At 53.0% G+C, this 55,217-nt stretch carries 64 protein-coding genes and 1 pseudogene (1 of these 65 running past the window's edge); 25 read left to right on the top strand and 40 right to left on the bottom strand.

Annotated features, from left to right (window positions below):
- The 20 genes from FEK66_RS23800 to FEK66_RS23705 all read right to left on the bottom strand — a co-directional run.
- Positions 1-74 carry the 5' end (the start) of a hypothetical protein gene (locus FEK66_RS23800; protein ID WP_135494894.1) on the bottom strand. It extends 475 nt beyond the left edge of the window, so only the first 74 of its 549 coding nucleotides appear in the window; its start codon is at positions 72-74; its stop codon lies beyond the left edge, outside the window.
- Complete coding sequence (locus FEK66_RS23795; RefSeq protein WP_135494895.1) at positions 71-478, bottom strand: DUF4054 domain-containing protein; 408 nt, start codon at positions 476-478, stop codon at positions 71-73. The genes FEK66_RS23800 and FEK66_RS23795 overlap by 4 nt, the downstream gene beginning before the upstream one ends.
- Positions 444-803, bottom strand: a complete 360-nt coding sequence (locus FEK66_RS23790; RefSeq protein ID WP_135494896.1) for a hypothetical protein — start codon at positions 801-803, stop codon at positions 444-446. The genes FEK66_RS23795 and FEK66_RS23790 overlap by 35 nt, the downstream gene beginning before the upstream one ends.
- Before the next feature lie 42 nt (positions 804-845).
- The gene (locus tag FEK66_RS23785) at positions 846-1,787 is read right to left on the bottom strand and encodes a DUF2184 domain-containing protein (protein WP_135494932.1); all 942 of its coding nucleotides are present in this window, start codon (positions 1,785-1,787) and stop codon (positions 846-848) included.
- Positions 1,788-1,805: 18 nt separating this feature from the next.
- Positions 1,806-2,303 (bottom strand): hypothetical protein, encoded by a 498-nt coding sequence (locus tag FEK66_RS23780; protein ID WP_135494897.1) that lies wholly within the window; start codon positions 2,301-2,303, stop codon positions 1,806-1,808.
- 6 nt (positions 2,304-2,309) lie between these two features.
- On the bottom strand, positions 2,310-3,530 hold the full coding sequence (locus FEK66_RS23775) for a DUF2213 domain-containing protein (protein WP_135494898.1): 1,221 nt from the start codon (positions 3,528-3,530) through the stop codon (positions 2,310-2,312).
- A 3-nt stretch (positions 3,531-3,533) separates the two neighbouring features.
- The gene (locus tag FEK66_RS23770; protein ID WP_240782940.1) at positions 3,534-4,151 is read right to left on the bottom strand and encodes a phage minor head protein; all 618 of its coding nucleotides are present in this window, start codon (positions 4,149-4,151) and stop codon (positions 3,534-3,536) included.
- A 16-nt stretch (positions 4,152-4,167) separates the two neighbouring features.
- Complete coding sequence (locus FEK66_RS23765) at positions 4,168-5,634, bottom strand: DUF1073 domain-containing protein (protein ID WP_135494899.1); 1,467 nt, start codon at positions 5,632-5,634, stop codon at positions 4,168-4,170.
- Entirely contained in the window at positions 5,634-7,256 is a 1,623-nt protein-coding gene (locus FEK66_RS23760; protein WP_135494900.1) for a TerL protein, read from the bottom strand. Before FEK66_RS23760 ends, FEK66_RS23765 begins: the two co-directional genes overlap by 1 nt.
- Before the next feature lie 2 nt (positions 7,257-7,258).
- A complete protein-coding gene (locus FEK66_RS23755) occupies positions 7,259-7,831 on the bottom strand; it encodes a terminase small subunit (protein WP_135494901.1) in 573 nt (190 codons plus the stop codon).
- A gap of 108 nt (positions 7,832-7,939) precedes the next feature.
- Positions 7,940-8,485 carry a hypothetical protein gene (locus FEK66_RS23750; RefSeq protein ID WP_135494902.1) on the bottom strand — a complete coding sequence of 182 codons (546 nt, stop codon included), beginning with the start codon at positions 8,483-8,485 and terminating at the stop codon, positions 7,940-7,942.
- Positions 8,482-9,012: a lysozyme gene (locus FEK66_RS23745; RefSeq protein ID WP_138211621.1), complete on the bottom strand. Its 531-nt coding sequence runs from the start codon at positions 9,010-9,012 to the stop codon at positions 8,482-8,484. The genes FEK66_RS23750 and FEK66_RS23745 overlap by 4 nt, the downstream gene beginning before the upstream one ends.
- The gene (locus tag FEK66_RS23740; RefSeq protein ID WP_135494903.1) at positions 8,990-9,310 is read right to left on the bottom strand and encodes a hypothetical protein; all 321 of its coding nucleotides are present in this window, start codon (positions 9,308-9,310) and stop codon (positions 8,990-8,992) included. Before FEK66_RS23740 ends, FEK66_RS23745 begins: the two co-directional genes overlap by 23 nt.
- Before the next feature lie 74 nt (positions 9,311-9,384).
- A complete protein-coding gene (locus tag FEK66_RS23735) occupies positions 9,385-9,999 on the bottom strand; it encodes a methyltransferase domain-containing protein (protein ID WP_135494904.1) in 615 nt (204 codons plus the stop codon).
- Positions 9,950-10,846 carry a hypothetical protein gene (locus FEK66_RS23730; RefSeq protein ID WP_135494905.1) on the bottom strand — a complete coding sequence of 299 codons (897 nt, stop codon included), beginning with the start codon at positions 10,844-10,846 and terminating at the stop codon, positions 9,950-9,952. The genes FEK66_RS23735 and FEK66_RS23730 overlap by 50 nt, the downstream gene beginning before the upstream one ends.
- Positions 10,840-11,391: a hypothetical protein gene (locus FEK66_RS23725; RefSeq protein ID WP_135494906.1), complete on the bottom strand. Its 552-nt coding sequence runs from the start codon at positions 11,389-11,391 to the stop codon at positions 10,840-10,842. Before FEK66_RS23725 ends, FEK66_RS23730 begins: the two co-directional genes overlap by 7 nt.
- Positions 11,392-11,717: 326 nt before the next feature.
- Positions 11,718-12,059, bottom strand: coding sequence for a hypothetical protein (locus FEK66_RS23720; RefSeq protein WP_135494907.1), 342 nt, complete (start codon positions 12,057-12,059; stop codon positions 11,718-11,720).
- Between the two features lie 31 nt (positions 12,060-12,090).
- Positions 12,091-12,513 (bottom strand): antiterminator Q family protein, encoded by a 423-nt coding sequence (locus tag FEK66_RS23715; protein WP_135494908.1) that lies wholly within the window; start codon positions 12,511-12,513, stop codon positions 12,091-12,093.
- Between the two features lie 288 nt (positions 12,514-12,801).
- Positions 12,802-14,988, bottom strand: a complete 2,187-nt coding sequence (locus FEK66_RS23710) for a VapE domain-containing protein (protein ID WP_135494909.1) — start codon at positions 14,986-14,988, stop codon at positions 12,802-12,804.
- 3 nt (positions 14,989-14,991) lie between these two features.
- Positions 14,992-15,192, bottom strand: coding sequence for a helix-turn-helix transcriptional regulator (locus tag FEK66_RS23705; RefSeq protein ID WP_135494910.1), 201 nt, complete (start codon positions 15,190-15,192; stop codon positions 14,992-14,994).
- Between the two features lie 141 nt (positions 15,193-15,333).
- Between FEK66_RS23705 and FEK66_RS23700 the strand changes: the two genes are divergently transcribed.
- From FEK66_RS23700 to FEK66_RS23645, 13 genes are all read left to right on the top strand, one after another.
- Complete coding sequence (locus FEK66_RS23700; RefSeq protein ID WP_135494911.1) at positions 15,334-16,008, top strand: S24 family peptidase; 675 nt, start codon at positions 15,334-15,336, stop codon at positions 16,006-16,008.
- A 752-nt stretch (positions 16,009-16,760) separates the two neighbouring features.
- Positions 16,761-16,910, top strand: coding sequence for a hypothetical protein (locus FEK66_RS25765; protein WP_167854241.1), 150 nt, complete (start codon positions 16,761-16,763; stop codon positions 16,908-16,910).
- Positions 16,907-17,824, top strand: a complete 918-nt coding sequence (locus tag FEK66_RS23695; protein ID WP_135494912.1) for a hypothetical protein — start codon at positions 16,907-16,909, stop codon at positions 17,822-17,824. Before FEK66_RS25765 ends, FEK66_RS23695 begins: the two co-directional genes overlap by 4 nt.
- A 2-nt stretch (positions 17,825-17,826) precedes the next feature.
- Complete coding sequence (locus FEK66_RS23690; protein WP_135494913.1) at positions 17,827-19,125, top strand: DUF2800 domain-containing protein; 1,299 nt, start codon at positions 17,827-17,829, stop codon at positions 19,123-19,125.
- Between the two features lie 15 nt (positions 19,126-19,140).
- Positions 19,141-19,689, top strand: a complete 549-nt coding sequence (locus tag FEK66_RS23685) for a DUF2815 family protein (RefSeq protein ID WP_135494914.1) — start codon at positions 19,141-19,143, stop codon at positions 19,687-19,689.
- A gap of 45 nt (positions 19,690-19,734) precedes the next feature.
- Positions 19,735-19,926 carry a hypothetical protein gene (locus tag FEK66_RS23680; protein WP_052895624.1) on the top strand — a complete coding sequence of 64 codons (192 nt, stop codon included), beginning with the start codon at positions 19,735-19,737 and terminating at the stop codon, positions 19,924-19,926.
- A complete protein-coding gene (locus FEK66_RS23675; RefSeq protein WP_135494915.1) occupies positions 19,923-20,759 on the top strand; it encodes an SPFH domain-containing protein in 837 nt (278 codons plus the stop codon). The genes FEK66_RS23680 and FEK66_RS23675 overlap by 4 nt, the downstream gene beginning before the upstream one ends.
- 74 nt (positions 20,760-20,833) lie before the next feature.
- Entirely contained in the window at positions 20,834-22,900 is a 2,067-nt protein-coding gene (locus FEK66_RS23670; RefSeq protein ID WP_135494916.1) for a DNA polymerase, read from the top strand.
- 4 nt (positions 22,901-22,904) lie between these two features.
- Positions 22,905-23,114: a hypothetical protein gene (locus FEK66_RS23665; RefSeq protein WP_135494917.1), complete on the top strand. Its 210-nt coding sequence runs from the start codon at positions 22,905-22,907 to the stop codon at positions 23,112-23,114.
- Positions 23,111-23,323 (top strand): hypothetical protein, encoded by a 213-nt coding sequence (locus FEK66_RS23660; protein WP_135494918.1) that lies wholly within the window; start codon positions 23,111-23,113, stop codon positions 23,321-23,323. The genes FEK66_RS23665 and FEK66_RS23660 overlap by 4 nt, the downstream gene beginning before the upstream one ends.
- Positions 23,324-23,334: 11 nt before the next feature.
- Entirely contained in the window at positions 23,335-23,550 is a 216-nt protein-coding gene (locus FEK66_RS23655; protein ID WP_135494919.1) for an ANR family transcriptional regulator, read from the top strand.
- Positions 23,547-24,323: a phosphoadenosine phosphosulfate reductase family protein gene (locus tag FEK66_RS23650; RefSeq protein ID WP_167854242.1), complete on the top strand. Its 777-nt coding sequence runs from the start codon at positions 23,547-23,549 to the stop codon at positions 24,321-24,323. The genes FEK66_RS23655 and FEK66_RS23650 overlap by 4 nt, the downstream gene beginning before the upstream one ends.
- Positions 24,320-24,601: a VRR-NUC domain-containing protein gene (locus FEK66_RS23645; RefSeq protein WP_135494920.1), complete on the top strand. Its 282-nt coding sequence runs from the start codon at positions 24,320-24,322 to the stop codon at positions 24,599-24,601. Before FEK66_RS23650 ends, FEK66_RS23645 begins: the two co-directional genes overlap by 4 nt.
- Here FEK66_RS23645 and FEK66_RS23640 read toward each other — a convergent pair.
- Complete coding sequence (locus FEK66_RS23640) at positions 24,590-25,516, bottom strand: hypothetical protein (RefSeq protein WP_135494921.1); 927 nt, start codon at positions 25,514-25,516, stop codon at positions 24,590-24,592. The genes FEK66_RS23645 and FEK66_RS23640 overlap by 12 nt on opposite strands.
- Before the next feature lie 103 nt (positions 25,517-25,619).
- On the opposite strand from FEK66_RS23640, the gene FEK66_RS23635 reads away from it, so the two are divergent.
- Together FEK66_RS23635 and FEK66_RS23630 are read left to right on the top strand one after the other, a co-directional pair.
- Positions 25,620-27,014, top strand: coding sequence for a DEAD/DEAH box helicase (locus tag FEK66_RS23635; protein WP_135494922.1), 1,395 nt, complete (start codon positions 25,620-25,622; stop codon positions 27,012-27,014).
- On the top strand, positions 27,011-27,211 hold the full coding sequence (locus FEK66_RS23630; RefSeq protein ID WP_024154042.1) for a helix-turn-helix domain-containing protein: 201 nt from the start codon (positions 27,011-27,013) through the stop codon (positions 27,209-27,211). The genes FEK66_RS23635 and FEK66_RS23630 overlap by 4 nt, the downstream gene beginning before the upstream one ends.
- Here FEK66_RS23630 and FEK66_RS23625 read toward each other — a convergent pair.
- On the bottom strand, positions 27,208-28,605 hold the full coding sequence (locus FEK66_RS23625) for a tyrosine-type recombinase/integrase (protein ID WP_135494923.1): 1,398 nt from the start codon (positions 28,603-28,605) through the stop codon (positions 27,208-27,210). The two genes, FEK66_RS23630 and FEK66_RS23625, sit on opposite strands and share 4 nt — an antisense overlap.
- Before the next feature lie 214 nt (positions 28,606-28,819).
- On the opposite strand from FEK66_RS23625, the gene yfhL reads away from it, so the two are divergent.
- Positions 28,820-29,080: a 4Fe-4S dicluster ferredoxin YfhL gene (gene yfhL, locus FEK66_RS23620; protein WP_000054752.1), complete on the top strand. Its 261-nt coding sequence runs from the start codon at positions 28,820-28,822 to the stop codon at positions 29,078-29,080.
- 193 nt (positions 29,081-29,273) lie between these two features.
- On the opposite strand, the gene FEK66_RS23615 is transcribed toward yfhL, so the two are convergent.
- The 13 genes from FEK66_RS23615 to rseD form a co-directional block, all read right to left on the bottom strand.
- Positions 29,274-29,354, bottom strand: coding sequence for a small toxic protein shoB (locus tag FEK66_RS23615; protein WP_130207596.1), 81 nt, complete (start codon positions 29,352-29,354; stop codon positions 29,274-29,276).
- Between the two features lie 442 nt (positions 29,355-29,796).
- Positions 29,797-30,177 carry a holo-ACP synthase gene (acpS, locus tag FEK66_RS23610; RefSeq protein WP_064526159.1) on the bottom strand — a complete coding sequence of 127 codons (381 nt, stop codon included), beginning with the start codon at positions 30,175-30,177 and terminating at the stop codon, positions 29,797-29,799.
- Complete coding sequence (gene pdxJ, locus FEK66_RS23605) at positions 30,177-30,908, bottom strand: pyridoxine 5'-phosphate synthase (protein ID WP_135494924.1); 732 nt, start codon at positions 30,906-30,908, stop codon at positions 30,177-30,179. Before pdxJ ends, acpS begins: the two co-directional genes overlap by 1 nt.
- Before the next feature lie 11 nt (positions 30,909-30,919).
- Positions 30,920-31,648, bottom strand: coding sequence for a DNA repair protein RecO (recO, locus tag FEK66_RS23600; protein ID WP_130207598.1), 729 nt, complete (start codon positions 31,646-31,648; stop codon positions 30,920-30,922).
- Positions 31,649-31,779: 131 nt separating this feature from the next.
- On the bottom strand, positions 31,780-32,685 hold the full coding sequence (era, locus tag FEK66_RS23595; protein ID WP_135410268.1) for a GTPase Era: 906 nt from the start codon (positions 32,683-32,685) through the stop codon (positions 31,780-31,782).
- Positions 32,682-33,362: a ribonuclease III gene (rnc, locus tag FEK66_RS23590; protein ID WP_001068343.1), complete on the bottom strand. Its 681-nt coding sequence runs from the start codon at positions 33,360-33,362 to the stop codon at positions 32,682-32,684. The genes era and rnc overlap by 4 nt, the downstream gene beginning before the upstream one ends.
- Before the next feature lie 272 nt (positions 33,363-33,634).
- Positions 33,635-34,609, bottom strand: a complete 975-nt coding sequence (gene lepB, locus FEK66_RS23585; protein WP_000002532.1) for a signal peptidase I — start codon at positions 34,607-34,609, stop codon at positions 33,635-33,637.
- A gap of 15 nt (positions 34,610-34,624) precedes the next feature.
- Complete coding sequence (gene lepA / locus FEK66_RS23580) at positions 34,625-36,424, bottom strand: translation elongation factor 4 (protein WP_000790173.1); 1,800 nt, start codon at positions 36,422-36,424, stop codon at positions 34,625-34,627.
- 197 nt (positions 36,425-36,621) lie between these two features.
- Positions 36,622-37,101 (bottom strand): SoxR-reducing system protein RseC, encoded by a 480-nt coding sequence (rseC, locus tag FEK66_RS23575; RefSeq protein WP_131162553.1) that lies wholly within the window; start codon positions 37,099-37,101, stop codon positions 36,622-36,624.
- A complete protein-coding gene (gene rseB / locus FEK66_RS23570) occupies positions 37,098-38,054 on the bottom strand; it encodes a sigma-E factor regulatory protein RseB (protein WP_064526144.1) in 957 nt (318 codons plus the stop codon). The genes rseC and rseB overlap by 4 nt, the downstream gene beginning before the upstream one ends.
- Entirely contained in the window at positions 38,054-38,704 is a 651-nt protein-coding gene (gene rseA, locus FEK66_RS23565; RefSeq protein WP_135494925.1) for an anti-sigma-E factor RseA, read from the bottom strand. Before rseA ends, rseB begins: the two co-directional genes overlap by 1 nt.
- 32 nt (positions 38,705-38,736) lie before the next feature.
- Positions 38,737-39,312, bottom strand: coding sequence for an RNA polymerase sigma factor RpoE (gene rpoE, locus FEK66_RS23560; protein WP_001295364.1), 576 nt, complete (start codon positions 39,310-39,312; stop codon positions 38,737-38,739).
- Positions 39,309-39,464 carry a rpoE leader peptide RseD gene (gene rseD, locus FEK66_RS23555; RefSeq protein WP_064526141.1) on the bottom strand — a complete coding sequence of 52 codons (156 nt, stop codon included), beginning with the start codon at positions 39,462-39,464 and terminating at the stop codon, positions 39,309-39,311. The genes rpoE and rseD overlap by 4 nt, the downstream gene beginning before the upstream one ends.
- Positions 39,465-39,719: 255 nt before the next feature.
- On the opposite strand from rseD, the gene nadB reads away from it, so the two are divergent.
- Positions 39,720-41,342: an L-aspartate oxidase gene (nadB, locus tag FEK66_RS23550; protein ID WP_135494926.1), complete on the top strand. Its 1,623-nt coding sequence runs from the start codon at positions 39,720-39,722 to the stop codon at positions 41,340-41,342.
- On the opposite strand, the gene trmN is transcribed toward nadB, so the two are convergent.
- Positions 41,327-42,064 (bottom strand): tRNA(1)(Val) (adenine(37)-N(6))-methyltransferase TrmN, encoded by a 738-nt coding sequence (trmN, locus tag FEK66_RS23545; protein WP_130214677.1) that lies wholly within the window; start codon positions 42,062-42,064, stop codon positions 41,327-41,329. The genes nadB and trmN overlap by 16 nt on opposite strands.
- Positions 42,065-42,195: 131 nt before the next feature.
- Here trmN and srmB point away from each other — a divergent pair, with 131 nt between their 5' ends.
- Positions 42,196-43,530, top strand: coding sequence for an ATP-dependent RNA helicase SrmB (gene srmB / locus FEK66_RS23535; protein WP_000219193.1), 1,335 nt, complete (start codon positions 42,196-42,198; stop codon positions 43,528-43,530).
- Positions 43,531-43,561: 31 nt separating this feature from the next.
- Here the strand turns inward: srmB and FEK66_RS23530 are convergent.
- Positions 43,562-44,443: pseudogene (locus FEK66_RS23530) on the bottom strand (LysR family transcriptional regulator).
- Positions 44,444-44,545: 102 nt separating this feature from the next.
- On the opposite strand from FEK66_RS23530, the gene eamB reads away from it, so the two are divergent.
- Entirely contained in the window at positions 44,546-45,133 is a 588-nt protein-coding gene (eamB, locus tag FEK66_RS23525; RefSeq protein ID WP_130214681.1) for a cysteine/O-acetylserine transporter, read from the top strand.
- Between the two features lie 55 nt (positions 45,134-45,188).
- Here eamB and grcA read toward each other — a convergent pair whose 3' ends face one another.
- On the bottom strand, positions 45,189-45,572 hold the full coding sequence (gene grcA, locus FEK66_RS23520; RefSeq protein ID WP_000627804.1) for an autonomous glycyl radical cofactor GrcA: 384 nt from the start codon (positions 45,570-45,572) through the stop codon (positions 45,189-45,191).
- Positions 45,573-45,877: 305 nt separating this feature from the next.
- On the opposite strand from grcA, the gene ung reads away from it, so the two are divergent.
- Complete coding sequence (ung, locus tag FEK66_RS23515) at positions 45,878-46,567, top strand: uracil-DNA glycosylase (protein ID WP_135494927.1); 690 nt, start codon at positions 45,878-45,880, stop codon at positions 46,565-46,567.
- Between the two features lie 47 nt (positions 46,568-46,614).
- Here ung and FEK66_RS23510 read toward each other — a convergent pair whose 3' ends face one another.
- Positions 46,615-47,652 carry a tRNA/rRNA methyltransferase gene (locus tag FEK66_RS23510; protein WP_130207570.1) on the bottom strand — a complete coding sequence of 346 codons (1,038 nt, stop codon included), beginning with the start codon at positions 47,650-47,652 and terminating at the stop codon, positions 46,615-46,617.
- A 206-nt stretch (positions 47,653-47,858) separates the two neighbouring features.
- On the opposite strand from FEK66_RS23510, the gene trxC reads away from it, so the two are divergent.
- The 5 genes from trxC (at position 47,859) to FEK66_RS23485 (ending at position 53,573) form a co-directional block, all read left to right on the top strand.
- Positions 47,859-48,278, top strand: coding sequence for a thioredoxin TrxC (trxC, locus tag FEK66_RS23505; protein ID WP_001098726.1), 420 nt, complete (start codon positions 47,859-47,861; stop codon positions 48,276-48,278).
- Positions 48,279-48,346: 68 nt separating this feature from the next.
- Positions 48,347-49,045 carry a tRNA-uridine aminocarboxypropyltransferase gene (gene tapT, locus FEK66_RS23500; RefSeq protein WP_130207572.1) on the top strand — a complete coding sequence of 233 codons (699 nt, stop codon included), beginning with the start codon at positions 48,347-48,349 and terminating at the stop codon, positions 49,043-49,045.
- 31 nt (positions 49,046-49,076) lie between these two features.
- On the top strand, positions 49,077-51,737 hold the full coding sequence (gene pat / locus FEK66_RS23495) for a protein lysine acetyltransferase (protein ID WP_135494928.1): 2,661 nt from the start codon (positions 49,077-49,079) through the stop codon (positions 51,735-51,737).
- A 113-nt stretch (positions 51,738-51,850) separates the two neighbouring features.
- Positions 51,851-53,206 carry a CDP-diacylglycerol--serine O-phosphatidyltransferase gene (gene pssA, locus FEK66_RS23490; RefSeq protein ID WP_138211623.1) on the top strand — a complete coding sequence of 452 codons (1,356 nt, stop codon included), beginning with the start codon at positions 51,851-51,853 and terminating at the stop codon, positions 53,204-53,206.
- Between the two features lie 43 nt (positions 53,207-53,249).
- Positions 53,250-53,573 carry a YfiM family lipoprotein gene (locus FEK66_RS23485; RefSeq protein ID WP_135494929.1) on the top strand — a complete coding sequence of 108 codons (324 nt, stop codon included), beginning with the start codon at positions 53,250-53,252 and terminating at the stop codon, positions 53,571-53,573.
- On the opposite strand, the gene kgtP is transcribed toward FEK66_RS23485, so the two are convergent.
- On the bottom strand, positions 53,570-54,868 hold the full coding sequence (gene kgtP, locus FEK66_RS23480) for an alpha-ketoglutarate permease (RefSeq protein WP_135494930.1): 1,299 nt from the start codon (positions 54,866-54,868) through the stop codon (positions 53,570-53,572). The two genes, FEK66_RS23485 and kgtP, sit on opposite strands and share 4 nt — an antisense overlap.
- Between the last annotated feature and the right edge of the window lie 349 nt (positions 54,869-55,217).

The raw sequence follows: 55,217 nt of genomic DNA, 5'->3' as shown, positions 1-55,217 counted from the left end.
TTACTGGTAAGTGCTTTGAGAGAGTCGAGGATGGCCTGAGCATTATCAGTAGTGATTTTCACGCCGCTTTTCATAGCTGGCGACCGCCAGCGCCGAACATAGTAGCTATCTGGTAAAACTCTGCGCCGTAGCGAGTGTTGTTCCAGAAACCTGCATCAGGATTCAGCGTCATGCTGTTGTCATAGCTGACACTGACTTTATCAACAGATTTAGAGGACTGGACGCCACTGGCATTACCGCCAGAGCCACCGGCCGCCGCAGAACGCTGGTCCTGCGCAAACAACGTCATGTAATGAGCGACATAAAGCTCGACAATGTAGGGATACATAGTCGGGCCATAGAGGCTTTCATTTAGCATGACGTCGGCCAGATTCAGCCGAAACTGGATCTGAGCATCAGGATATTTGGTGGTATCAGCGAACTGCGGGAAGTCGGTGCGAAATTTACTTACGGTTGGCAGGTCCGGATTTTTCGGCATTTTTATCCCCTTCGCCGCCAATAAGCGACGCCGCGAGCTGCGTATTCAGGTCTTCAATCTGCTTATTCAGAGCATCAATCGTGTCCTGATTCGCTTTAAGTTGCTCATCGCGCTGAGCGAGTGCATCTTTTAGCTTCTGCAGTTCGTCGCCATCGTCAGTATTCGAACGGTCCGCCAACTCTGCATGAGCCAGGGTAAACCAGTGCCCGGCATGCTCTTCTGGCACGTCATGGAGACCTTTGGTGTATTCGGTCGCCGTACCGTCTGCCAGCGTCAACTTGAAAGGGGTGTGAACGAGGATCGAAACCAGTTTTTCTTTTGCCATTTGGAAAGTCCTTCAGGCCCCATAAAGGGGCCATGCTGGTTATCAGATACCGTCCACGTAGGACAGCGTTTCTTTGTACACAGGCTCGATTGCACCCAGCTTGCCGTAGTAGGTGACAATCTGATACAGACCACGATACTGCACCGGCACGCTCTGCAGCGGCACCAGCGGATAGCGGACGTACTTCTTGTCGTTGGTGTAAGCAACCATGCGATCTTTACCGCCGACACCTCGGCCTTTCAGCCACTTAACCGCGCGGATGTTCAGTGGAACACCGTTCTGGTGGTAGCTGATGGTGTTAGTCTGGAGGTAGGTCAGTAAAGACTGATTACCCGCTGAAGACACGATGATGCTGGACAGCAGAGCAAACTGCTCTGGCGGGATCAGCAAATCGCGCGGCACAACTGAATAGCCAGAAGCAGCCCAGGCATCCGAAAGCACAGTGTTAATACTGGCGCGGATTTCATCCGGCGTGGACAGCGCCCACGTTTTGGCCGCATTGTTAACTGGAATGCTAGTCAGCGTTGCCAGCCCTTTCAGGTTCAGAGAGGGATCACCGATGTAAACTTGCTCGTCGTTATCCATCTGCCATTTGAGCTGCATACCGTCGTATTTCTGTGTATCGATCGGACGACCAACCTGCTCTGCGGCTTTCAGCTCGATAACAGTCCAGCCTAATTCCATACCCCAGAGGTTCAGCGGATTGCCGTCTTTACCAATATCGACGTTCACGCCAGCAATGGCGGTAGATACTTTGCCAACCCAGTTTTTGCCATTCGGGTTAGCGCCGGTACCTGCTGCACCAAATTTGGTATTAGTCCAGCTGGAGATATCGTCAGCGATGGAAACGTCTTCGCGCAGCTGAATATCGCGCGTCCAGGTGTACCCCACCAGCGGCAGGTTCAGCGTCTGATCCAGACGCTCCAGCTCGCCGACAAGAAACGCACCAGAGCCGTCTACCGTCGCCTGGTCAAAAGTAATCATTGACATGTTTTGTATTCCTTAAATCTTCCAGGAGATTTCAGCGTTGCCATCAGCATCGCCAGCACCGGTGAACGCAGCATTCGGAAGAGCAACTGTCTTTCCGGCGGTGTTCGTTGCAGAGAAGCCGCCAAGCGGCACATCAATGGTGGAATCGACAGAGACCACAACGTATACCACAGCACCTTTTTTGATGGTGGAGGCATCGTTGCCCAGGTTGACGGTCATGTAGCCACGCTTCAGCACATCACCCGGGAAGTTCTTGTCGGAGCCCACCTGGCGGACCATGTCCGGCGTGGAGGTCGTTGGGTACGGGCGTACATAAATGCCAGTCACTTTGTCGGCGGTATCACCGTCTTCAAGCGGAACAAAATAACCATCAGCGTCGTATTTCCCCGCCAGGCCATAAGCCGTAAAGGCGTCGGCGGATTTGAGGATGACCGGCTCGGTGGTCAGATCCTGAGGACGAGAGATCGCCCCGGCGATGCCTACAGGCATCCGGTACAGATATGCAGTCATCGTGAATTACCCTTTTTTAGCCCAGAAGTCAGCGTTAACTTTATTCAGGTCAGAAATGTTTGGAGTGGTGATAGAAGAGCGGGAAGCATCGCCCGTTGTAGTGCGCGTATTGCGGCCTTTTGCCAGTTCAGAAACCGCATTGAAAGCCATTTCAACTGACTGTTTTGGCAGTTTGCGAATATCCGCATCCCCGACCACCTGGCGAACCAGCTTCTTGTCGGCGGTGGACAGAACTTCGCGTTTGAACGCTGTAGGCTTCATCTTACGGCTCAGGTCGACGCCAGGCAGAATAACTTCGGCGCGGTACGCTGAGTCACCAGTAATCACGGCTTCCTCTTCGTCGTCTTCACCGTCGGTGGTAGGGTCTTTTTTACCATCCGGATTATCGTTGTCGCCTGTAGGGCCTGCGCTCAGTTTCGCCAGTAGCGCTTTCAGCAGCGTAACGACATCATCGTCACCATCGGCAGTTTTACCGCCACCCATTTCAGGATCTTTATCCGGGAGCGGGTGCTGCGGTGACAGATTAATATTGAGGTTCACGCCCTGCGGCAAATCCCCCTCATCCCCCGTAACCGATGCGGGAGCCGACTCCACCAGTTCATTCATGGTGTCGGCATCCCCGGTTTTGATGGCAGCGCGCATGCGTGTCCACCAGCTTTTCTTTTGATTTGCCATTGTGTCTCTGTCTCCAATTGCACAACGATTTCCGGCTCTGCCTTTGGGGACAAGAGCCACATGGTTACCTGTAATTTCTACCTGCTCAGCTTTACCTGGCTCAGTTTGTTCGTACTCAGCGTCGTAACCACACGACACCTGCCGGAGGCCGTCTTCGACCATCTGAATGGCGTATTCATCTTTGATAATGATGTCAGCGATCATCAGGTCGGACTGGTCACCGGTTCCACGACGAACGTTCTGCAGGTGACCCACCGCAAGCTCTTTCCAGTTCGCAGGGTTGACCAGTTGTACGTTGCCGTTTTCGTCCTCCGGATGGAGCACGGTGATGCTCATCCCTTCGAAGGAAGCCAGCGTCGCAGGGTCGAAAACATGCTCCGGCGAACGGCTAACGACTATCTCACCAGATGCGTCAGGAATAAGGTTGGGTAGGTCGGCTTCGCCGTAGAGCTGTTTGCCCGTACGTGCGACAGGCACGTCTTTGCAAAGCAAAGAGCCATCCGCCAGGCGGTATCGGGTTTCCCCGAGCCTGGTCTCAAAAAAGTATTTCATGGGTTATGCTGCCCTTTTCATGGCGAATGGAACGCGAGCAAACACGATCTCTTTGTAGCAGCGACAATTCGGTAATTCGCCAGCATGACCGGTCATGCCATCCAGAGTTGGAGGCTTGCCCCACTCAACGAATTTCCCTTCCATCTCGGCATGCGAGTGCCTGACGTCGCCATCGTCCGCGGTGCGCCAGATGTATCCAATTGAGCCAATAGCAACCGCGCGAGACATATCCAGCGCGCCAGTGGCCCTCCCCAGCTCGGTTCGGGCTATCAGGTCGGCGCGCGACTTTGCAACATCACCAGTAGAAGCAATTTCTTTGGCAAACTGCTCAGCCAGGCCGCCGGTCACGACGGCCTCGATCGCTTTGTTCTGGATTTCATACACCCTGTCCGCGGCCTCAAGGGGTAGCGATTTGATGTACTTGACCTGTTCAGCAATGATGGATTGCATCACCTGGCCCACAGGAGCGCTTTCCACCAGATTGCGGAGCTCGCGACTGATGTTCTTGCTGTGCTGCCGCCAAACTTTGTCGTTCTGCCGGGTTAGGTCCGCAGTGAATGACTCCGCCACCTTAGTCGCCCAAGGCGTTATGATTTCGCTATAACGCTCCAGGGCTTCCATGATTTCTGTGACGCTGTCATTTGAACCATCGTAGCGGCCATTTACGATGTCGCCGACCGTCCGCGCTATCTTGCGTAGGCTGGTTCGATATCGGATCTCCGCTTGCCGACTCTGGCTTCGGGTTTTCAAGTTCGCCGAGGCCTGGAGGCGCTTCGTCTTCGGCATTCTCGATATCCTCATCGGTGATTGATGCGCCGATGCCAGTAACATCGGAAGTTTCGCGCAGATCAGTCATTGCGGCTTTAGGTGTCATCAATCCCGCATCCTGCGCGGCGGTGATTGCATTTACCGTATTAACAGCAACAGTTGAACGATCGACATCAGACATCTGCCAGAGAGGATTAAACTCAAACGTAAAATCTTCAGGTAGTGGCTGCTCAAGCTCAGAACGGTAAATTACGTCAAGAATCCTGCGCAACGGCTGCCTCAGGCGGCGTTCCTGAAGTGAGCCCACCCGGTCGTAGTAGTTAGCGAGGTCGGCGTCACCAGTGGAGAACCCCTTCGGTGACTGCCCGAACAGACGCACCAAGGGGATGCCCACTGCGCCGCTGATTTGTTCAGCAAACTGCGCGAGGATGTCATCCAGCCCCGCAAAGCTGTACTGATGGGTTTCGAAGGTGTCAGCGTTATCTTTGAGGGTCATCCCCTCATTGCTCTGAAACTGCCGAATCAGGTCTATTTGCTTCAGCAGAGCGTCGTAGGCCGGGCCGCCGAAGGCAATCAGTTCCCTGAGCTTGTCCACGCCGTAGGTACGCAGGTGAGCTTTATAGACGAGCTGCCCGGCGCCCATAGTCGCGCTGTCAAAAATAGTGAGCCTGTCCCAGATACGCTCCACAACGGACATGCCCCATTCGTTCTCGGTCATCTTCTGCTGAAAAGGCAGCGTGACGCCGTCAAATCGAATCAGGCGGCTGTGATGGATACGCCAGGAGGGGATACCTGTCGCGGTGGTCACCACGTCATAAAATTCAGGTTTACCCAGGTCCGGCCCCATCTCTTTGATGCGGCGGGTCAGTACCGGGTTGATCATCCAGCGGTCCAGCGGCAGGATGCCTTTAAATTTGCCTTTGCCGATGGTCTCCAGCCGGAGCGGTGTCATCGGTGCCTGGCCTTCGATCATGATGAAGCCAACCGCACCGCCGTAGAGACGCGACCACTTCAGCACGTCGTTGAGGGCGTCCCACAGCTGCAGATCGTCAAACTGAGACTCAATAATGCCGCGGTCTTTTGCATCAATTTCAGAGGTGATGCGAATCCCCTTACGGGTCATGTCGTCCGGTATGGCATCAACCGCCTCGCCAACAATCCACGACGAGCGATACGCCCACTCCACCAGCAGCCGGTTGCGGCTGGTAAAGTTCGGTCGATACGTTGACGCTGCATGCTGGTTAGGTGCTTGCATCCCCACCCGGGCGACAAAGTTCTCAATGCTGTCAGCGGTAGCAACTGCTTTCCGCTGGCCGCCTTGCTTTTGTTTCGCCATTACGCCTGTCTCCCGAGTCTTTCCCAGATATTCAGTGCCGCATTCATCGGCGCATAGTTGATCATCACTGAGTCAGCATTGTTCGGCGACTTCGTGCCGTCAGGCTGTTTATCAATAACCATCTTGCCGACGCCATTGATGGAGAACGTCGGCTGCGACAGCTCAGTGACCAGTTTGTCCAGGCAGGAAATACTGCTGGAAAGAGAGATTATTTCGTCGGGGTTGTAGGGTTTGCCCTCTACCACCGCGCGATAAACGTTGCGGAACAGCTTGCGTAAATGCCACCAGCTCTGCGCTTTGGCATTTGCAAAGAAATCCTTGTTCAGGCGAGCCGCCCGGGCGTTGTCTCCCGGTACGGCTTCCCCCTCGGGGTCAAACACCGAACCACTGCCGCGGAACGGCGTGGCGAGAATAGCCGGGCGGCGATTCGCTCTGCGCTGTTCGTTGATAACCCTTGCATCGCCGCGAGCACCAGCCCCCAGGCCATCCTCATCGAACCGCAGTTCTTCGGCTGCAGCCATATCGCAAAGACCAAAGGCCCGCTCAACAGTGGAAAAAATATCGCTGCCCTTGCCAGACCATTCCTGGACATCTTCCAGCAGGAAGCCGTAGCGGGATGAGTAGGAGTTTTTGTCCCGGCCTTCATCGGCGATATCCAGCGCGCCCTGGCGTCGGCCAGTTGGCTTAATGCCAAGCTTGATATGCGCATCGATAGCCGCCTGCACCCACTCGGCGGGGATGAGAACACCTTCAGCAGATGCGGAGTAGTTCAAATCCAGCTCTTGAGCGACAACAACCGGATTGTCGATTTTGTCGCATTCGTTGCGGTACCACTCGTCATCCTTGCGCGGATCGCTGCGCCAGTGGAATGTAAAGACAGGTATTTTGCCGCCGTGGCGTTTCTGGGCGAACGGGTTGCCCATACCGTTGACAGAAGAGAGATCAATACGACAACGGGTGGTTTGGGACAGCGCCGCGTCAATCAGCAACGGGCGCTGCAGGAAGGCTGATTCATCCACAAAGTAGAGTGTGGAACGGTCACCACGGCCAATGTTATCGCCAGCTTCGCCTTTGATAATGGCCCCAGTACCCGGGAACTCCACCTGCATAAAACGTGAATCTTTCTTCTCATTCCAGCCACCGCGAAACTCAGCTGGCAGCGTTTCAATGAATTTTCTCGCTTTCCAGAAAAGCGCTTTAGGATCAGCGGTACTGTCGACGTATTCTTCTTTACGGGAGCCGAAACCAATCACCATCTCTTTATTGAAAAGGCAGAGAGCGCAGGACATCCCGATCGCCGTCCAGCTAAGGCCCATTTCGCGGGATTTCTCGGTGATCCCGTTCTCGCGATTACCCCAGCGGTCCATAATCCAGTGGATCCACTCTTCCTGTTTTGGGAAGAGCAAAAACGGGATAGTCACCGGCAAGCCGTAGTCGAGGTTACGCGGGTCAGTTGTCATCCCCCAGTCAATGATGAACTGGCCGGGGTTATTGCGGTAGTACGTCTTCAGGGTCGCCAGCATGGCAGGGTCTTTGCGGATCCTCTCCAGCCGCTCCATTCGCCATTCGAAAACCTGCACGTAATCAGGCTTTTTGAAATCAAAAGGAAACGGTAAAGGCATAGCTAACCCATCATTTTCTTGTACGCCTCCGCAGCTTGCTCTGGCGTTAAGTTGGTTGTTTCTGTTCTGACCGGGCCGCCATTCACGCCGGTGACCTCGTTCTTAACGTTATCTTTGAACGCCTGAATAGAGACGTGGCGCCCGAGCAGCTCAAGGTTTTTAACCTTGTCAGGCCACTTAATCTTTTTGAGGATGCCAACCATCTCGCGGTCATCGCCACGGCCTTCAAACATTTCAGCCAGGTTGAATCCGCTAAGATACCGACGCCATGATTCCGGCCACTCAGAAAGTGGCTTAACCTCGAGGGTTTCGGTCAGGATGTCCGCAACGTCGAGCTTGTCGATCTCCACCAGCCGCATCAGCACGTAATTTGCGTCGATGCCCAGCTGGTCGATACGTTCCTGCTTTAGCTCATTGATGCGGGCGCGTATTTCAGGTTTGCCGTAAAGCTCGGCCCCCGTTACATGCGCCCGCTTTGCGGCGTACCCTGCGCGAATGGCGGCTTGCGTGGCATTCAGATCGACAAGAAACTCGCGGCAAAACATCTCATGCTTTGCTTTCAGCTTCTTGGTCATGTGGTAAGTCCTTAGAATGAGCCGATTGGCCCATACATTCGGCTCAAAATAAGAGCCGAATATGATTTGCATTATCGAAGCCCCTCACCGGGAAGAGCTTCTGTAATGCTACTTGCGATCCTGTTCGATTTGGCGTATTCCGGCCAGCTGGTTATTCGCTTTTTCGATAGCGGCCAGCAGCGGCTTTATCCAGAGAACAGCCTGGCAATATGTCAGCGAGCTGGAGGTAGAGGAGCTATCACCGGCTGCGTCAGCGTCCCCGGAATAGGTGTGCATTGCGCTGGCACGTAAACTGTTCGCGTAGTCGAGCAGCCCGCCAGCGACATCAGCAGGAACAGGAAGATCACAGGTTTTTTCACGTCGGAGGATCTCCCGGTATTCGATGACAGTCTTATCGGTACCAACATCAATCAACGAGTTAAGACGGCTGGCGTTATCTGCAACCTGGTTAAACCTGTTGAAGTTGAAAGCCTGCGCAGCGATGACTTGCCCTTGCAGGGTATTGTCATTTCGGAGCACAGCAGCATCATTTTCAGCTTTCCCCAAATCAGCCCGGCTGTTGGCAAGCAGGACACAAAGCACAGCAACTATCGCTATCACGACTACCAGCAGTATCGAACGCCATAGGGCTTTGATATCAGGAAGAGTAATCATTGCACGCCATCCAGGCAGAGCGCCTTTTCATCTCCTGCGCGTTTCACCAGACCGGGCAAAACGCGACCGCCGCCGTAAATCCAGCGGGGAAACTGGTAGCACGCCGCTTTCACATCCCCATTTCTGAGCAGCGAGAACATCGTGGATTTGCGCATATTGCCGCATCCTGATCGGAACGTGACCGATACCGCGGCGCTGAAAGTGTTATCAGACAGTTTTCGCCCGTTGCCGTAGCGGTTAACGCAGGACTCGGCATCCAGAATATTGGTTTCCCATTCTGCGGCGATCTGCTGGTCGTTCTTTAAGGTGCCTTGCTTAACCCCATGAGTATTACCCATGCCGTCAGTCAGCACACCAGCCGGACAGACATAGGGGTCACGACGGCACGACTCAGCATTGCCAATTAACTCCAGACCCCGCTCATTCGTCCGAACATGCCCGGCATTGAGCACTATCGCAATAATCGTGGCGACGGAACATACAACACCGGCAACGCCGTTTTTCTTACTCAGTTTCAACTGTGCCACTGGAGATTCTCCGCATCGCCTCCGTTACCACCTCGGCGGCAGCCGGACGATCGGAGTGTGGTTTTTTACCAACATCAGTTAAATAGTTCGCCAGCAGCTGGGTTCTTTTCCTTTCCTCAGCCATACGCTCACGCTCTTCTTTACGTTTTGCGTAGTAGGTCTTTATCGTAAAGAACGCCGATACGAGGGCGCCGATGATAAATACGTAGTCCTGTAAGCTGAGCAAAGAAAACAACCCTAATGCAGCCGACCACCAGTACGGCAGGTCATGTCCATTTGTTGGGTTCATACGTTGCATTCCACACCTCCGGGGATAGCGGGGTGCTGTGATGTAAAAAGACGCCCGCCGAAGCGGGCAAAATGAGGGTTAACTCAGAAACGCCTGAAAGCGTAGGTACCAACCCCTTTGCGCCCGAGCTCGCACTCGATTTCGTTGTGCTCCACGCATTCGAAGCCCTGCTCCGCAAACCAGCGCCGCAAGCCCTCGTCCGTGAAGTACCAGATATGCTCGTCTTTCTTGTAGTGATGTGATGCCAGAATGTCTTCGGCACCTTTGAAGATCGGGATTGAGAGAAACACGAACTGTCCGGCTTGCTGAACTGCGCTAACCGGGTCGTCGATGTGCTCCAGGCTATCCCAGAATGTCAGCGCGGGAGCGCCTTCAGCGTAGAGATCAACGAAACATCCGTTATCCTTCAGCCAGGAGACTCCCGCAGGGTTGACGTCGTAGCCGACCGTTTCCGCTCGCGTGGACACGAATTGTCCGGCCCCGATTCCCACATCGAGTACCAGACCGCGGTAATGGCGACCCACAAGATCGATACGCGCCTGCGTCAGGGCGTAGCCGGTCTCCGTATCGGCATAAGCCTGATACTTTGCAAAATATTGCGAGTTATACGGCCTTGCTGGTGGTACCGGATATCGACCGATCCCCAGCTCAGGCAGAAACACCAGCCCGCGTTCCAGTTCCCGATAAAACGACTTCATGGAGCCAGGCCTCGAATGTGTTAGTGAAATTGGAGATCCGCTTGTCGCAGTGGTGGTCCCACTCCTCACAGCGGCAGTAGTTGTCAGGGATGGCCCAGCCAACCCGCGACAGGTCCATAGCCGGATCGGTAACGATTTCCGGGGCGTTGTGGCCGCCACGCCCACCCGCTACAACGTAGACAGGGGTTTTGTAGGCAATCGCCGCAGGAAGCGCCCAGCCAACAGGCGTAACCACCACAGCAGCATGCTCAACCAGGCGCATCAGCGATTTGAAGCCGAGCTCACCAGCGTGTAAACGCAGATCAGCGTCCGGCAGCTCACCGACGGCCCATTCCTCGCCGTCCTGCAAGTCAGCCACGCTGATCACGCAGAAATGCTTGCGCAGGATGTGGGAAGCCTTCAGCAGGTAATCGGGGTCCGGATTGCGCGAATCGCTGCGCCATTCAGATCGGACGGTTGCCGGGCGTATGACCGCGATCGGCTTTTCGTGCGTGAACTCCGCAGGGCCGAAGGAAGGGAGATCCAGCGCTGCTGGCTCCGTGCCGAACTGCTGGCGCATTGCGTCAAATATCGAACCGCGCCGCAGGTGGTCTGGCCCGTAGAAAATACGCTTTGTCTGGCGCATATCCGGCAGCGGGTGGAATACCGACTGCGTGCGGTGCTCGTTCTTCCGCTGGGTTCTCAGCGTGGTATTGCTGCGCACCGGGCGGATGGGTAAATCCTCGTACAGCTCCGGCCAGGGCGTTTTGATAAACGAGCCCGCAGGCAGCTGACGGACGAAAGCACGCTGGTAGATGTTGTCACCCATCCCCAGCATGCCCTCAATGAAAAGGGGTACATTCAGCATGTGGCCTCGCGTAGCGCCTCGTCGAGTGACTGACGCCGAAAGCAGTTAAGCGCCGTCTGGCGGCTGCTGTTGGTGATATTGACTTTGCCGCGAAGCAGCTGCGCGACGCGAGCAAACTCACCGTGCCAGCGCTTCACATTCGCCGCTGTCGGGTTGTCCAGACAGGTGTGGTCTCCATGCCAGTGGCTGCCATCTGTGATGGAGCAGTCGAAGCCCAGCAGGATGATGCGCTTTGCACCCAGCCAGTGGGCAAACAGAATCGCCCTCTGCCCTGAATTGAAGGTGCCAGTGGTATCTGTCGGGAACAGGTTCAGACCATGCCTGGTGTGCGCCCTGCGGTTGCATGTCCAGCGCTCAGGCCCATCAGGTAGCGCGGGGATGTTCATATCCCACCAGCGGAGATCGCCCGCGTAGATGTGAGAGCAGCCCGGTACCGCACGCCATGATGAATTAACCGCGATGACCGGCAGGCCAGAACGGCATGCTGCGGTACAGTCAGCGACAGTGAGAGAGGGACCAGAAGCGCAGATGATCGCCGCATCCATCCCAACCCCCATAATTTGTTAAAAAACGGCCTGATTTAACATAATGTACGTTATCGGCACCACGCGATCGGCACTCGTCGCTGGATTGCGGCGAAGGGCATGTTTACGCGGATTAAGTGGCCTGAAACGGACAAAAACGAGTGAATAAATCGTGCATAAAACAGGGTGCAAATTGCATAGCGTTTTTTCGCAGCAAAAGCCCTGTTTTATTAACTTTTCCCCAGGAAGGAGAAAAGAAAAAGGCCCTCATGCGAGAGCCTCTTAGTGATGAACTGTTTTCAACAGATATCAGGCTAATCGGCTTTTTGGAATTCCACAACTATTTTTTATCTTACCTTGATACCTGAGGCCGTCAGGTGCTTACGGCAGTCCTGAATACCCTCGTTATAACCCGCATCGTAGAAGCTATCGGGCTTTGCTTTTAACGCAGGAAGAGTGACGCTGGTAGCTTTCCGTTCAGCAGCTACGCCCGCCTGAAAAAGCTCCCACATCAGCTGCACCGCAGGCTCGAAGAACTCGACATCTTCGCTATACAGCTCGCGCTCCATCCTGAAGCCAAGCTGAGCTTTCATTGACGATCCGATATCACCTTTGATCCGCAAGGAGAGGTCCGGGTATTGCTGTTCCATGTAACTTTCAAATCGATTGCGAACACTGATCAGAGCCATCTGGTTCCCTTACATGATTGATATCCGTCTATTATGCCGCTGGGCGGTTTCTGTGCAAAGTCCTAAGCATCTGAGGCTTTGACTGTACCGACTGATCCATTTCGAGAACCACGTCCAGCATCGCCAGGCAACCGTCGATAAATCCCTCTGCGGCCTGGAGCCTCTTCAGAACGTGGGTATGCGATACGCCGAGCTTCTCGCCCATCGCCCGTACTGGCATGGCCTGAACGTAATGCCACTCAAGCAGTGTGCACAGATACGGATCTTTTTTCTTCAGGCAGTTCATAGCGGAGCTGATGATCAGACCGTCGTTGTCGCTGCACTTAAGCCGTCCGGCTTGCGTTGTGGGTAGCAGATTCTTAAATCCTGCAGCTACAGGGGGAAAGTAAATACTACCGCCTTCACTCGCAGCCCAGCCACCCCATCGATCTAAAACCTGTTGAATATTACGCATAGCTCTGACCTCTACGTTTTGCTACGAAAAAATTTTCAGGGAACCGCGTCCGCCTCTCCGTGGGCGTGGATAACGCAGTCCCGATTTGCGTATTGCACGTCTCAACATGCAAAAAGTTACTTATTCGGAGTGGAACCACCTGCCCCCACCTGGAACCACCTTTTTCTAACCTTTCCCCCAATCGACTTATATATATATATGGGGTTTCTAATAGAAAGGTGGTTCCAGTGGTTCCAGTAGTTCCGCACCGCTTGCCGCAAGGGCTGCGAGGTGGAACCACCTTCGCTTTTAGGTGGTTCCACGTGGTTCCAGCGGTTCCCAAACCTTGCATTTTTTCCCCTCAATTCGCCGTTGAGCACGCTTATAGCCGCAATTTTGCAAAACATTGCTAATTCGCATTTCTTCGCGTTTTCCGATGTGGCTGGGATTTAAACCAATCGCATCGCGCAGAACGTCGCTAGCGCGTAAAAATTCGCAATTTCGCGGAATGTCGTTAGTCATCAGGTCGGGTGTGTCGAGCCATTTCTCGACCGTTTCGAGCCACGCATCCTTAATGGTGTACTGCTCGTGGACACTCGCGCCGAGACGCTCAGCATCGCGGAACTGGATGCCGCCGAGGCGCTTAAACGTCTCGCGAGCCTCCGCCCATAGCAAAAGGAGGTCGGTTTTTATCGCTTTCACGTCGACTTTCGACACCTCCACGGGAAGCCAGCGACGGTTACCGGTCTTGTCTGCGAGGAATTCGTCCTCGTTGGTGGTGCCGACGAACACCAGGCGACGCGGGAACTGTGTAGCGAACTCACGATACTTAGGGATCCAGTTCTCATGTGTACGCGTCACGAATGCCTTAATGCTTTCCAGCTCTTTGGTATTGAGGCCGCGCAGCTCGCCAATCTCCGCCACCAGCCGCCCGCGCATCTTGCGTGCGAGATCGTCATCTTTCTCAGCGAAAGATATCTCGGTGAAGAATGCCGGGTCGGGGCTCAACGCCTCCACGCCGGAGGATTTACCGCAGCCCTGAGGCCCGACGAGGATCGGCACCATATCGGCTTTGACGCCAGGCTCCAGCACCCTGCCCGCCAGCGCCGTCCACATGTACATGGACACCGCACGGGTGTATGCCGTGTCGGCAGTACCGAAGTGCGTGTGGTAGAAAGATTCGATACGCGGCACGCCGTCCCACTCCAGTCCGTTCAGCCAGGTTGTCGCGGAGTCGAAGGGCTGTTCGTCAGCGGCCAGCAGCACGACGTCGCGAATGAGCTCGCGCCCCACAGGTTTGAAGCCGCGCTTTTCCATCGTGATGCGCAGGCGTGCATAGTCGGCATCGGTGAACGCCTGCCACTGGCCGGAGCCCGCAGAGGAAAACATGATTTCGTCGCGGAACTGGTCAAAGCGGATATCGATGTCCACGAAGTCAGGGCGTACAACCGCTTTGGCTGCATTGCTGATGGTCGACTCGATGCGCCCCCATTTATCACGTTCGAACGCTGGCAGCGGTAACGGCTCGGCTACTTCGGTGCTGGTCAGGTCCTCGAAATCGTCGTTGCGGATCCCAATAGCATTAAGGAAATCGCCGTCGTCGCGGTGTGCGCAGCTGGCGTGCAGGCATTTGAAATGACCCTGCTCAAAGCCCGCGGTACCACCCGGGAAGTAAACCGTGCTCGTCGGGTCGCCGCCAGTACTGTGGCCGTCCTCGAACGGGCAGCGGATATAGCGCTCGCCGTTCGCACCATCCAGCAGCGTCCAGCCATTGGCGTCCAGATAATCCGCCGTCTCATCAGTAGCACCGGGCGTGAACGTCGAACGGTCGCGCATCTTCGTACTACCCGCTTCTGTGGTGACCGACACAGGCAGCTGATCCGCCAGGCGCTGCCACAGCGTTTCGAGTTGGTCAGCAGTAATGACAGGCGGTTCATCCGGCAGATCACCGTCCCACTCAATCCGGGCGCCGCTGCTGTGTGTACCGCAGGCAACGAACTGCTGCCCATTGGCCAGCAGCTCAACGATGCCCAAATCGCCCGCCAGGCGGTGAATGCGTTTACGGAAATCGCCGTCGACAGCCAGCAGGTACAGGCATTTATTGCTGTTGGCACGCCAACGCCGCGGCGGCAGTTCGCCCAGCAACTGCACCAGCGTGTTGCGAATATCGGCCTGGATGTCTTCGTCTTCGCTGTCGCAGTCCAGCGCCAACCAGCCAAAGCCGGTGCGCACACAGATCCCGTAATCAGGCTCTCTGGACCAGCGGGCAAAGTCATGCTCAGTGACGACATGCTCGGTCCACTGAGCAATACCGGTAACCAGGCGGTCACGGTTATAGCGGCTCGGCGTCTTGCCCAGCGCTTTCAGTTTACTGTCGGGGGAAATGGCCGCGCCCGGGTTGCACACGACCGGCAGCAGCTGGTCAGTACGACCCAGCACCAGATCGAAGTGGAACCATTCGTCAGGCGTCGCCCCCCAGTTCTTATTCTCTGGCATGGGTTACGCCTTTTGTTTAGCCGTCTCTTCCTGAAAAAGCTTTTCTATCGCACGTACCGTAGAAAAGCGGGGGTCAGAGTGAACCCCGGTAAGAAGCCGACTAATAGAAGATTGCTTCACTCCTGCAATTTCGGCAATCTGGCTTTGGGTGTAGCCTGAGTCAATCAGGCTTTTGACCATTTCTTGGGGTGTTAGTCCGGACATATTTAAGTCTCCGCTTTTGTCTATAGAGCAAATCTATACGAAAACGGATTATTCAGCAATACAGCAATGTCATATCAATCTGGATTAAAATATCCGATAACGCATAATCACCGTCCCTGTCTTCTACATGGATGAATCCAAATGATTGATACCACCGATATCCTTTCTCAAAACATCAAGTACCTGATGGACAAAGCCAAGATAAGCTCGATAACCGAGCTAGCTCGTCGGTTACAACTGAATCAGCCAACATTACACAGGCTGGTATCTGGGGAAGTGAAAGACCCGAAATACGCAACGCTGAAGCAGATCGCCGATTACTTCCGAGTGTCCCCGATTGACCTGGCGGAAAAGAGCCTTCAGGAGATGAGTAACGGAGGCGACGCCAATACAACAACCTACATATCTCTTCGATTTAATAAGGTGCCGGTCTTGGGAAATACTCAGCTTGGTGTTGGGGGACTTTGGAGCGACACTCCGTATTCGGTGGGCAGCAGCGATGGCTTCATCTACTGGCCGACAAAAGATGAAGATGCATATGCTCTGAAATGCGTTGGCGACTCAATGATGCCAAGAATTAAAGAGGGGGAATTCGTAATCGTCGAACCCAACCATGACTACGCCCCGGGGGATGAAGTTCTTGTCGTTACGCAGGATGGTGAAGTTATGGTTAAAACTTTCCTGTTCGAGCGCGATGGTCTGTTTCACCTGATGTCCGTAAACGAAGACCACCCACCAATTAGGGTATCACGCGAAAACATCGAGAAAATCCATTACGTGGCTGGAATTGCTAAATCCGCCCTACGCATGTACTAGCGCCCACAGCACGACAATCCGTTTCTAACTAAACCGCTCAATACATGGGCGGTTTTCTTATACGCAAAATAATTCATTTTCGCATTGACACAAAATCCCATTACGCATATAAATACGATATCGCATAAACAATGCGTTTTGTAATCGCTCTTTAACAAACTGAACCGCGTGACAGGCAAGCCGCTGTGCTCCTGGCAACAAAATAGCACCCGATGGGATCGAGGTAAGCGCCGAGTCCGTATGCGTACGGTAAGCGTAGAGGACCACACCGCGGCGAGCTGATAAGTCACGCAAGTTGAAACGCCCCGACGATGGGGCGCTTAGTTCCCTTTGGGGTGCGGTGAATTGCAGTCCACCGAGACAAGCCGAAGCTCAGCATCGGCCACCGCACCACCAAAGTGAACTGACCAAGTGAAACTAACAGAGAGGTAAAACATGCGTTACATCAAAATCGACAAAGGTCCTAACCGTGCACAGCGTCGTAAATCACGTCACGACACGACAGTATCAGTAACCGGGAGCAAAGACGCGCAGCACACCGGATGAACCGCCCAGAGCGGTTGGAGATGGTGAGCTCGGGCCATCTCAAACTGTGTAACTTCTTCAAAATCAGTTAACCCCAGCCGCATCCACCATCCCCTGAATCATCCATTGCTGTGTGTAGTCTTTGCCCGCCTCCCATGACGGGCTTTTTTATGTCCGAAAACGCATTCAGCGCAGTGCGTTCCCCGACATGAAAAGGAGCACCTCCGATGAAACCTGAACACCTCCACCGGCTGACGGGGCGCGACGTGCTCCGCTATCGCCGCAACCACTTCGATTTAATTACCGGCCTGGCCCTCGCTACTGCGTGCGGTCTGGTTATTACCTTCATTCTCCTTGTAGCGAGGACCGCAGTATGAGCTTAGAAACTAGTCTCGAACTTAACAACAAGCTGCTGACGCAGCACAACGCCCTGCTTGAACAGCTGATTACGGCACTGGCTTCAGGCCAGACAATTCAGCCGCAGACCCTCGTCACCCAGGTACAGGAATATCGCGAGACGGTACCGGACAAATCGGCCACTGATGACGAGCGGCCGGATCTGGAAACGCTGGAATTCAGCGACGTTATCGCGCTGGCATGTTTCTACCCTTTACCAGTTATGTACAGCTTCGAGATGTTCCAGCGCGCTATCGATTATCGCGATGCTGTTGGCGACAAACGTGTGGTGCAGATCGACGCGCTGGACATGGCGCTCCAGGGTGTGAAACGCGCCAACCATCTGAGCAAGCCAGCACTGTTAGATCTGGCTCGCCACGTTATTCGCTTCTGGGATGATTTGCCGACTATTGAGTCCCGCCGCGACTTTGCCGAACGCCTGCTGGATGCGCCAGCTGCCGGACGCGACGAAGTAAAACCGAAGAAGGCCAGCGGCAAAGACAAACAGTCTGAGGAACGCACCGGGCCGTTTTACTGCAAAAGCGTAGACGGTAAGGCAGCCAGTGAGCTCCACACTTTACGCAAACTGAATGCAATGCTGGAGAAAGGCCACGTTGAGATCAACCGGGTCGAGTACCTCCAACTGCAGGAAGAATTCGCACGTAAAGACGCAGTAAACAGCGGACAGGGTAAAGACGATGAAACGGATGATACTCCCGACTTTGCGGCACTGCGTAAACAGGCCGAAGGGCTGATTCTGCAGCTGGCGAAAGGTGGTTACCGCGCCGAAGCCGTCGCCATTCTGGAAAAACATGGCGCCCAAAAACTTGGCGGTGTTGCTGACGAGGATCTCGCAGACGTGATCGCCCAGGCCGAAAAAGCGCTGGAGGGTTGAGAATGCCAGACGTTCACGCACGACTTTCCCCCTCTGCGGCGCATCGCTGGATGCGCTGCCCCGGTAGCCTGGCGCTGGAAGCCACGCAGCCAGATAAAAGCAGCACCTTTGCGGAAGAAGGCACCGCAGCGCATGCACTCGCTGAAAAAGTGCTGCGCAACCGCCAAAGCCACCCCGAGCATTATGCCGGGTGCAACGTCGCAATGTTCCTCGGCTCATATCCATTAAGCGAAAACCCGGATGACCAGTCCGGCCCGCAAGTGAACGAGGAAATGGTCGAGGCCGTTGGCCTTTATACCGACACGCTCTGGACGCTCGCTCAGGGCAACGAGCTGCTGGTCGAGCAGCGTGTCGACTTTTCCCACATCTTCGGCGTGCCTGATTCATTCGGTACCGCCGATGGGGTAATCATCGCTGGCAACGAGCTGCAGATCCACGACCTCAAATACGGGAAGGGGGTTCGCGTCGACGCCGAGCAGAACGAACAGTTGCAGCTGTACGCCCTGGGCGCGCTGGAGCAGTTCAGCATGCTGTATGACTTCGAGACGGTGCGCCTGTTCATCCACCAGCCGAGGCTTAACCACGTTTCAGAGTGGGCCCTGACGGTGGAAGAGCTCCAGGCGTTCGGCGAACGGGCGCAGGAAGCGGCGGCCAACGTGATCGTGATGTTCAACATTGCCGATTGCGAAGGCGTCGAAACGCTGCCGCTGGAAAACTTCACTCCAGGCGAAAAACAGTGTCGGTTCTGCAAGGCTAGTGCCATCTGCACCGCCCGGGAACAACTGCACATCAGTACCATCGCGGGGGATTTCGACGACATAACGCAGTCCGTTGGCGATCTGCTGGCTGACTCAATCGCGCGGGTACCGCTACTAACCGTTGAACAGCTGGCAGAGGTATACAGCCAGGCGGACTTTATCGAATCCTGGCTAAAGGCCGTGCGCGACCGGGTGAACAGTGAGCTGAACGCCGGGCATCAGGTTCCGGGCTTTAAGCTGGTCACCGGCAAGCTGGGTAACCGCGCCTGGAGCAACGAAGCAGAAGCAGAAGAGCTGCTGAAATCCTTCAGGCTGAAACAGGAACAGATGTACAGCATGAAAGTAATCAGCCCGACGCAGGCCGAGAAGTTGCTTAAGAAAGAAAGTCCGCGCCGCTGGACAAAAGCCGAAGCCCTGATCACCCGCGCTGACGGTAAACCCACCGTCGCCCCTGAATCTGACCCGCGCCCTGCGCTCAATATCAACCCTGTTAACGATTTCGACGACGTGTCCGACGACGCGCTCGCCGCAGACCTCATCTGATTAAGGAACAACTCCATGAAAATTAAACTGAACAACGTCCGTCTGGCCTTCCCTGCTCTGTTCGAAGCAAAAACCGTGAATGGCGAAGGCGACCCGCGCTTCTCTGCTGTTTTCCTAATGGATCCGAAGCACCCGCAGCTGGACGAAGTCCGCAAAGCGCTGAAGCAGGTGGCGAAGGAAAAATGGGGTGAGAAATGGGAAACCATTTACAACCAGCTGGAGAAAAAGCTCAACCTCTGCCTGCATGACGGTGACGAGAAAGCCGAATACGAAGGCTTCCCGGGCAACTTCTTCCTGAATGCTGCCAACAAAGCGCGCCCGGCAGTCATCGATCGCGACCGTTCTCCCCTCATCCAGGCTGATGGCCGTCCTTACGCCGGTTGCTACGTCAACGCGGTGATCGACATCTGGGCGCAGGACAACAACTTCGGCAAACGTGTTAACGCATCGCTGGGCGGCGTCCAGTTCCTGCGCGACGGTGACGCGTTCGCTGGCGGTGGTGTTGCCGCTCCGGACGACTTCGACGACATCAGCGAAGGCGCAGACGCGGGCGAGCTGATTTAACCCCTACCCGCCCGGCCATGCGACGGGCTCTTTTCGGAAAACCCCATGCGAAGGATTTATATCCGGCTGGTCATCACTCTGGCTATCGCCGCGCTCGTTTACGGCTTCCTGGTTCCTTCCCTGATCTCGATGAAGGACACCGTGGCTGTGCTGTCTGGTTTCGCGCTGGCGCTGACCGCGCCGCCGTGTCTGTTTGCCATTTTCAAAGGCATCTTTATTACTAAGGAAAAGAAATGAAGAAAATTATCTTTGCTGCCGTCGTCGCCCTGTCGGCGCTGGCTCTGTCTGGTTGCGAACGCGCCACCGTTCCCGCGGGTTACGTCGGCGTTAAAGTGGACCTCTACGGTGACGAAAAAGGCGTTCAGCAGTCCGAAGTCGGCGTCGGTAAATATTGGCTGACGTGGAACGAAGAGATTTACCAGTTCCCGACGTTCAACCAGCTGCACAACTATGATCAGCCATTCACCTTCCAGACCGCCGACTCAATGGATGTGAAAGCCCGGATCGGCGTCGAATATTATGTCGACCCCGAAAAGGTGACCAAAATATTCCAGACCTACCGCAAAGGGGTGGACGAAATAACCGAGGTCAACCTGCGCCAAAATATCAGTGATGCGCTGATCAACCACTCCGGGAAGATGAATATCAACTCGCTGGCAGCCGGAGGCAAAACGCAACTGCTCGAACAGGTTACGCAGGATCTGAAGTCCAAACTTGACCCCATCGGCATCAGAATCGTGAAGCTGTCATGGGTAAGCGACCTGGACTACCCGCAGAAAGTGAAAGAATCCATCAACGCGAAAATCGAGGCCACACAGCGCGCGCTGCTGCGCGAGAACGAGATCGCCCAGTCTAAAGCCGAAGCCCAGAAGGCAATCGAGCAGGCACGCGGCGAAGCAGAATCCACCATGTTGCGCGCCAAAGCTGAATCTGACGCTATTGCCCTTCGCGGTGAAGCGTTACGCAGTAACCCCGAAGTGCTGCAACTGGAAGCGATTAATAAATGGAATGGCACATTGCCGCAGTATCTGACCAGCGGCGCAGCAACTCCCTTTATCCCCCTGAAGTAATCACCTCACCCGGCCACGCGCCGGGTGTTTTGCAAAGAGCATCCCTTTTCGCAAAGCACCCGCGAGGACTATCTATGCCTGAAAAAATTCTCTGGGGCGACCTGGAAACCTTCTGCAGCATTCCTATCAACAACGGCACGCACGCTTATGCGGAAAGTGTCGAGGTGATGCTGTTCGCCTGGGCAATCGGCGACGAACCGGTTAGCGTCTGGGATCTGACTGCTGGCGAACCTATCCCCGGCAGGCTGCGGAAGGCCATCGCCGACCCTGACACTATTCTATTTTTCCACAATTCACACTTCGACCGCACGGTCCTGCGCCATGCAATGCCGGAACTGGCACCCGATGTCACCCGCTGGCGCGACACGATGGTGCAGGCGCTGGCGCACAGTCTCCCCGGTGCACTGGGGGCGCTCTGCGAGGTGCTGGGCGTTCCGCAGGACAAAGCCAAGGATAAAGAAGGTAAAGCGCTGATCCAGCTATTCTGCAAGCCACGACCGAAAAACAGCAAACTTCGCCGGGCCACCAGCAAAACCCACCCGGAAGAGTGGCGGCGCTTTGTTGCCTATGCCGGGCTGGATATTGAGGCCATGCGCGAAGTGCATAAGCGCCTGCCGAAGTGGAATTATCAGGGTGCAGAGCTGGCGCTCTGGCATCGCGATCAGCGCATTAACGACCGCGGCGTCTGCATGGATGTGCAGCTCGCGCAGGCGGCGATCGAGGCGGTAGACCAGGAGCAAAAGCGCCTGGCGAAACGCACGCAGGTGATGACCGACGGCGAAGTGCAGGCGGCTACGCAGCGCGATGCGCTGATTAAGCACATTGTTGAATCCTACGGCGTGGATCTGCCGGACATGCAGCGCAGCACGCTGGAGCGCCGCATCGCGGATCCTAATTTACCGTCTGCGGTGAAAGAGCTGCTACACATCAGGCTCCAGGCCAGCACCACCAGCACCAGTAAGTACAAATCACTGATGAAGGGTGTAAGCCGTGACGGTCGCCTGCGTGGCACGCTTCAGTTCTGTGGCGCATCGCGTACCGGGCGCTGGGCCGGGCGGTTATTCCAGCCCCAAAACCTGCCCCGCCCTTCCCTTGAGCAGGAACGTATCGACGAAGGCATAGAGGCGCTGAAATCAGGATGCGCCGATCTGCTGTTCGACAACATCATGGAGTTGACCAGCTCGGCTTTGCGCGGCTGCATTATGGCCCCCGAGGGCAAAAAGCTGGTGGTTAGCGACCTGTCGAACATCGAAGGACGAAAACTGGCCTGGCTGGCTGGGGAACAGTGGAAGCTGGACGCGTTCCGGGAGTTCGACGAGGGCACCGGGCCGGACCTATACAAACTGGCCTACGCCCGCGCCTTCAACATCTCGCCGGATGATGTCGACAAATACCAGCGTCAGATCGGCAAGGTGATGGAGCTGGGTCTCGGCTTCGGCGGTGGTGTTGCGGCGTTCCTGACCTTCGCGCTGGTTTACGGCCTCGACCTTGACGAACTGGCGAACGCTGCGCTGCCGAATATCCCCCGCGATCTTATCCGCGAGGCGAAAAGCTGGTACGACGAATCGGTTAAACGCAAGTCGACCTACGGCCTGTCAGAGCGCGTATTCATCGCCTGCGATTCGCTTAAACGCCTCTGGCGCAGAGCCCACCCGGCAACCTGCGATTTCTGGTACGAGCTGGAGCGCACCGTCCGCACCGCCATCGCAACCCCGAAAAAGACGCTGTACTGCGGCTATCTGAAAATTCGCCGCGATGGTGCATGGTTGCGCATACAGCTGCCGTCCGGGCGCGCGCTGTGCTACCCGTCCCCGTCCATTGAGAAAGGAAACATCACCTATCAGGGCGTAAATTCCTACTCGCGCAAATGGCAGCGGCTCAAAACCTACGGCGGGAAACTGGTGGAAAACGTCACCCAGGCGGCAGCCCGTGACGTTCTGGCCGGAAACATGCCGCTGATCGAGGATGCCGGTTACAGCATTGTGCTGACGGTACACGATGAAGTGATCACCGAAGCGCCGGACACCGACGATTTCAACGAAACGGCGCTTTCCGCGCTGCTCTCCACTAACCCCGAATGGGCGCCCGATATCCCGCTGAACGCTGGCGGCTTCGAAGCGATTCATTACCGTAAGGATTGACCCCATGAAACAAGGCAACATCCAAAACTTCGCCATCATTGTTCTGGTAAACGGCGGAACTAAACAGGTCTTTTTGACCAAAGAACAAAAGCGGCTTTTCGCAAAGCTCACTCTCGGCGCGTTGAGCGACAGGCCGATTACCATGATGCCTATCGACGACATGATCCAGCTGCAGCCGGACAATGACGCATTTTCAGACGGCGGCCCGCTATGAAACACATGTTTATGGTGATGGATAGCCGTGCACAGTTCGATATCGACCGCGCCGCTGTCCTCGAATGCTGCGGCGAAAAACAACCATCCTGGCGTTCCCTGTGCAGGGATTGGGGCGAACAAGGCGCAGTTCTGGTCCGCTTCCGTCTGGTACCAAACACTAACGGCGACGTAGCTACCGATCCCGAAGTTGTTGGCACCATCAAATAAGGTAATCCCCTATGTCATTCGAAAAACACGACAGTCCGTTGTATTTCCGGTCTGCGCGGGAGGCTATGCGTCTTGAGCAGGCTGGCGAGTATGACCGGGCGGCGAAGGTATGGGCCAAAGCAAACCGGGAATCACGCAACCCGGTAAACCAGCAATGGAGCGATAACCGCTCTGATTTCTGCATCATGCAGAACATCCGCAGCAAACGTAAAGAGGTGCAACTGTGATCCCAGGTGAAATTAACACCCTCATCAGCACTGGTGCGCTCTTTGTATCAAACCACAGCGGCGGAAAAGACAGTCAGGTGATGTTGATTAAACTCCTTGAGATTGTTCCCACTGCGCAGCTTATCGTTGTGCACGCATCGCTCGGTGTTATTGAGTGGCCAGGTGCACTGGAACTTGCTGAAACTCAGGCTGCAGGCGCGGGTCTGCCGTTCATCGTGGCTCGAGCCAGCAAGACCTTCTTCGAAATGGTAGAACGTCGCTTTGAGAATCGTCCAGAAGTTCCCAGTTGGCCATCCTCCAGCACCCGACAATGTACCAGTGACCTGAAGCGCGGCCCCATCCAACGCGAGGTACGCCGGTATGCAAAAGCCAACGGGTTTAAAACCATCGTTAACTGCCTCGGGCTGCGTGCCCAAGAATCACCTGGCCGAGCTAAGCGCCAGGTGTTCAGCAAAATGGGGATCAGCAACTCAGTTAATACCTGGTACGAATGGCTCCCAGTTCACGAACTGCTTACCGAGGAAGTATTCGCCACCATTCGAATGACTGGACAAGAGCCGCACTACGCCTACGCTCTGGGCAATGAGCGATTAAGTTGTGTGTTCTGCATCATGGCCAGCCGTAACGATATGGTTAACGGCGCCCGGCATAACCCACCCTTGCTGGAGGAATACGCAGACCTAGAGGCTAAGACTGGGTACACCATGCATATGAGCCGGATCCCCATTCGAGTGCTGGCGGCTGACGACGAAAACAAGGTACATGCAGCATGACCTACGAGCGTGAAAGCACTATCGAAAAGCACCTCGTCGCCGAAGTGAAAAAGGCTGGCGGGCTGGCTTATAAATTCGTGTCGCCTGGCCGCCGCTCGGTACCAGATCGCATTGTGCTGTTACCCGGCGGCCGTCTCGTCTTTGTCGAATGCAAAGCACCTGGCAAACCACCACGCGCCGACCAGCTGCGCGAGCACGAACGGCTGCGCGCACTGGGCTTTTGCGTGGTGGTGCTGGATAGCAAAGACCTTTCGCAAGTGCTATCTCTAGCGCCCTAACTGAGGGTTGCGGAAGTTGTCAGCAATTCGCATCGCATCAGCTCTCCCGCCGGGCAGCATCCCCGCCTTCGTCAGGATGTATTTAGGGAACTTGGTGGGCAAATACTCATGACGGAACCAACGACGAAATTCTGGCAACGCTTCGTTGGGATAAGCGTTAATCATCTGAGGATTCGAAGTAGATTGATTAAAGTCATCCGGATAGTGATGCGCACATTGAACGCGATCACCGAACTGACGTGAGAGGCCGTTTGACGTCCAGTGACGCCCCCAGCATGAACCGACGCTGATATCAGGCACGGTATACATATTCACCGCAAGACCAGCGGTAATCAGGTCAACCATTAAACCCGCAATTTCGTTAAAAATGATAAAGTGGCCGTCGGGTACCGTGCCGGTACTTTGGATAATGGAAACCCGCTGATGATAAGGCCCCCAAGGGTCTTCTGGCTGGTATCGCAACGCGCCATAAATATAATCCCGAAGCCCGACTCGGGCTAATTCGCGATAGTATTGTTGCGCGGTTGAATTTGATGCTGCTTGCGATTCAAAAGCATAAAACTCGAGCAGAGCCATACACACAATATCAGGGAATGCGTAATGTACAGAGCCTGCACGCATAACCGAGATAAATAGCACAGGGTCTGTATAACCGGCTTGCTGAAGATATGTGCTAATAAACTCCATTCGCCCACGAGTAAAAACCCCGCTCTGGAAGCACTGAGCGTATTCGTTTGCGATGTCTGCAATGTTTGTGCGGTTGACGCCGCAGATTCTTGCGAGTCCGTTCTGAGTAAGGTACGGAATACCGTTCTCCAAAACACCCATTTCAATATCGTTGAAAACACCTTCCTGCCTAACTCCAAGATCTAATACAGCAGGGGGTGTGGGCTGAGGCTGATTCTGTGTAGTCATCTATCTGATTTCCTTATTTTTATACCCTGAGGGCTGCGCCTTAGGAATTATCTTAACCCCCTTATTTATACTCCAACTTGCAATTTTTTGCGAGGTACTAACTTTGAGTAAAATCTTCACCCCCCGCCCCTACCAAAATCTCATTATCAACCACGAAATTGACTCTCTGCGCTGCAACATCTGGGCGGGCATGGGCATGGGTAAAACCGTGGCAACACTCACCACTCTGGAAGATCTCTTCATGGCGGGATCGGAGACGCAGCCCGCGCTGGTTCTCGCGCCGCTGCGCGTGGCAGCCAGCACCTGGCCGGATGAAGCGGTGAAATGGGGGCATCTGCGCAATATCGAGGTGCAGCCGATTGTCGGTAACGCCAAAGCACGCTCGGCGGCGCTAGCGAACAGCAACGCAAGCGTGTTCACCATCAACTACGACAATTTGGTCTGGCTGGTGGAAGAGCTGGGCGGCCGCTGGCCGTTCGGTACCGTCATCCCGGACGAAAGCACCCGGCTGAAATCCTTCCGGCTGCGTGGGGGTGGCAAGCGTGCAGCGGCACTGGGCAAAGTGGCGCATAAGCATATCCGGCGCTGGATGAATCTCACCGGTACGCCAGCGCCAAACGGTCTGGTGGATTTGTGGGGGCAGGCGTGGTTTGTCGACCAGGGGCAGCGCCTCGGACGCACTTACGGCGCGTTTACCTCCCGCTGGTTCAACTCAATACAGTTTCCGGGGCAGAGCTGGACGAAGCTGGAGCCATTCGCCCATTCGCAGGACGAGATACAGCGAGCGCTGGCCGACGTCACTATCTCACTGGACGCTGCCGACTGGTTCGACATCAAAGAGCCAATCCATAACGTGATCCGCGTGGGCATGCCGCCGAAGGCCCGTCAGCAGTATCGCGAGATGGAAAAGGAAATGTTCCTTGAGCTCAACGGCGAGGGCATCGAAGCGCCGAATGCCGCGGCAAAAACAGTGAAGTGCCTGCAAATTGCCAGCGGCGCGGTGTACACCGACGACGCCGGGAGCTGGTCAGAACTGCACGACGCGAAGCTGCAGGCGCTGGACAGCATACTCACCGAAGCAGCTGGCGCACCGGTGCTGGTGGCCTACCACTGGAAGCACGATCTGGAGCGCCTGCTTAAAGCGTTCCCTAAAGGTCGCCATCTCGACCAGGATCCGCAGACGCTGCGCGACTGGAACGCCGGGGAAATCCCGGTGCTGTTCGCGCATCCCGCCAGCGCAGGTCACGGTCTGAACATGCAGGACGGCGGCAACATACTGGTGTTTTTCTCGCACTGGTGGGATCTGGAGCAGTACCAGCAAATCATCGAACGCATTGGGCCAACCCGGCAGATTCAGGCCGGACACAACCGCCCGGTGTTCATTCACCACATCATCGCTGCCGACACTATGGACGACATGGTGATGGAGCGGATGAACTCAAAACGAACAGTGCAGGACATCCTGCTCGATGCCATGAAGAAGAGAGGTATAGCATGAGCGAGCAACCCGACGATCTGCTCACCCCGGACGAGGTATGCCAGAAGCTGGGCATAACCCAGAAGACGTTATGCGACTGGAATATAAAGCACCGGCATCGCGCCGTACTGGCCCCCATCCGTTTCAGCGCGAAAGTGGTTCGCTATGAGCGCCGTAACGTCGACGCCTTCATCCAGAAATGCCGCAGCCAGTATTAACCCCGTCGCCGTAACAGCGCAGCCTGCGCGAGTATGCTCCGTTCGTGAGCCTCGAAGGCTTCGCGCTTCAACGCAATCTCTTCCTGCAAAATCTCGTCTGAAAAGTCGTAATGTTCTGCCATTGGGTCATCTGACTTGCTGGAGTGATGAAGGCACAGGAGGCTTATTTCCCTTCGATCTGATCGGGAATAACCTCTTTCCTTCATCAGGGCGATAACGTTGCTCTTAAGGAATTTACGGCACATCGTATTAAATGCCCCCTCTTTCCCTTTAATAGTCCCGTCATGCTTCATGCCTTTAACAGCGCCTTCCGGGCTATAGGTTTTCACCAGTTTATCCAGCGATCTTTTTGAAAATGGCTGCATTGGGTCACGCGGCTGCAGGAATACAAAATCGTTATTGCACTCAGGAACTGAATCACGCCAGGCTTTCTGCTCGTCGATAATCCGCTGGATCTCTGGCGTTATTGGCAAGCGGAAAGCCTTTTGTGTTTTCATGGCCCCGCGCATACCGATAACTCCTTCCGGATAAACAATTTCGCCAGCATCTTCATTAATGTAATCCCAACGCAGGTTATGAACGTTAATCGGTCGAACGCCGGTAATAATCATATAGCGAACGGCGTTTTTCTGCTGTATTGAGGTACAGGCGGCCACGTTGAGCCAGAGCCGGGCGATGGATTCAATATCGGTAAAAAGTCGTGTCGGGGTGGGTTTCTGTACGCGGGAGGAAACATAATCGTCGGGCAGGCTGGCGGCAATGTTGCGGCCATTGCAAAGAGTGGGAGAGCAAAACTTCCAGAACCGACGAAGCTCGGCAAACAACTCCAGGGCGTTATTGTTCGAGCGAGTGGCGATCCATTCGTCCAGCACTTCCACCAGCCGAGGGTATGTCACGTCGCTGAACACTTCGCGCTCGCCGAACGTTGCTTTAATCCGGTCGATACGCACCCCGTAGGTGGTGAAACTGTCCGGGCTCAGCTTCTGCCGGGCCACTTTGGCTTTAAGGTCATCCCGGTACATTTCCAGCGCAGCATGGACGGACTCGGCTCGCAGGCCACCTTCGGCCATACCTGACGCCTTCTCGCGCGCCAGCTGAATTGCGAGCTCCGGCCATTCGCCGAGCTTTTTACCTTTGAGCCCCATCTTTTTGGGAAACTCGGCGTAAAATGTAACCTTACCTGCTTTGCTGAAATCGATGCGGAGATAGTTCTCTTTTTCGTATTTGGAACGGCGAGCCACGCCGGAAGCAGCGAGGATGGTTTTGGCGGCAGCAACACAGATTTTCATGTGTGCGCTGGTATAGGGAGGTTTACAGGCGTCCCACTTTTCAGACGCGGCTAAAACATCGTCATTATTGGGGCTATCCGGTTTATGTGTTACAGTGCGCGGCATTCTCAATCCTTATCTGCGTAAGCGCAGAAAACAAGCTCACACATGCAGGTCTTTACTACGGGACAAAATGCAATGTGTTGCGGTTTTGTGTTACTGGATTGAGTTTATCAGCGTTAAATACACTGGATCAACATACAGTAAGTTAATAATAGTGAAGAATGCGAATATGTCATAACTTACTGATTTCAAACTGCTTTAATGGTAATTCATTGATATGTCTTTACTAATTACTAAACGCTGTATTAATTGTGATATGTGTGAACCTGAATGCCCGAATGAGGCGATTTCAATGGGTGATCATATCTACGAGATTAACAGCGATAAGTGTACCGAATGCGTAGGTCACTACGAGACGCCAACCTGCCAGAAGGTGTGTCCGATCCCTAATACTATTGTGAAAGATCCGGCGCATGTCGAGACAGAAGAGCAGTTGTGGGATAAATTTGTGCTAATGCATCACGCAGATAAAATTTAATATTCTGCTCCTGAAGTAGAATATTAATTATTTATAGACAAAAGCTTAACGCTATTATATTTATTAAAATGATAACAACAGCATAATCATTCACCAAATGAATTCATATAATATCTGCGCAGACGTTTATTTATAATTATTAAAGGCGCGTCTGGCTGGTTAACCTGACGCGCCTTAAGTACGTTTCCTTGTGTTATAAGAACAGAAGGATCAGCTGTAAAACAGCAATGATGACTTTAATGACCCGTTTAAACAGGTATCGACAATCAGCCATTCGTTTTTCCTTAAACAAGGAATGCAGCCGTTCAGATTAGCCCTTACATCTCCCCAAAACTGAACGTGCGAGTTATTGGAACCGGGTGCTGCACTCCACACCAGAGCTTTGACGACACCACTCGTTTCAATGGGGGAATTCAGTGGCATGGTGTAGAACACAGCAAATTCTCTAATAACACAGCCGATTGTAATGTACTTATAAAAAAGCGGTCACGTTAATCTTTTCATCAATATCGATTTCTTCGTCCCGGCTCGAGTTTTTTATGTCAGAGATTGCAAGGTACTTGTACAGATCAACGAAATTGATCCATAATCATTTTCGTTGGAATCGTGTGCTGCACAAAATTAAAGTTGTAAAGAAAAACCCCCGTTCCTTACCAGTTCGGGGGTTTTTCTTTTTAAAAAACGCGGTATTAGTTTTGATATTCGTGAAAGGATTTTTAACTCTCGATAATTACCGTGGCGCAAGCATAATGACGTTCATCTGCCAGCGTCACATGCATATGTGCGACGCCCAGCTTTTCCGCCAGTTTTAATGCCTCGCCCCACAGTCGCAACCGTGGCTTACCAAGCTCATCGTTGAACACTTCAAACTGATTAAACGCCAGACCATTACGGATCCCGGTTCCAAACGCTTTTGCCGCCGCTTCTTTCACAGCAAAACGCTTCGCCAGAAAACGCACTGGCTGTTGGTGCGTTTTCCAGATTTCCCATTCGTTATCGCTTAATACGCGGCGTGCCAGGCGCTCACCGGATCGGGCGATCACCGCTTCAATGCGAGCGATCTCCACGATATCCGTGCCTAAACCTAATATTGCCATTAGCCACGCGCTTCCAGCATCAGACGCTTCATTTCTGCCACCGCATCTTTCAGTCCGGTCATCACTGCACGACCAATAATGGCATGGCCGATATTCAGTTCATGCATCTCAGGAATGGCGGCAATGGCCTTCACGTTGTGATAGGTCAGACCGTGGCCGGCGTTAACTTTCAGACCGAGACTTGCAGCAAAGGTCGCGGCTTTAGCAATGCGCGCCAACTCTTGCGCCTGTTCAGCTTCAGTTTTAGCATCGGCATAACAACCGGTGTGGATCTCGATAAACGGGGCGCCTACCTCTGCTGCAGCTTTGATCTGCTCTTCATCTGCGTCGATAAACAGAGAAACCTGAATCCCGGCATCCGCCAGACGTTTACAGGCATCGCGCATTTTGTCACGCTGACCTGCGACGTCCAGGCCACCTTCGGTTGTCACTTCCTGGCGCTTTTCCGGTACCAGGCAGCAAAAATGAGGCTTCGTCTCAATGGCAATCGCCAGCATCTCTTCGGTCACCGCCATTTCCAGATTCATGCGGGTATCCAGCGTCTGACGCAGGATACGTACGTCGCGGTCAGTAATGTGGCGACGATCTTCACGCAAATGCACGGTAATGCCATCCGCGCCAGCCTGCTCGGCAATAAACGCGGCCTGCACCGGATCGGGGTAAGCAGTACCACGTGCATTACGCAGCGTTGCGATATGGTCAATGTTGACGCCCAACAGTAATTCAGCCATGACAATCCTCATCAGTCATTATGTGTTTGCACTGTTCGCTTAGGTATAAACTGCCGGAACAGTTCCCTGCTCTTTAAAGGTTTACCGCCAAGATACGGCTTAAGCGCCATGCGGGTAAAGCGTTTCGCGGCACGCAATGTGTCTGCGTCAGGAAATTCCCGCGTGTGTAACGCTTTCAACTGCCTCCCGGTGAAGGTTTTATTGTCGATAACGACGCTTGCGATAAACCCTTTTTCTTCGCGATAACGATACGTCATGGTGTCATCCACCGGTTCGCCGCTACCTGCACAATGGGTAAAATTGACGCCATAACCCAGATGCCCGAGCAATGCCAGCTCAAAGCGGCGCAACGCGGGTTCCGGTGTGCCTGTGGCTCCAGCCAGAGACTGGATGCAGTGCAAGTAATCGAAAAAGAGTTCCGAGAAGCGCGTCTCGTATTCCAGCACGCGGGAGAGAAGCTCGTTGATGTACAGACCGCTGTAAAGCGTGATACCGCTTAATGGCAGCGCCAATGAGACAGCTTCAGCACTGCGCAGTGTTTTGACTTCACCGCGCCCACCGAAGCGAAGCAAGAGAGGCGTGAAAGGCTGTAATGCACCTTTCAGGGTAGAGCGTTTAGAACGTGCGCCTTTGGCAACCAGACGCACGCGGCCCGATTCCTCCGTGAAGACGTCCAGCATCAGGCTGGTTTCGCTCCACGGGCGACTATGCAATACGAATGCGCGCTGCCAGCCTTCCATCATACTCGTCGCCTTTCAAGTTGCAGGTGCCTTGGCTGCACCCGTTCACCCTGGTCACTTACTTTAGTAAGCTCCCAGGGATTCACGGTCTTGCCGCCTTCCTGCACCTCGAAAGTCATAGAGTATGCTAATTAAAGATCGTCAACGTAACCGAGACTACGCAGTGCGCGTTCGTCGTCGGCCCAGCCGGATTTCACTTTTACCCACAGTTCAAGATGGACAGGCGCTTCGAACATTTCCTGCATGTCTTTACGCGCTTCAATGCCGATGGTTTTAATCTTGGCCCCTTTGTTGCCAATAACCATCTTCTTCTGCCCTTCACGCTCAACGAGAATCAAACCGTTGATGTCGTAACCACCACGTTCATTGGTGACAAAACGTTCGATCTCCACGGTCACGGAGTACGGCAGTTCTGCGCCGAGGAAACGCATCAGTTTTTCACGGATGATTTCAGAGGCCATAAACCGCTGTGAGCGATCGGTGATGTAATCTTCCGGGAAGTGATGCGTCGCTTCAGGCAGATGCTTACGCACGATTGCCGCAATAGTGTCAACATTCAGCCCGGTTTCGGCAGAGATCGGTACAATATCGAGGAAGTTCATCTGGCTTGACAGGAACTGCAGATGCGGCAGCAGATCGGCTTTCTCCTGCACGTTGTCCACTTTGTTCACCGCGAGGATCACCGGCGCTTTGCCATCACGCAGCTTGTTGAGCACCATTTCATCGTCCGGCGTCCAACGGGTGCCTTCAACGACAAAAATCACCAGCTCAACGTCGCCAATGGAGCTGCTCGCCGCTTTGTTCATCAGGCGGTTAATAGCACGCTTCTCTTCCATATGCAGGCCCGGGGTATCGACGTAGATCGCCTGATACGCGCCTTCAGTATGGATACCCACAATGCGGTGACGCGTTGTCTGCGCTTTGCGGGAAGTGATGGAGATTTTCTGCCCCAACAGTTTGTTCAGCAGCGTGGATTTGCCAACGTTCGGACGTCCGACGATGGCAATAAATCCGCAGTAACTTTTATCGATGCTCATTCCAGCTCCAGTTTTTTCAACGCCTGTTCGGCGGCAGCCTGCTCAGCCTTACGACGGCTTGAACCTGTGCCAACCACCGGTTCACTCAGGCCGCTGACCTGGCAGTGGATAGTAAATTCCTGATCGTGCGCTTCGCCACGTACCTGAACTACCAGATAAGTCGGCAGCGGCAGATGGCGACCCTGCAAATATTCTTGCAAGCGCGTTTTCGGATCTTTTTGTTTATCGCCTGGGCTAATTTCGTCCAGACGGGTTTGATACCAGTTAAGGATTAACTTCTCGACAGTTTGAATATCACTGTCGAGGAATACGCCGCCAATTAATGCTTCGACGGTGTCGGCGAGAATTGACTCGCGACGAAATCCACCGCTTTTAAGTTCACCCGGCCCTAAACGCAAGCACTCGCCTAACTCAAATTCGCGTGCCAGTTCTGCCAGCGTATTGCCACGGACCAACGTAGCACGCATGCGGCTCATATCGCCTTCATCCACACGCGGGAAACGGTGATACAGCGCATTGGCGATAACGTAGCTCAAGATTGAGTCGCCTAAAAATTCTAAACGCTCGTTATGTTTGCTGCTGGCGCTGCGGTGAGTTAATGCCTGCTGCAGCAGTTCCTGATGATTAAAAGTGTAGCCCAGCTTCCGTTGAAGCCGATTAATTACGATGGGGTTCATGCGATACCAATAAATAAATGCGTCAACAATTCAGCACACGAAACAGACCTGATACACATAGGCTCTGTTAACCGCTTTGTCGCGGATTCATTACGCCATATATGGAAACCAACGCTGTTTCGTGTGCCGTGGCAACCAGAAGGCGCCAACCTTAAACTTCGGGGGAATATTCTATACACAACGATAAGGGATGTCGTTAGCCTGGGGAGATTTATCTCATAAATAATTCACGTTGCCGCCAGAATGACGACAACGTGAACGAGAAGCAGCAATTAATGGATGCCGCCAATGCGACTTAAGCGCACACCTGTCGGCCATTCACCTTCTTGCTTATCGAAACTCATCCAGATTGCCGTTGCGCGACCTACCAGATTCGCTTCCGGCACAAAGCCCCAGTAACGGCTGTCCGCGCTGTTGTCGCGGTTATCGCCCATCATGAAGTATTGACCCGGCGGGACAATCCAGGTTGCCAGTTGTTGTCCTGGTTGCTGGTAATACATCCCTACCTGATCCTGGGCGATTGGCACAGTCAGGATACGATGCGTTACATCGCCCAACGTCTCTTTACGTTCGGAAAGACGAATACCATTTTCTTTGGTTTCGTTTTTCGGCACTTCAAAGAAGCCACTGGTCGCTTCCCCGCCGTTACGACGCGAGAAGGTCTGTACGAAATCGCTCGGTTCAACGTTGGAATAAGTTACCGGCAGCGCGTTTTCACACGCTTGACCAGAACTGCATCCAGGTTGAATGGTCACTTCTTTCGCGACCGGATCATAAGTGACCTTATCGCCCGGTAAACCTACCGCTCGCTTGATGTAATCAAGCTTCGGATCTTCCGGGTATTTGAAGACCACGATATCGCCACGTTTCGGATGACCGGTTTCGATCAATGTTTTCTGGTAAATAGGATCTTTAATGCCGTAAGCAAATTTCTCTACCAGAATGAAGTCACCGATTAACAGAGTCGGCATCATCGAACCTGACGGGATCTGGAACGGTTCATAAATAAATGAACGCACAATCAATACGATAGCCAGCACCGGAAATACAGAAGCCCCGGTTTCCAGCCAGCCTGGCTTCGGCGCAACCTTTTTCAGTGTTGCTTTATCCAGTGAATCCCCGGCAGCCGCTTGCGCCGCTGCCTGACGTTCCCGTCGTTTAGGTGCGAAAAAGAATTTATCCACGCACCATAAAATGCCCGTCACCAGTGTGGCAATCACCAGAATCAGGGCAAACATATTCGCCATGCCAACTCCTAAGGGTTATTTGTTGTCTTTGCCGACGTGCAGAATGGCAAGGAACGCTTCCTGCGGCAGCTCAACGTTACCGATCTGCTTCATACGTTTCTTACCTTCTTTCTGTTTCTGCAGCAGCTTTTTCTTACGGCTGATATCACCACCATAGCATTTAGCCAGTACGTTTTTACGCAGCTGCTTCACGGTGGAACGCGCAATGATGTGCGTACCAATCGCTGCCTGAATAGCGATATCAAACTGCTGGCGTGGGATCAGATCTTTCATCTTCTCCACCAGCTCGCGGCCACGGTTTTGCGAATTATCACGGTGGGTGATCAATGCCAACGCATCAACACGTTCACCGTTGATTAAGACGTCAACACGCACCATGTCAGAAGCCTGGAAGCGTTTGAAGTTGTAATCCAAAGACGCATAGCCACGCGAGGTTGATTTCAGTCGGTCGAAGAAATCAAGCACCACTTCCGCCATCGGGATCTCGTACGTCAGCGCTACCTGGTTTCCGTGATAGACCATGTTGGTCTGTACACCGCGTTTTTCAACGCACAAGGTAATGACGTTACCGAGATACGCTTGCGGCAGCAGCATGTGACACTCTGCAATCGGCTCGCGCAGTTCGTAGATGTTATTTACCGCTGGCAGCTTGGATGGGCTGTCGACGTAGATAACTTCTTTTGCCGTAGTTTCAACTTCATACACTACTGTCGGTGCTGTGGTAATCAGGTCAAGATCGTATTCACGTTCCAGACGTTCCTGAATGATCTCCATGTGCAACAGGCCGAGGAAGCCGCAGCGGAAACCAAAGCCCAGCGCCGTTGAGCTTTCTGGCTCATAGAACAGTGAAGCGTCGTTCAGGCTGAGTTTGCCCAACGCGTCACGGAAGGCTTCATAGTCGTCGGAACTTACCGGGAACAGACCGGCATATACCTGCGGTTTAACTTTCTTAAACCCAGGCAACGCTTTTTCTGCCGGATTACGCGCCAGCGTTAAGGTATCGCCTACCGGTGCACCGTGGATGTCTTTGATCGCACACACCAGCCAGCCTACTTCGCCGCATTTCAGTTCAGTACGATCAACCTGTTTCGGCGTGAAGATCCCCAGGCGGTCGGCGTTATAGGTCTGCCCGGTGCTCATAACTTTCACTTTGTCGCCCTTACGCAAGGTGCCGTTTTTAATACGGATAAGTGAAACCACGCCCAGGTAGTTATCGAACCAGGAGTCGATAATCAGCGCCTGTAACGGACCTTCTGGATCGCCTTCCGGCGGCGGAATGTCGCGCACCAGACGTTCGAGAACGTCCTGCACGCCCACGCCGGTTTTCGCTGAACAGCGCACCGCATCGGTGGCGTCGATACCAACAATATCTTCAATTTCTTCCGCCACACGTTCAGGATCGGCTGCCGGTAAGTCAATCTTGTTCAGTACCGGCACCACTTCGAGATCCATCTCCATCGCGGTGTAGCAGTTCGCCAGTGTTTGCGCTTCTACGCCCTGCCCGGCGTCGACCACCAGCAATGCACCTTCACAGGCAGCCAGCGAACGGGAAACTTCATAGGAGAAGTCTACGTGGCCCGGGGTGTCGATAAAGTTAAGCTGATAGGTTTCACCGTCAGACGCTTTGTAGTCCAGCGTCACGCTTTGCGCTTTGATGGTAATGCCACGCTCACGCTCAAGATCCATGGAATCGAGAACCTGCGCCTCCATTTCACGGTCAGACAGGCCACCGCAGATCTGGATAATACGGTCAGACAGCGTCGATTTACCGTGGTCAATGTGAGCTATGATCGAAAAGTTACGTATATTCTTCATAAAGTATGATTATTGTGCCTTAACGCCCGGTTAACCAGGCTTTTAGAAGTCGCTGTTCTGAGCTTAACGTCTGTATTAATAGAAAGGCCGCATTCTACACTACAACATTGAGGCGAGGAAATGTTCATACCGTATGGATTGTGGTATCTGGAAACGTCCTCGCATTTGTTATGCAAAATGCAACAAAGCCAGTGAAATCACTGGCTCGCGTCTTCCGAAGATGTTTCAAACCGCACAAGGCCTGGCGGCAATGCCACGCTTAAAATGATCGGTTGCCATTCAGCCCGGGCAGCAAACTTTCGCGAGAAGCCGCGCGCAATCAGGAATCCACCAACGCCACCAAGAATTGCGCCGCATAACGCCGCGATGTCTGAAGCAAAGAGTAGCTGAAATAACGAAGCAACAAGGAATAATCCCAACAGTGGAGACATATAAACCAGCAATGCGGAACTAAGCAGGCTACCTTCAGCGATTCCTAATTCCACTTTTTGCCCCGGCACTAACGGCTCATCACAGGGTACGACGATGGTATGTGTGGTTTGCGGACCAAGTTTATTCAACACACGACTGCCGCAGCCAGCGCGGGAAGCGCAGCTGCTGCATGAGGCTTTGACATCACAACTGACCAGCGCCTGCCCGTTTTGCCAGGAGACGACGGTAGCCCACTCTTTGATCATTGCGCTGCCCCGAACTTAATGTTCTCGGCAATGCGTTTCGCCGTTTGCGGCGGTAGTTCACCAACAATAGTGATTTCCGCGTTGTCACGTATGCTGGTGCTGACTGTTCGGCGTCCGGTACGCAACATCTGATCGGTGCTCGATGGCGTCGCGCGGTTAACGTTTACCGAGAAGCTGAACAAGCCGTCGGAATAGAGACGTGATTCGATGGGCATATTGTCCATCGTGGGCAACGGGCGTCGGCTACTGGAGACTTCGCTAAACCCCTGCGGCAACCAGGTTGGAGTCCAGTTGAATTTGGCTTTTTCACCTACAGGAACAGAAAGCAACGGCGGCAAATTTGCCTTCGCCAGCGTCTGCATACTGCTGCTGATATCCTGATTGACGTTAAAAGCAATCACGCGAAATTGTTCCAGCGTTTCACCATCGCGATCAAGGAGATCAACCCGCATCGGTAATTTCGATTCGGTGTCCATCCACACAATGTAGCTGTAGCGTGTGCCATCACGAGCAACCACGCGAATGACTTCGCAAAGACGATCAGCAATACGCGTGCGTCCCACGGAGATAAAGTCGTAGTAAGGAGAAAGGCGTTTGAAATCGGTATAAATGAGCGATGGCAGAGAATCAACAATGTAATCGCCATTAAGAGTAAACGGTTCAAGGCCCGGCTCAAAGTAGCTGATTTCATTGCCGCGCTGTACCACTTCCCGGCGCGGGCCATCCATTTGCAACAGCTGTGCAAGCGGACGGTTATCGAGGCGTGCATGTCGATAACGCAGAGACTCAACACCTTGTTTATTGATGCTGATGAATGACAGCTCGTAATTCAGTGACTGGCTAGCCAGGTTCATCTGCTGTAATAACGCCCCGGACGCGGGAGTGGCCGAGGCGTTAGCAGAGAATAACAGGCTACCTGTCACTAATGACATGGCAAACCAAAGTTGCTTCATTACTGCGATTGCGTTCCTAAAGTTTGAATTCCTGGCACCTGTACAGCGGCTTGCTGTGTTTGTGCCTGCTCAAACTGAAGCTGTTCGGAGTGGAGTCGACGTTGCAGTTCGTAATCCTGCAACATGGCATTAATGCGACGACGCTGCTCCTGTACCTGCTGCTGTTGACCATTGTTTGCGGTCGCTTCAGAAGGTACTCCCAGACTTACCGGACTGGCTTTCCCCATCATCGGCAGAGTATTAAATACCGGTGTTTCGGGCTGCTGGGACGTTTCAGATTGTCCATTATAGTGCTGGACGCCAACGATAACTGCAAGCGATACACATGCCGCTACGCCCATTTGGGTAAGCTGTGCCGCCCATGGACGTACTTTCTGCCAGAATGGCATTTTCTGCCATTGATGCGGAGTAGGCTGGGCCTCTGGGATCAATATCGTCGGTTGACGAACTGGCTCTTCTTCAATGGCGGCCATCACGCGCGATGAGATATCGAAATGAAGCAACTCAGGAGTATCACCCCGCATAGAGTCACGGATTAAGTGATAGCTTTCCCAGGTTTTCTGCATTTCCGGGTTGTGAGCCAGTTCGTTAAGCAGCTCACTATCCAGCGTTTCGCCATCCATTAAAGCGGAAAGTTGTTCTTTCTGCATGCCTAATACCCTTATCCAGTATCCCGCTATCGTCAACGCCTGATAAGCGGTTGAACTTTGTTATCAATAGCTTCCCTCGCTCGGAAGATACGTGAACGCACCGTACCTACCGGACAATCCATGATAGCGGCTATCTCTTCATAGCTCAGGCCATCCAGCTCCCGCAAGGTTATTGCCATGCGTAAATCTTCCGGGAGGGACTCAATAGTTCGGAAAACTATCTGTCTCAGTTCTTCTGACAACATTAAGTTCTCAGGGTTCGAAATTTCTTTCAGCGCGCCACCACTTTCGAAGTTTTCAGCTTCAATGGCATCCACATCACTGGAAGGTGGACGACGCCCCTGAGCAACCAGGTAATTTTTCGCTGTATTTACAGCGATCCGATACAGCCATGTATAAAAAGCACTATCTCCCCGGAACGAATCCAGCGCACGATAGGCTTTAATAAAAGCTTCTTGTACCACATCGGGAACATCACCCGACGGCACATAGCGGGAAACCAGACTCGCCACTTTATGCTGATAGCGCACTACCAGTAAGTTAAAAGCTTTCTGATCTCCCTTCTGGACCCGTTCAACCAGGACCTGGTCCGTTAACTGCTCGCTCATCCGAGGTAAAGTCTCCCCAAACCAAATTTCCACGCGCTATCGAAACGCCACTCCATTAGCTGCAATTTGAGCAAGCAAAACGTTAGAGTGTCTCGTTTTTGTAAAGTTCCGTAACGCATCTGTTTTTGTTTGTCATGCTGTAGACGGATCATTATCTATCATTATAAGTCTACAGAATCTGAACATTGCATTATCTGTGTAGAAATGCCCATTTAACTGCCTGAAGAGTACCCCAACGGCCTTTTTATTTCACCACCTAATCCTCCGCCAGCAAGCAACTTCTCTTTTTTCCACCGTCCAGGATCTCCCTGTTTAGCCATTGTAACAAATATTAAAATAGCAGGTGTTTAATTACACAACGTGATGCTATGCTGACCAAACCGTGTTTAGTAAATTAAACAAACAAAATGAATACTCTTCCTGAACATTCTTGTGATGTGCTGATTATCGGTAGCGGCGCAGCCGGGCTTTCACTGGCACTACGTCTGGCTGACCAGCATCAGGTCATCGTTCTTAGCAAAGGCCCGGTAACGGAAGGCTCAACATTTTATGCCCAGGGCGGAATCGCCGCCGTGTTTGATGAAACTGACAGCATAGACTCGCATGTGGAAGACACATTAATTGCTGGTGCCGGCATTTGCGATCGCCATGCGGTTGAATTTGTCGCCAGCAACGCGCGTTCCTGCGTGCAATGGCTAATCGATCAGGGAGTGTTGTTTGACACCCACGTTCAGCCGAATGGCGAAGAAAGCTATCATCTGACCCGTGAAGGTGGGCATAGTCACCGTCGCATTCTTCATGCTGCCGACGCCACCGGCAGAGAAGTAGAAACCACGCTGGTGAGCAAGGCGCAGAACCATCCGAATATTCGTGTGCTGGAACGCAGCAATGCGGTTGATCTGATTGTTTCTGACAAAATTGGCCTGCCTGGAACGCGACGGGTTGTCGGCGCGTGGGTGTGGAACCGTAATAAAGAAACCGTGGAAACTTGCCATGCTAAAGCGGTGGTGCTGGCAACTGGCGGCGCGTCGAAGGTTTATCAGTACACCACCAATCCGGATATTTCCTCTGGTGATGGTATTGCCATGGCCTGGCGTGCGGGTTGCCGGGTCGCCAATCTCGAATTTAATCAGTTTCACCCTACCGCGCTGTACCATCCACAGGCACGGAATTTCCTGTTAACGGAAGCCTTACGCGGCGAAGGCGCTTATTTGAAACGCCCGGACGGCACACGTTTTATGCCTGATTTTGATGATCGCGGCGAACTGGCCCCGCGCGATATTGTCGCCCGCGCCATTGACCATGAGATGAAACGCCTCGGCGCGGATTGTATGTTCCTTGATATCAGCCATAAGCCCGCTGAATTTATTCGCCAGCATTTCCCAATGATCTATGAAAAGTTGCTGGGGTTGGGTATTGACCTCACGAAAGAACCGGTGCCGATTGTGCCTGCTGCGCACTATACCTGCGGCGGCGTAATGGTTGACGATCATGGACGTACGGACGTTGATGGCCTGTATGCCATTGGCGAAGTGAGTTATACGGGCTTACATGGTGCTAACCGCATGGCCTCTAACTCCTTGCTGGAGTGTCTGGTCTATGGCTGGTCGGCAGCGGAAGATATTACAAAACGTATGCCTTATGCGCGTGGCGTCAGTACGTTACCGCCGTGGGATGAAAGCCGTGTTGAGAATCCTGACGAACTGGTGGTGATTCAACATAACTGGCATGAGTTACGCCTGTTTATGTGGGATTACGTAGGTATTGTGCGCACAACAAAACGCCTTGAGCGCGCTCTGCGGCGTATCAATATGTTGCAACAGGAAATAGACGAATATTACGCACACTTCCGCGTATCAAATAATTTGCTGGAACTGCGTAATCTGGTGCAGGTTGCCGAGTTGATTGTTCGCTGTGCAATGATGCGTAAGGAGAGTCGGGGGTTGCATTTCACGCTGGATTATCCGGAACTGCTCACGCATTCCGGTCCATCGATCCTTTCCCCCGTCAATCATTACATAAACAGATAAAAAGCCTGGGTCAGCGCAGTGTACGCTTCGGAATAGTTCTGGTCTGGCCCACGAATCACTAAGCGATCGCAAAAGCACTCCCCCGCCAGTGGGGAGAATGCCAGCAGCACCCGATGCGGCAATCGCGCTTCGTTTTCTGCCACATCCGTTCGCAAACGTAAATGCCACCCCATGCTTAATGCCAGCTCCGTAAAACTATTACCGATTTGCTCTGGCAGTACCACGCAGAAAAATCCCTCTTCGGTAATGCACTCTGCCGCGCAGGTCAGCAAGGATTGATGATCCAGCGTGGTGGTATAGCGCGCCTGTTCCCGCTGCGGTGTCGCACACTCCACTCCCTGCTGATAATACGGCGGGTTGCTGATGATTAAATCAAAGCGTGCTGTCTGCTGTGTGATCCACTGCTGAATATCTGCCGTATGGACATTAATCCGCTCTGCCCACGGAGACTGGTTAATATTCTCCTGCGCCTGAGCTGCAGCTTCACTTTCCAGTTCAACTGCATCAATCATCACGCTGTCATCGGTTCGCTGCGCCAGCATCAGTGCCAACAACCCGCTACCAGTGCCGATATCAAGGCAGCGTTTTACCCCTGCCACCGGAGCCCATGCGCCAAGCAAAATTCCATCCGTTCCCACTTTCATCGCACATCGTTCGTGGCCGACAAAAAACTGTTTAAAAGTAAATCCATTACGACGAAGCACGGATGTAGACTGTGACATGTAAATAAAACCTTGCTGAAAAAACGGCGATAGCACCGGGTAAGAACAATACCTGAGAAGCGATATCCATACAAACAGATGAAGATTGCAGCCGTAACGTCTATAATCAGCGCCCCACACAGAGGTAGAACATGACTGTAACGACTTTTTCCGAACTTGAACTCGACGAAAGCCTGCTGGAAGCCCTCCAGGATAAAGGTTTCACTCGCCCGACCGCCATTCAGGCTGCCGCCATTCCGCCTGCGCTCGATGGCCGTGATGTACTCGGTTCTGCGCCGACAGGCACCGGTAAAACGGCGGCGTATCTGCTGCCAGCGTTGCAGCACCTGCTCGATTTCCCACGTAAGAAATCCGGTCCGCCGCGTATTTTGATCCTCACCCCAACTCGCGAACTGGCGATGCAGGTGGCCGATCATGCCCGCGAACTGGCGAAACATACGCATCTGGATATCGCCACTATCACCGGCGGCGTGGCCTATATGAACCACGCAGAAGTTTTCAGCGAAAACCAGGACATCGTGGTCGCCACGACCGGACGTCTGCTGCAATACATAAAAGAAGAGAACTTCGATTGCCGCGCGGTTGAAACGCTGATCCTCGACGAAGCTGACCGTATGCTGGATATGGGCTTCGCTCAGGATATCGAACATATTGCTGGCGAAACGCGCTGGCGTAAACAGACCCTGCTCTTTTCAGCAACGCTGGAAGGCGATGCGATTCAGGACTTTGCAGAGCGTCTGCTGGAAGATCCGGTGGAAGTTTCTGCGAATCCGTCCACCCGTGAGCGCAAAAAGATCCATCAGTGGTATTACCGCGCCGATGATCTTGAGCATAAAACCGCATTGCTGGTGCATCTGTTAAAACAGCCTGAAGCGACTCGCTCAATCGTATTTGTGCGTAAGCGTGAGCGTGTGCATGAGCTGGCAAACTGGCTGCGCGAAGCGGGCATCAACAACTGCTATCTCGAAGGTGAGATGGTACAAGGCAAGCGTAATGAAGCGATTAAACGCCTGACCGAAGGTCGCGTTAACGTGCTGGTTGCAACCGACGTTGCCGCACGCGGCATTGACATTCCGGATGTCAGCCACGTCTTTAACTTCGATATGCCGCGCAGTGGCGATACTTATTTGCACCGTATCGGTCGTACCGCTCGCGCCGGTCGTAAAGGCACCGCAATTTCGCTGGTGGAAGCTCATGACCATCTGCTGCTGGGCAAAGTTGGTCGCTATATTGAAGAGCCAATTAAAGCTCGCGTAATTGATGAGTTACGCCCGAAAACGCGTGCACCAAGCGAGAAACAGACTGGCAAGCCATCTAAGAAAGTACTGGCAAAACGCGCCGAGAAGAAAAAGGCTAAAGAGAAAGAGAAGCCGCGGGTGAAAAAACGCCATCGCGATACCAAAAATATTGGTAAGCGCCGTAAACCAAGCGGAACGGGCGTGCCACCGCAAACAACAGAAGAGTAATCATAATGCCGGGTTTAAGCCCGGCATTTTTTTATCCAGCCACAAAACACTCTTCAACACACTGAATAAAAGTGTACATCGCTGGGCTAACCGCTTTTCCGGCATGGTGTGCGCACATTGCTGTAATGGTCTGCGACGGCTCGCCAAAGGGCAATTCAATTAATTCACCGCTCGCAAGTTCTTTTGCCACCGCAAAGCGTGGCAGGTAGCTGACACCGATATTGGCCGCGACACAACGCTTGATGCTTTCGATACTTATAAGCTCTATGGTGTTTTCCACCGTGATCCGCCGCTGGCGAAGCGTGCTCTCAAATATCTAGCGGAAGATACATTGTGGTTCGTTGATAATAAAACTACAGGCGTTATGTCTTCCCGACTCAGTAAAATCGACATCTGCAATTTGCGGTGAAGCCACCAGCACCAGCGATTGTTCACCCAACTCACGTCGGTTCAGTGCATCATCATTCCCTACGCGATAAAAGATGCCGACGTCTGCCTCATCATTCAGTAGTGCATCACGAATCACGTAACAGTTCAGTGACTGCAATGATAAACGCACTTTTGGTGCGCGTTGCCGAAAACGCTGCAACACCTGCGGCATTCGGTAAGAGAGCAACGTTTCGCCCGAAACAACGCGCAGTTCTCCGTCCGGCTCCGACTCTTTTTTGGCAGCTACGCGAAGCGTATCCATTACTCTGGTGAGTTCATAGATGTGCGGCAGCAGCTTTTTGCCTTCGCGAGTGAGGCACATCCGTCGACCAATTTTCTCAAACAACTGGACCGAGAACTCCTGTTCAAGCTGCTGAATATGAAAAGTCACCGTCGACTGTGTGCAGCACAATTTTTGCGAAGCTCGCAAAAAAGAACCCTCTTCCACCACGGTTTTTAGGGTAATAAAACGGCGCAGATCCATAATCCCACACCTATCGAAAATATCGAACTTAGAATGTGAAAACATTCATTTTTTTAAATGTTTTGTGTCGGGTACTGTCTACCAAAACAGAGGAGATAACAAGTGACACCGACCCTTTTAAGTGCTTTTTGGACCTACACCCTGATTACTGCCCTCACGCCAGGACCAAACAATATTCTCGCCCTTAGTTCTGCCACGTCGCATGGGTTTCGTCAGAGTACCCGCGTACTGGCGGGGATGAGTCTGGGATTTTTAATCGTCATGCTACTGTGCGCGGGAATTTCGTTTTCACTGGCTGTTATTGACCCGGCGGCAGTGCATCTGTTGAGTTGGGCGGGGGCGGCATATATTGTCTGGCTGGCGTGGAAAATCGCTACCAGCCCAACAAAGGAAGACGGGCTTCAGGCAAAACCAATCAGCTTTTGGGCAAGCTTTGCGCTACAGTTTGTGAACGTCAAAATCATTTTGTACGGCATTACGGCACTATCGACGTTTGTCCTGCCGCAAACGCAGGCGTTAAGCTGGGTAGTTGGCGTCAGCGTTTTGCTGGCAATGATTGGGACGTTTGGCAATGTGTGCTGGGCGCTGGCGGGGCATCTGTTTCAGCGATTGTTTCGCCAGTATGGTCGCCAGTTAAATATCGTGCTGGCACTGTTGCTGGTTTATTGCGCGGTACGTATTTTCTATTAATGAAAAAAAACGGAAGAGGTCGCCCTCTTCCGCTTAGTAACTTGCTACTTAAGCCTTACAGGCTTTCAGTAAAGGTACGAGCGATAACGTCGCGCTGCTGTTCCGGAGTCAGAGAGTTAAAGCGAACTGCATAACCGGATACACGGATGGTCAGCTGCGGATATTTTTCCGGATGCTTAACTGCATCTTCCAGAGTTTCACGACGCAGAACGTTTACGTTCAGGTGCTGACCACCTTCTACGCGAACTTCTGGTTTAACTTCTACTGGAACTTCACGGTACTCAATGTCACCCAGTTTGCTTACTGCAACCACTTCGTCTTCTGCAAAACCTGCTTTCGCAACGATGCAACGCGCTTCGCCTTTTTCGCTGTCCAGCAGCCAGAAAGAGTTCAGCAGATCGTCGTTAGCGGCTTTAGTAATCTGGATACCTGTAATCATGTGATGCCTCCCCGGCAAAATTTATTTGATTTGATCAGCCTGTCGCGGCCAATTGGTAAAACCATTGTTGCTTGAGTGTATATATACTCCTCAAAGACCCCTGATTCTTTGATTTAAATCAATAAAAAACACACACCAAGTGTGGAGGCAAGTGGATTTTATTGTTTTACATCAACTTATGCGGGTGTGAAATTTTACCAATTTACATTTTTTTACAGTCGATTATGTCTATAAAATGAGCTTGATTTTGCTCTGTAGAAAGAAGCAGTTAAGCTAGGCGGATTGAAGATTCGCAGGAGAGCGAGATGGCTAACGAATTAACCTGGCATGACGTGCTGGCTGAAGAGAAGCAACAACCCTATTTTCTTAATACCCTTCAGACCGTCGCCAGCGAGCGGCAATCCGGCATCACTATCTATCCGCCACAAAAAGATGTCTTTAACGCCTTTCGTTATACCGAGTTAGGCGATGTCAAAGTCGTGATTCTCGGCCAGGATCCTTATCACGGCCCCGGACAGGCTCACGGCCTGGCCTTTTCTGTTCGCCCCGGTATCCCCACTCCGCCGTCATTACTGAATATGTATAAAGAGTTGGAAAATACCGTTCCAGGTTTTACCCGCCCGGCGCATGGCTATCTCGAAAGCTGGGCGCGTCAGGGCGTTCTGCTGCTCAATACCGTATTGACGGTACGCGCAGGTCAGGCGCATTCCCACGCCAGCCTCGGTTGGGAGACGTTTACTGATAAAGTCATCAGCCTCATAAATCAGCATCGCGAAGGCGTGGTGTTTTTGTTGTGGGGATCGCATGCGCAAAAGAAAGGGGCGATTATAGATAAGCAACGCCATCACGTACTGAAAGCACCGCATCCGTCGCCGCTTTCTGCGCATCGTGGATTCTTTGGCTGTAACCATTTTGTGCTGGCAAATCAGTGGCTGGAACAACGTGGTGAGACGCCGATTGACTGGATGCCAGTATTACCAACAGAGAGTGAGTAAATTTGTGGGAAAATGCCGGATGGCAGAGTTGCCACCCGGCTGATTTATCAGGCTTTATTCTGACGCCACCATTCGCCAAGCAGAACGCCAGTTGCGACAGAAATATTCAGTCCAGCAACGTTGCCAGTACCGTCAATCTTCACGCGCAAATCGTTCGGATCACGTGCGGCATCCGGTAACCCTTCATATTCCTGCCCCAGCACCAGCACCATTTTTTCTGGCAGACTGGTTTTGAACAGCGGTTTACCTTGCTCGCTGGAAGTGGTCACCACGGTGTAGCCCGCCTGACGGAAATCATCCAACACGTCAACAATGTTGTCGCCAGTAATCGGCTGAACATGTTCTGCGCCGCCTTCTGCGGTACGAATAGCCGCCCCCGATTCCAGCAGTGCCGCATCCTGCACCACAACGCCTTTCACGCCAAAGTGCGCACAGCTACGCATCATACCGCCCAGGTTATGCGGGTTAGATTCGTTTTCCAGCGCCAGTACACAATCCTGCGCACCAGCCTTGCTTACCCACTGCTGCACGGTTGTACCGTTACGCTTTTTGATCAGGAAGCACACGCCTCCGTGATGCTCCGTACCTGACGCCTTTGTCAGTTCAGCTTCATCCACCACATGGTACGCTTTGCGGTTTGCCGCCATCCAGCGCAATGCTTCTTTAAAACGTGGCGTTACGCTCTGGATAAACCAGGCGCGAACAATTGCTTCCGGACGGCTCTGGAACAGTGCCTGACATGCGTTTTCGCCGTAGACGCGGGTTTCTTCCGCACGCTGACGACGCAACACTTCCGGATCAATAAAACTTTTACCACTGATGCCACCGTGATCGGCCTTTTCCGGCGCATCATCACCAGGCGCGCGGGAAACTGTGCGCCACGGCGACTCTTCCCACTTGCGGTCACGGGGCTGACTCTGTTTGTCATCGCGGGCGGGGCGACGGCCACCGTCGGCACGAGATTTTCCTGGACGCCCGCCCCCTTTCCCGGTACGCGGGTTATGGGTACGTTTATCAGAATCATCATCACTGCGGACATACATCACTTTGACCTTGCCGCTTTTGCTTTTCATTTCATCGTTCATGCTTTTCTCCACCAGCGCTGCGCGAAGCGCGCAGATTACCCGAAGTGCGCGCGGTTCGCCATGATTTCGTTCCAAAGCCTACGTCTATCATACCCATTGAATAAAACAGATTGTTGTCTAGAACAATGTTCCCGATAATATGTAACATATTAGAAACATACCGGCGTCATTGCCGATAAGTCTCCTTACTCATCCCGAGGTTAGTTATGAATACCGTTTGTACCCATTGTCAGGCCATCAATCGCATTCCCGACGATCGGATCGAAGATGCGGCAAAATGCGGACGCTGCGGTCACGACTTGTTTGACGGAGAGGTGATTAATGCGACCGGTGAAACGCTCGACAAATTGCTGAAAGATGATCTACCTGTGGTGATCGACTTCTGGGCGCCGTGGTGCGGCCCCTGCCGTAACTTCGCGCCAATTTTTGAAGATGTTGCGCAAGAGCGTAGCGGTAAAGTGCGCTTTGTGAAAGTGAATACCGAAGCTGAACGTGAATTAAGCAGCCGCTTTGGTATTCGCAGTATTCCGACGATCATGATTTTCAAAAATGGTCAGGTTGTCGACATGCTTAATGGCGCAGTACCGAAAGCGCCGTTCGACAGCTGGCTGAACGAATCTCTTTAATCTTACCGGGGCGCATCTTGTGCCCCGTTTTCTCCTCTGCGACAATGGCGTTTTTTCGACGCTCTCTTATGACCGAAAACGCTGTTCTCCAGTTACGCGCCAAACGTATTGCGCGCGCAACACGTCCTTTTCTTGCCCGCGGTAATCGCGTTCGTCGCTGCCAACGCTGTCTTTTGCCAGAGAAATTATGTCTCTGTTCGACAATTACCCCAGCGGAAGCAAAAAGTCGCTTCTGTTTGCTGATGTTCGACACCGAGCCAATGAAGCCAAGTAACACCGGGCGTCTGATTGCTGATATTTTACCTGATACCGTTGCGTTTCAATGGTCGCGTACCGAACCATCACAAGAACTGCTGGCTCTGGTGCAAAACCCGGATTATCAACCAATGGTGGTCTTTCCCGCCTCATATGCTGATGAGCACCGGGAAGTGATCTTCACCCCGCCTTCCGGTAAGCCACCGCTGTTTATCATGCTCGATGGTACCTGGCCGGAAGCGCGCAAGATGTTTCGTAAAAGTCCGTATCTGGATAATCTCCCCGTCATTTCCGTCGATCTTTCCCGGCTTTCTGCCTATCGCCTGCGTGAAGCCCAGGCTGAAGGCCAATATTGTACCGCGGAAGTGGCTATCGCACTTTTAGATATGGCGGGCGATACCAGGGCTGCGGCCAGCTTAGGCGAGCATTTCACTCGCTTTAAAACACGCTATCTGGCAGGAAAAACGCAACATCTGGGTAGTATCACAGCAGAACAGTTAGAAAGCGTTTAAAATCATTCGGTCACTTCTGCGGGAGACCGGTATGAGTCAGCGAGGACTGGAAGCACTACTGCGACCAAAATCGATTGCGGTAATTGGCGCATCGATGAAACCCAATCGCGCAGGTTACCTGATGATGCGTAACCTGCTGGCGGGAGGCTTTAACGGACCGGTGTTACCGGTGACGCCGGCCTGGAAAGCGGTACAAGGCGTACTGGCCTGGCCGGATATCGCCAGTCTACCATTTACGCCCGACCTTGCTGTGCTGTGTACCAATGCCAGCCGCAATCTGGCGCTTCTGGAAGAACTCGGCGAAAAAGGCTGTAAAACCTGCATTATTCTTTCTGCCCCGACATCGCAACACGAAGATCTCCGCGCCTGCGCCCAGCGCCATAACATGCGCCTGCTTGGACCAAACAGTCTGGGATTACTGGCGCCGTGGCAAGGTCTGAATGCCAGCTTTTCGCCTGTGCCGATTAAACGCGGCAAGCTGGCGTTTATTTCGCAATCGGCTGCCGTCTCCAACACCATCCTCGACTGGGCGCAACAGCGTGAGATGGGCTTTTCCTACTTTATTGCGCTCGGCGACAGCCTGGATATCGACGTTGATGAATTGCTCGACTATCTGGCGCGCGACAGTAAAACCAGCGCCATCCTGCTCTATCTCGAACAGTTAAGCGACGCGCGACGCTTTGTTTCGGCGGCCCGTAGTGCCTCGCGTAATAAACCGATTCTGGTAATTAAAAGCGGACGTAGTCCGGCAGCACAGCGACTGCTCAACACGACGGCAGGAATGGACCCGGCATGGGATGCAGCTATTCAGCGTGCCGGTTTATTACGAGTGCAGGACACTCACGAACTGTTTTCGGCAGTGGAAACCCTTAGCCATATGCGCCCATTGCGTGGCGACCGACTGATGATTATCAGCAACGGTGCCGCGCCTGCTGCGCTGGCGCTAGATGCCTTATGGTCACGCAATGGCAAGCTGGCAACGCTAAGCGAAGAAACCTGCCAGAAGCTACGCAATGCGCTGCCAGAACATGTAGTAATCTCTAACCCGCTCGATCTGCGCGATGACGCCAGCAGTGAGCACTATATTAAAACGCTGGATATTCTGCTCCACAGCCAGGATTTTAATGCGCTGATGGTTATTCATTCGCCCAGTGCTGCCGCTCCCGCCACAGAAAGCGCGCTGGCATTAATTGAAGCGGTAAAGCATCACCCTCGCAGCAAGTATGTCTCTCTGCTGACGAACTGGTGCGGCGAACACTCCTCGCAGGAGGCGCGACGTTTATTCAGCGAAGCCGGGCTGCCGACCTACCGCACTCCGGAAGGAACCATCACCGCTTTTATGCATATGGTGGAGTACCGACGTAACCAGAAGCAACTACGCGAAACGCCGGCACTGCCCAGCAATCTGACCTCTAATACCGCAGAAGCGCATCTTCTGTTGCAACAGGCGATTGCCGAAGGAGCAACGTCGCTCGATACCCATGAAGTTCAGCCCGTCCTGCAAGCGTATGGCATGAACACGCTTCCCACCTGGATTGCCAGCGACAGCACCGAAGCGGTGCATATTGCTGAACAGATTGGTTATCCGGTGGCACTGAAATTGCGTTCGCCGGATATTCCACATAAATCGGAAGTTCAGGGCGTCATGCTCTACCTGCGTACAGCCAATGAAGTCCAGCAAGCCGCGAACGCTATTTTCGATCGCGTAAAAATGGCCTGGCCGCAGGCGCGGATCCACGGTCTGCTGGTGCAAAGTATGGCTAACCGTGCTGGCGCCCAGGAGTTGCGGGTAGTGGTCGAGCAGGATCCGGTTTTCGGACCGTTGATCATGCTTGGTGAAGGCGGTGTGGAGTGGCGTCCAGAAGATCAAGCCGTCGTCGCATTACCGCCGCTGAACATGAACCTGGCCCGTTATCTGGTCATTCAGGGAATAAAAAGTAAAAAGATTCGTGCGCGCAGTGCACTGCGTCCATTGGATGTTGCAGGCTTGAGCCAGCTTCTGGTGCAGGTTTCCAACTTGATTGTCGATTGCCCGGAAATTCAGCGTCTGGATATTCATCCTTTGCTGGCTTCTGGCAGTGAATTTACCGCGCTGGATGTCACGCTGGATATCGCGCCGTTTGAAGGCGATAGCGAGAGTCGGCTGGCAGTGCGCCCGTACCCGCATCAGCTGGAAGAGTGGGTGGAATTGAAAAACGGTGAACGTTGCTTGTTCCGCCCGATTTTGCCAGAAGATGAGCCACAGCTTCAGCAATTTATTTCGCTAGTCACCAAAGAAGATCTTTATTACCGCTATTTTAGCGAGATCAACGAATTCACCCATGAAGATTTAGCTAACATGACGCAGATCGACTACGATCGGGAAATGGCGTTTGTGGCGGTGCGACGTATTGATCAAACGGAAGAGATCCTCGGCGTCACGCGTGCGATTTCCGATCCTGATAACATCGATGCCGAATTTGCTGTACTGGTTCGCTCGGATCTCAAAGGGTTAGGCTTAGGTCGACGCTTAATGGAAAAGTTGATTACCTATACGCGAGATCACGGACTGCAACGTCTGAATGGTATTACGATGCCAAACAATCGTGGCATGGTGGCGCTGGCCCGCAAGCTCGGGTTTAACGTCGATATCCAGCTCGAAGAGGGGATCGTTGGGCTTACGCTAAATCTTGCCCAGCGCGAGGAATCATGAGTAAGGTACTGGAAATGTTGACCACTTAATCGGGACTGGTGTTATTATTGCCCGCTTATGTCGTCTGCATTGCACAGAGGACCCTTCAATGAACAGAGAAGAAATGCACTGTGATGTTGTCAAAATTTAAGCGTAATAAACATCAACAACACCTTGCCCAACTACCCAAGATTTCTCAATCAGTTGATGATGTCGATTTCTTTTACGCTCCCGCCGACTTCCGGGAGACGCTGCTGGAAAAAATAGCCAGCGCGAAGCAGCGCATTTGCATTGTCGCCCTGTATCTCGAACAGGATGATGGTGGCAAAGGCATTCTGAGCGCGCTATATGAGGCTAAACGGCAGCGTCCGGAACTGGATGTGCGGGTGCTGGTCGACTGGCATCGTGCGCAACGTGGACGCATTGGCGCTGCGGCATCTAACACTAACGCTGACTGGTACTGCCGCATGGCGCAGGAAAATCCGAGCGTAGATGTTCCGGTTTATGGCGTACCCATCAATACCCGTGAAGCCCTGGGCGTTCTGCATTTTAAAGGCTTTATCATCGACGATAGCGTACTTTACAGCGGTGCCAGCCTGAACGATGTTTATCTGCATCAGCACGATAAATACCGCTACGACCGTTACCATCTGATTCGTAACCGCAAGATGTCAGACATTATGTTTGAATGGGTTACGCAGAATATTATGAATGGTCGCGGTGTTAACCGTCTGGATGATGAACATCGCCCAAAAAGCCCGGAAATCAAGAACGACATTCGCCTGTTCCGCCAGGAGCTGCGCGATGCCGCTTATCATTTCCAGGGAGATGCCGACAACGATCAGCTTTCCGTAACGCCGCTAGTGGGGCTGGGGAAATCGAGTCTGTTGAACAAGACCATTTTCCATCTGATGCCCTGTGCAGAACAGAAACTGACTATCTGCACGCCATACTTCAACCTGCCGGCAATCCTGGTGCGCAATATCATCCAGCTGCTGCGTGAAGGGAAAAAGGTCGAAATTATCGTTGGTGATAAAACCGCAAATGACTTCTATATTCCGGAAGATGAGCCATTCAAGATAATTGGCGCGTTGCCTTATCTTTATGAGATTAATTTGCGTCGCTTCCTGAGTCGTTTGCAGTATTACGTCAATACTGACCAGTTAGTGGTCCGTTTGTGGAAAGATGACGATAATACTTATCACCTGAAAGGAATGTGGGTTGATGATAAGTGGATGCTGATAACCGGTAATAACCTGAACCCGCGCGCCTGGCGTCTGGATCTGGAAAACGCCATTTTGATCCACGATCCGCAACTGGAGCTTGCGCCACAGCGTGAAAAAGAACTGGCTCTGATCCGCGAGCATACCACCATTGTTAAGCACTACCGCGATCTGCAAAGTATTGCCGATTACCCGGTAAAAGTTCGCAAACTTATCCGCCGTTTGCGCCGCATCCGCATCGACCGATTAATTAGCCGTATCCTGTAATTTGAACCCCGTCCTGTACGGGGTTTGTTTTTTGGAGGCCGCGTTGCGTATTCTTTTTGTCTGTTCGCTATTGTTACTTTCTGGATGCAGCCATATGGCTAACGATAGCTGGAGCGGGCAGGATAAAGCTCAACACTTTATCGCCTCGGCGATGTTTTCCGCCGCAGGAAATGAATACGCGCAACATCAGGGGATGAGCCGCGACCGCAGCGCGATGTTCGGGCTGGTGTTCTCTGTAGGGCTGGGAGTGTCAAAAGAGCTTTGGGATAGCCGCCCTGAGGGGAGCGGCTGGAGCTGGAAGGATTTTGCCTGGGATATAGCCGGTGCAACTACCGGCTATACCGTCTGGCAAATAGCGCATCACTAAAGACGCATCCCCTTCCCTTTGCGGTGCAGCATCAAAGAAACCAGAAACGCTACCACGGCCATCAATGTCACATACCAGAAAAATGCCGTTTCCATTCCTATCGATTTCAGCGACAACGCTACGTACTCCGCCGAACCACCAAATATAGCATTGGCGACCGCATATGACAGACCAACACCTAATGCGCGAACCTGCGCCGGGAACATCTCAGCCTTCAGTATTCCACTGATTGATGTATAAAAACTCACTATCAGCAGGGCGCACATCACCAGACCAAAAGCGGCATAAGGAGAGGAGACGTTCTGCAATGCTGATAGTATGGGGACGGTAAAAATAGCGGCCAAAGAGCCAAAACATAACATTGAGGTTCGGCGTCCAATCTTATCTGACAGCGCGCCAATGAACGGTTGAATGAGCATAAATACAAACAATGCCGCAGTCATAATGCCGCTTGCTACGTTAGTGTGCATTCCCGCAGTATTCACCAGATATTTCTGCATATAGGTGGTAAAGGTATAGAAACAAAGAGAACCCGCAGCAGTGAAGCCGAGAACCATGATGAATGCACGGCGATTGCGCCATAATCCTTTCATTGACCCCGCTTCTTTTAACGCTCGCGTCTCTTGTTGTGAAGTTTCATCTAACTGACGACGTAACCACAATGCCACAACGGCTAACACCGCTCCTAACGCAAAAGGAATGCGCCATCCCCACTCTCTAAGAGCAGAATCTTCCATAGTATGTTGTAGAACAACCACCACCAGTAAGGCCAGCAACTGACCGCCAATTAGCGTGACGTACTGGAACGAAGCATAGAACCCTTTGCGCCCTTCGACAGCAACTTCACTCATATAGGTGGCGCTGGTGCCATATTCGCCACCAACGGATAATCCCTGGAATAAACGCGCGAGAAGCAATAATGCCGGAGCCCAGGTACCGATAGTTTCATAACCAGGGAGGCAGGCAATAACCAGAGATCCGAAACACATCATACACACCGATAACAGCATTGATTTTTTACGACCATGTTTATCGGCTATGCGTCCAAATAGCCAGCCACCGATTGGACGCATCAGAAAGCCCGCAGCAAAAACACCGGCTGTTTGCAGTAACTGAGTGGTAGTGTTACCAGAAGGGAAGAAGATGTGGGCGAAGTAGAGGGAACAGAATGAGTAGACATAAAAATCGAACCACTCGACCAGATTACCTGAAGAGGCCCCTACTATTGCCCAGATGCGGCGACGAGTATCACTACTTGTCAGTTTGTCGTCTGCCGTTACAGTGCTTTCTGCCATGCCAATATTTCTCCTGCCATAATCCGATGCTTTTGTCGGCCAATGTTGTTTATTATTTAGTAAGACAGATGTTATACATTTGTTACCGATGTTTGTGCAACCATAACTGCGAATTTAGTTAGCAGGGGAATGATTATTCTGGATGACCAGGAAGGATTTCAGGTGAGGTTGTCGTATGGAAATGGGCGAGCATCTGGCGTATACAAGGGAATGGCAGGTTTTTTATTTCTTAGTCAGAACCACATCAGGTGGTTTTTACTGCCTACGCTATTCAGGACGGACGACAGACAAAACAAAAGGCCCAGTCTTTCGACTGAGCCTTTTGTTTTATTTGATGCCTGGCAGTTCC

Origin of the sequence: Escherichia sp. E1130, from assembly GCF_005781065.1 — a bacterium.
In the GTDB taxonomy this organism is placed as follows: Bacteria; Pseudomonadota; Gammaproteobacteria; order Enterobacterales; family Enterobacteriaceae; genus Escherichia.
This window is presented reverse-complemented; position numbering and strand designations above follow the sequence as displayed.

What these genes read in the sequence shown, in the direction of transcription:
- FEK66_RS23795 (WP_135494895.1), bottom strand. Translation starts at nt 478, where the DNA reads ATGCCGAAAAATCCGGACCTGCCAACCGTAAGTAAATTTCGCACCGAC.
- FEK66_RS23790 (WP_135494896.1), bottom strand. Translation starts at nt 803, where the DNA reads ATGGCAAAAGAAAAACTGGTTTCGATCCTCGTTCACACCCCTTTCAAG.
- FEK66_RS23785 (WP_135494932.1), bottom strand. Translation starts at nt 1,787, where the DNA reads ATGATTACTTTTGACCAGGCGACGGTAGACGGCTCTGGTGCGTTTCTT.
- FEK66_RS23780 (WP_135494897.1), bottom strand. Translation starts at nt 2,303, where the DNA reads ATGACTGCATATCTGTACCGGATGCCTGTAGGCATCGCCGGGGCGATC.
- FEK66_RS23775 (WP_135494898.1), bottom strand. Translation starts at nt 3,530, where the DNA reads ATGAAATACTTTTTTGAGACCAGGCTCGGGGAAACCCGATACCGCCTG.
- FEK66_RS23770 (WP_240782940.1), bottom strand. Translation starts at nt 4,151, where the DNA reads ATGGAAGCCCTGGAGCGTTATAGCGAAATCATAACGCCTTGGGCGACT.
- FEK66_RS23765 (WP_135494899.1), bottom strand. Translation starts at nt 5,634, where the DNA reads ATGGCGAAACAAAAGCAAGGCGGCCAGCGGAAAGCAGTTGCTACCGCT.
- FEK66_RS23760 (WP_135494900.1), bottom strand. Translation starts at nt 7,256, where the DNA reads ATGCCTTTACCGTTTCCTTTTGATTTCAAAAAGCCTGATTACGTGCAG.
- FEK66_RS23755 (WP_135494901.1), bottom strand. Translation starts at nt 7,831, where the DNA reads ATGACCAAGAAGCTGAAAGCAAAGCATGAGATGTTTTGCCGCGAGTTT.
- FEK66_RS23750 (WP_135494902.1), bottom strand. Translation starts at nt 8,485, where the DNA reads ATGATTACTCTTCCTGATATCAAAGCCCTATGGCGTTCGATACTGCTG.
- FEK66_RS23740 (WP_135494903.1), bottom strand. Translation starts at nt 9,310, where the DNA reads ATGCAACGTATGAACCCAACAAATGGACATGACCTGCCGTACTGGTGG.
- FEK66_RS23735 (WP_135494904.1), bottom strand. Translation starts at nt 9,999, where the DNA reads ATGAAGTCGTTTTATCGGGAACTGGAACGCGGGCTGGTGTTTCTGCCT.
- FEK66_RS23730 (WP_135494905.1), bottom strand. Translation starts at nt 10,846, where the DNA reads ATGCTGAATGTACCCCTTTTCATTGAGGGCATGCTGGGGATGGGTGAC.
- FEK66_RS23725 (WP_135494906.1), bottom strand. Translation starts at nt 11,391, where the DNA reads ATGGATGCGGCGATCATCTGCGCTTCTGGTCCCTCTCTCACTGTCGCT.
- FEK66_RS23720 (WP_135494907.1), bottom strand. Translation starts at nt 12,059, where the DNA reads ATGGCTCTGATCAGTGTTCGCAATCGATTTGAAAGTTACATGGAACAG.
- FEK66_RS23715 (WP_135494908.1), bottom strand. Translation starts at nt 12,513, where the DNA reads ATGCGTAATATTCAACAGGTTTTAGATCGATGGGGTGGCTGGGCTGCG.
- FEK66_RS23710 (WP_135494909.1), bottom strand. Translation starts at nt 14,988, where the DNA reads ATGCCAGAGAATAAGAACTGGGGGGCGACGCCTGACGAATGGTTCCAC.
- FEK66_RS23705 (WP_135494910.1), bottom strand. Translation starts at nt 15,192, where the DNA reads ATGTCCGGACTAACACCCCAAGAAATGGTCAAAAGCCTGATTGACTCA.
- FEK66_RS23700 (WP_135494911.1), top strand. Translation starts at nt 15,334, where the DNA reads ATGATTGATACCACCGATATCCTTTCTCAAAACATCAAGTACCTGATG.
- FEK66_RS25765 (WP_167854241.1), top strand. Translation starts at nt 16,761, where the DNA reads ATGAAACCTGAACACCTCCACCGGCTGACGGGGCGCGACGTGCTCCGC.
- FEK66_RS23695 (WP_135494912.1), top strand. Translation starts at nt 16,907, where the DNA reads ATGAGCTTAGAAACTAGTCTCGAACTTAACAACAAGCTGCTGACGCAG.
- FEK66_RS23690 (WP_135494913.1), top strand. Translation starts at nt 17,827, where the DNA reads ATGCCAGACGTTCACGCACGACTTTCCCCCTCTGCGGCGCATCGCTGG.
- FEK66_RS23685 (WP_135494914.1), top strand. Translation starts at nt 19,141, where the DNA reads ATGAAAATTAAACTGAACAACGTCCGTCTGGCCTTCCCTGCTCTGTTC.
- FEK66_RS23680 (WP_052895624.1), top strand. Translation starts at nt 19,735, where the DNA reads ATGCGAAGGATTTATATCCGGCTGGTCATCACTCTGGCTATCGCCGCG.
- FEK66_RS23675 (WP_135494915.1), top strand. Translation starts at nt 19,923, where the DNA reads ATGAAGAAAATTATCTTTGCTGCCGTCGTCGCCCTGTCGGCGCTGGCT.
- FEK66_RS23670 (WP_135494916.1), top strand. Translation starts at nt 20,834, where the DNA reads ATGCCTGAAAAAATTCTCTGGGGCGACCTGGAAACCTTCTGCAGCATT.
- FEK66_RS23665 (WP_135494917.1), top strand. Translation starts at nt 22,905, where the DNA reads ATGAAACAAGGCAACATCCAAAACTTCGCCATCATTGTTCTGGTAAAC.
- FEK66_RS23660 (WP_135494918.1), top strand. Translation starts at nt 23,111, where the DNA reads ATGAAACACATGTTTATGGTGATGGATAGCCGTGCACAGTTCGATATC.
- FEK66_RS23655 (WP_135494919.1), top strand. Translation starts at nt 23,335, where the DNA reads ATGTCATTCGAAAAACACGACAGTCCGTTGTATTTCCGGTCTGCGCGG.
- FEK66_RS23645 (WP_135494920.1), top strand. Translation starts at nt 24,320, where the DNA reads ATGACCTACGAGCGTGAAAGCACTATCGAAAAGCACCTCGTCGCCGAA.
- FEK66_RS23640 (WP_135494921.1), bottom strand. Translation starts at nt 25,516, where the DNA reads ATGACTACACAGAATCAGCCTCAGCCCACACCCCCTGCTGTATTAGAT.
- FEK66_RS23630 (WP_024154042.1), top strand. Translation starts at nt 27,011, where the DNA reads ATGAGCGAGCAACCCGACGATCTGCTCACCCCGGACGAGGTATGCCAG.
- FEK66_RS23625 (WP_135494923.1), bottom strand. Translation starts at nt 28,605, where the DNA reads ATGCCGCGCACTGTAACACATAAACCGGATAGCCCCAATAATGACGAT.
- yfhL (WP_000054752.1), top strand. Translation starts at nt 28,820, where the DNA reads ATGTCTTTACTAATTACTAAACGCTGTATTAATTGTGATATGTGTGAA.
- FEK66_RS23615 (WP_130207596.1), bottom strand. Translation starts at nt 29,354, where the DNA reads ATGGCTGATTGTCGATACCTGTTTAAACGGGTCATTAAAGTCATCATT.
- acpS (WP_064526159.1), bottom strand. Translation starts at nt 30,177, where the DNA reads ATGGCAATATTAGGTTTAGGCACGGATATCGTGGAGATCGCTCGCATT.
- pdxJ (WP_135494924.1), bottom strand. Translation starts at nt 30,908, where the DNA reads ATGGCTGAATTACTGTTGGGCGTCAACATTGACCATATCGCAACGCTG.
- recO (WP_130207598.1), bottom strand. Translation starts at nt 31,648, where the DNA reads ATGGAAGGCTGGCAGCGCGCATTCGTATTGCATAGTCGCCCGTGGAGC.
- era (WP_135410268.1), bottom strand. Translation starts at nt 32,685, where the DNA reads ATGAGCATCGATAAAAGTTACTGCGGATTTATTGCCATCGTCGGACGT.
- rnc (WP_001068343.1), bottom strand. Translation starts at nt 33,362, where the DNA reads ATGAACCCCATCGTAATTAATCGGCTTCAACGGAAGCTGGGCTACACT.
- lepB (WP_000002532.1), bottom strand. Translation starts at nt 34,609, where the DNA reads ATGGCGAATATGTTTGCCCTGATTCTGGTGATTGCCACACTGGTGACG.
- lepA (WP_000790173.1), bottom strand. Translation starts at nt 36,424, where the DNA reads ATGAAGAATATACGTAACTTTTCGATCATAGCTCACATTGACCACGGT.
- rseC (WP_131162553.1), bottom strand. Translation starts at nt 37,101, where the DNA reads ATGATCAAAGAGTGGGCTACCGTCGTCTCCTGGCAAAACGGGCAGGCG.
- rseB (WP_064526144.1), bottom strand. Translation starts at nt 38,054, where the DNA reads ATGAAGCAACTTTGGTTTGCCATGTCATTAGTGACAGGTAGCCTGTTA.
- rseA (WP_135494925.1), bottom strand. Translation starts at nt 38,704, where the DNA reads ATGCAGAAAGAACAACTTTCCGCTTTAATGGATGGCGAAACGCTGGAT.
- rpoE (WP_001295364.1), bottom strand. Translation starts at nt 39,312, where the DNA reads ATGAGCGAGCAGTTAACGGACCAGGTCCTGGTTGAACGGGTCCAGAAG.
- rseD (WP_064526141.1), bottom strand. Translation starts at nt 39,464, where the DNA reads ATGATCCGTCTACAGCATGACAAACAAAAACAGATGCGTTACGGAACT.
- nadB (WP_135494926.1), top strand. Translation starts at nt 39,720, where the DNA reads ATGAATACTCTTCCTGAACATTCTTGTGATGTGCTGATTATCGGTAGC.
- trmN (WP_130214677.1), bottom strand. Translation starts at nt 42,064, where the DNA reads ATGTCACAGTCTACATCCGTGCTTCGTCGTAATGGATTTACTTTTAAA.
- srmB (WP_000219193.1), top strand. Translation starts at nt 42,196, where the DNA reads ATGACTGTAACGACTTTTTCCGAACTTGAACTCGACGAAAGCCTGCTG.
- grcA (WP_000627804.1), bottom strand. Translation starts at nt 45,572, where the DNA reads ATGATTACAGGTATCCAGATTACTAAAGCCGCTAACGACGATCTGCTG.
- ung (WP_135494927.1), top strand. Translation starts at nt 45,878, where the DNA reads ATGGCTAACGAATTAACCTGGCATGACGTGCTGGCTGAAGAGAAGCAA.
- FEK66_RS23510 (WP_130207570.1), bottom strand. Translation starts at nt 47,652, where the DNA reads ATGAACGATGAAATGAAAAGCAAAAGCGGCAAGGTCAAAGTGATGTAT.
- trxC (WP_001098726.1), top strand. Translation starts at nt 47,859, where the DNA reads ATGAATACCGTTTGTACCCATTGTCAGGCCATCAATCGCATTCCCGAC.
- tapT (WP_130207572.1), top strand. Translation starts at nt 48,347, where the DNA reads ATGACCGAAAACGCTGTTCTCCAGTTACGCGCCAAACGTATTGCGCGC.
- pat (WP_135494928.1), top strand. Translation starts at nt 49,077, where the DNA reads ATGAGTCAGCGAGGACTGGAAGCACTACTGCGACCAAAATCGATTGCG.
- pssA (WP_138211623.1), top strand. Translation starts at nt 51,851, where the DNA reads ATGTTGTCAAAATTTAAGCGTAATAAACATCAACAACACCTTGCCCAA.
- kgtP (WP_135494930.1), bottom strand. Translation starts at nt 54,868, where the DNA reads ATGGCAGAAAGCACTGTAACGGCAGACGACAAACTGACAAGTAGTGAT.